The organism is Paenibacillus sp. FSL R5-0517, assembly GCF_037974355.1.
In the GTDB taxonomy this organism is placed as follows: Bacteria; Bacillota; Bacilli; order Paenibacillales; family Paenibacillaceae; genus Paenibacillus.
The window spans coordinates 4,037,000-4,094,535 of sequence record NZ_CP150235.1; the positions used below are offsets into that span (position 1 = coordinate 4,037,000).

Genomic DNA, 57,536 nt, shown 5'->3' on the forward strand with positions numbered 1-57,536 from the left:
ATTTCCATCAATAATAAGATTTATGTTATAGGTGGATACAATAGTTCAGGTTCAAACACAAAGACAGTCTATGAATATGATCCCGCTACAGATAAATGGTCAACAAAGTCAAATATGCCTACTGCTCGATCTGGCGTAGGACTAGCGGTCTTAAATGGAAAAATTTACGCAGTAGGTGGAGAAAATGGAGGTACAACAGTTGAAATCTATGATCCTGTTACAGATACTTGGGAAACTGGCGTACCCTATCCCGAAGCTGCAATATTTATTGGGGTGACAGAACTTAATGGAAACCTATACGGAGTTGGTGGTGGAAAACCTGATGGTTCTACTAAAATAAACTCTGTTTATGAATTTAATCCTCTTAAAAATGAATGGACTAAAAAGTTGGATATGCCCACAAAAAGAAGACCAGGTGTAGTATCATTTAATAATGCTATTTATGCAATAGCAGGTGAAGCAACTACCTCTACTAATAAAGTTCAGGTTTATTACCCCGGCATTAATGAAGAACCGACAGATCCGACGGATCCGACAACGCCTGTGGAACCTAGTCCTGATCCAGAACCGTCAGGTGACCGTGCTATTCTTGTAGTAACAATGACAACAGGATTGGAGAAAGAATACGATCTTCCAATGAGTGATATAAATGCATTTCTCAACTGGTACGATGCTCGTGATATAGGAATTGGCCCAGCTAAATTTGCCATCAATAAATACAGCAACAACAAAGGTCCATTCAACATTCGTACAGATTACGTGATCTTCGATAAGATATTAACGTTTGAAGTAAGTGAATATACGACCAACTAAAACGAAAGAGCAGTGAGGTTATCCCTCCTGCTCTATTTTTGTACCCTAAACTCAAACGTATTACGAAAGTATCTCTTCCCCATGATCTTAATAGATATTGCGGTATAAGACTCCACCGGACCGCCATAGTCAATGATGTTCTCTCGATCGTCTAAAACATGCCAGACGGATACCCTAACCTGTATTAAGGCTGCCGCGAGGTAATCCATATCTGTTTGTAGTACTCTATATGTATTCATTCTCCCACATCCATACATTTTTATAGAAAATTATACCTAGGTCTGATAGACTATGTTTTGTTGTTAATTATTACTATATCAGGAGGAAGAAGATTGAAAAAGCCTATTCAGAAAAAATGGTGGTTTTGGCTTATTGTTGTGATAATAGTGGGAGGTATCTTTGGCAACAAAGATGAGGAGAACACTGAGAAAGAGGCAGCTGCGACAACCGAAGTATCTGCTCCTGTTGAAACCAAGCCGGAAACTGTTGTTGCTGAAAAATCTACTACTAAGACCGAGGAAGTTAAGGTAGCAAAAGAGAACGTAAAGAAGCAAGAGGAAAAGAAAGTAGAAATACCAGGAAGTCTCGGAATGACTCCAGATGAATTTCGGAAATCATTCAACAAACGTGCCGATGAACTCGGTAACCCTAAACTTAAAATCGGCAAGAAGCTAGAGATCGAAGAAGGTCCAGTTCAAAATGTATTTCAGTACATGACTACAGATTACATAGGCATTACTGGTTCAGTAAACAAAGTAGACGGATCGTTACGGGATGTAATGATGATTGGCCAAGGAAACGGCACTCTTTCCTCCGGAGCAGATATTATTATAAGTATTGGATTGGTTATATTGGGAACCAACCCCGACATACCTACATCAGCCGTAGGCGACATTATGAAAGATTTGGGAGTCATCGACGAAGGTGTAGATTGGACAACAATTGATGAATCTACAGAGGTTAATGGCGTTCGCTATACTCTTACCGGTTCTGATGTTCTTGGAATCATGTTTAGTGCTAGTGACGCAAATGATAAGTAATCTATAAAGGAGACTATTATGAAAAGAGTACTAGCTTTACTCTGTGCCGTAGCCATGTTTGGATTCATTTTTAATCCGTCTTACGTTAATGCTTCTACAGTAAACCCAAAGACACTGTTAGAGAAGAAATTCCCTAGGGAGCGTGTAACAGTCAGTAAATCAGTAGACTTAAACGGAGACAATAAGAAAGAACACTTACTTATCACGGAATCAGGCAATTTTTATCTCATTAATTCTAAAGGTGTCATAGTACTTATCAAGGAAAATATTATCAGCGACGATGAATTGGATTCACCAGATATTCATATTTACCAAGTATCTAAAAAAGAAAAACATGTGGCAGTAACGTTTAATTATTTCCCCTCTAACACACAGCTGGATGCATACAACTATAAAGATGGAACCTTAAAGAAAAAGCTCTCCATTATGGGCGATCAAGGAGTGAAGATATTAAAAAACGGAGTCATTAAGCAATATTGGAAAAACTTTTATCCAGAAGGTGGATGGAAGTTGGCCATTGCCACTTACACATGGAGCAATACAAAAAATAAGTATGTAGGTTCAGGTGAATTACCCCGCTAGACTGAGCTATTGTCGTTTAGTTAGATTACCACTAGAGTAACAATATTATTATGAGTCGTCTCTTTTAAACAAAATACTAATCTATGAATTGGAGTTCAAGTTATGAAAAAAGCTATAACACTAGTAATACTGCTTATATTAGCACTACCGGTTCAAGCATTCGCTTTTAATATGTCTAAATCAGAAGTGGAAAAGTCCTATTTCGAAGACTACAATTCACGAGTGAGAGAAGTCAAAGCAGCTCTGAAAAAACTCGCTCCAACTGCATGTGCCAACGTAAAGGTCGCATCAGAAAAATATAAAGCTTCTATCAACAAATATAAAACAGTTGTGAAAAGTAAGGCATCGAAAGAAGTGATCGCAAAAGCCAAAGGACAACGAGATTCAGACAAGAAGCTACTTGCAGTCGCAAAAAAAGAATGCTCTCTGAACATTAAGGAAATTAAACAAGGTACAAATGCTCAACTCAAAGAGCTGAAGACATACAAAGGCCTGCTCATTCAACAAATTGTTGATCATTACAATGGTAAGGACAAACTGAAGGAAGACGTTTTCAAGAATCAGGTTTACAGTGGACTAAACTATATAGACGAAAGTTTTACAAGCATATTAGAATCACTAAATACATTTTAAATAAACAAAGGCGGCAGATGATTACTGCCGCCTTTGTTTATTTAAAATATCCGACAAGGAAATTTTTGTGTATACGCTAAGCTAAGTAATTTTTTCTCTAATCAATGAATGTTGTAGACTTACCGTTTCTAGCCTTTCTAACTCCAAATCCCAAAGCCCTTGACTAACAAGGTAGTCTTTAACTTCAAAGTAATTTTCATCTGTTAACAAAGCATATGAACAGACAGTACTATATTCGGAATCAGGCTGGCAGGAAACAAGCAGGTTTCTAAGTTTACCAATCAACTCATTCTCATCTTCTACTTTCGTATCCATATTTATTTTATCCTTAACTTTAACTAAAGACTCTATTGCCGCTGCTATAGCGTCTCCTATCTTAAATCTTGGTAACACAAGACGATCAGAATCATTAAGTTGAAGAACTTTTATAGTCCTCTTTCCTATATCATTTAATCCTCTGTATCGATAGTCCTTTATAAACAGGTGATCCTTAGGCTCATCAACAGTAGGATTAATAATTGGATTTATCTTAGTATCATGATCTCTTTTTAAACCGTTGCATCTTTTACAAATCGGTAGTAAATTTGTCCACGAAAGAACCTCTTCTGGATACAGAGACTTCGGGTGGAAATGTTCAACCTCAATATATTTACTCTCTTCGCCTAGCTTGCATTCACAAAAAATGCACTTACTATTAGACATGTCTAATAGAGCACTTTTAATGTATTCAAGATTCCACACATTTCTTTTGGTATTTATATACTCTTGAGTTAACCGCTTAACTTTTTCTGAGTCAAATTGATGTGGTGGCGATGTTCTTATTATTTTTATCATCCCTAATCACCCAAAGATCCTAATTGAATTTCGAGTATTTTCCTCATCGGACTTCTTGGATGAAGCATTTTGGTTAAAATTTCAAATGATTTAACCGCATTTTCATGATTTTCATCTTCTAATGCGTTCTCAAAATCTTTTCTGATATTGATATATTCATTAGATCTTGTTTCTTTAAGGCCCATTACATCTTCCAATATTTCTTCTACAGTCCAACCTTTAAAACCATACTCTGAGTTTATTGTTTCAAGCCTAATAACTTCATTGTTTTCATCTAGACCAAGAGGAATTAATTCCTCGTTTTCTGCTGCTTGTATCATATGAGGACTATGAGTAGTGACAATTATCTGAGCACTTGAAAAGATAGTCCTTAAAGATTCAATTAGAGTTGCTTGCCAATACGGATGGATGTGTGCATCTGCCTCGTCTATTAATATAATACCATTAAATTCAGTGACTTTTACTTTAGGGTTGAAATTGAACTCAATCTCTTTTATTATGCCAAGCAATATAAAGAACAGAGACTTGTATCCTGACGAAAGGTATTCAAAAAAAATTTCTCCTCTTGATGTTTTAACCATAATATCAAGAGTAGTGTGATCTATAAACGAGAACTCTACAGATTTGTCAAGAATTGAAAAGGTTTGCTTCGCCATGTTAAGATTGAAAATCTCCGCCTCACTAAACCTTCCTTGTGGCTCGAAGAGAATCCTGTTGGCCAACCAAGTTTTTATAGTTTGAGGATTAACTCCGTTAATCATGAAATGTTTGTGATTTGGTTCGTCTCTTACCTCATCTGGTGTGATTCCACTTAGGGACTGATGTTCAAGTACTCTGTGTTCTTTTATGTAAATTACTTTTAAAGCTTCACCTACAACATCCAACTTTTCTCTTTGGTTATCATTGGGCAGAAAGGCTAGTGTATCAAAAAAACCTTGTTTACCATCAACTTTCACCCATGCAGATCCTTTGTCAGCTCTTACATTGCGCTTCAGCTTTGTACTTGTAGCAAAACTAAATGCCTGCGCTATAACTTCAAGTATAGTGCTTTTACCTACTCCATTCATGCCGCAAATGATATTTATGTGGCTGTTCATATCTATAGTCAAGTCTTTGATTCCGTTAATATTCTTAATCTTAATTGATTCAACCTTCATAAATCTGTCATCCCCTTTCAATTAAAATTATATCACAACAAATCCATTACATACGAAGCCTAAATTTCTCAAGTAACATTTTTTTAGTTACAAGTTCACAATCTTTGAACCAATCCTTAGTGTTTTTCATTTGTACGCTACCTATAAGAGCATTTTCTCCCTTTGAATCCACTGCATATAATACACTTTCCTCATTGTTCACCTTGTTTACAATAATTATATTAGGCACCCCATAAGGAACTAGAAATTTTTCAAATTCATTCATGTTAATCACCTCCAGTTAATATGTACTAATGAGAACATAAAGATATGACGACTCTTTCCCAGAATCGTCATATCTTACATTTCAGTATAAAAACACAGATTTCCAAAAGGTGTCGGTGACTTTTCTATTTTTATTGCTAAATAAGCTAAGATGCTTTAAACCCTTAAACTTTGGTCTTCTCTTTCCTATATGAAATGACTAAATGACGCCAGAGGTCATAACTCCCCGTTTTGTCAGACATGGAATCTTTGTAATATTCATAAGCTGACTCTGCCCATTTAGGACATTCCATGTTCTCCTTAGCCTTCTGAGCCGCGATCCACTTTGCCTGAGATTCAACTGTAGCCTTGAGTTCCTCCATTTGTTTCTTTTCTTCTGATGTCATCGGATATCCATCCCCTTCCTTAATTTGCTTAATCTCAGTTTTGACAGCAGGAATAAATCCTCGTTCCGCAGCAGATCGTGTATTCCCATCACCAAAGAATTTGGTTCCTGGACATGTCTTGCTGGACTTACCTTTCTCATAATCACCTAACCATGCTCCAGATGAGGTATACCAGGCGTGATACACGATATGTGATGTATCAATAGGTATGTTTAGCTTGAACGCGAGACAGGCGTATAGGTGGATTACAGAGTGTTTCTGTGCAGTACTCATCGTATCTCCGTCTTGATCAAAGTTGCCTATGATCTCTATGCACAAAGCACCTGTATTGGCCCCTTTGATTCCAGCAGGCGTTTTATTGAGATCCCGATCCAAACTGATAGCAATACGCCCATCCTCAAGCACAGTTATGTTTTGTCCTGTAGCAGACCAGCCCTGTGACAAATGGAAGGTCCTCATTCCCTCAAGACATTTCCAGATATCCTGTTTGGCTACTCCGTTAATCATCTGACGGGTAGAATAATTGGGTGCAGCCGTATGATGGACCTGGAGCTTATCTATGCTTCTTGTTATCTTCTGTTTGTCGAGCCACCCTTTAAAATCGGATGGCTCAAGTAACAAGAAATTGCCTTTTGAGATCATGACTGTTCAGTTCCTTTCTTCGCTTGCTTAATCACCTGGTTACCGAACACCGCAAATGCTCCAACCAATATCCCTTGAATAAGCGATTCAGGAGACCAGCCAAGCGTCCAACTTGTAATAACAATAGCGAATGCAGTCACGATGAAAACAATGGTCCAGTCCGGAATCTTCGGGATACGTTTTATGCCAATACCAAGGACCCAGCATGCAGCCAATACAACGAATAACTTAGGATCAATAAGTGAAAATACAATACTCCAGTCCATATCCTACACGCCTCCCGTTTTCAAAATTAGAACAATTGCTCCGATAGCTATACCAATCAGAGTCGTAGCAATAGTCCTCCACAACCAGGTCTGTGCGTTCTCAATCTTATCGAGCCTGTGATGGGCCGATTTGGTGGATTGCATAGCTTCCTTTGCCAGATCCCGTGTAGCTTCCAACGTGGCAGCCATTGCCGGTACTCCTTCAAGTGTCTTTTCCATCCGGGCCAATTGAACTTGGATACCCATAAGAACTTTTGTAGTCTCTTCCACAACACTGTTCACCTCACTTAAAGTTGTGTCAGTCAAATGAATCCCCCATCTCTCTGTTCAGGAAACATTTCCTGACCTATTCAATAGCTTCCGAGTTCTCTTTCTGTTCTTTAATCTCAACTGTTGCCAGTGCATTCCCAATTTCCAAATCTAAAGCTGTCAGAATCTCTTTTTGATTTTGTGGATGTGAACTAAGAACACTAGTAATCACCTGTGTCAATTCTTCAACCGGGTTATTCAAATCCAGTTCAACTTGGAGTATGTGTGTCATCTTTGCCAAGACCTTTCCTCCTCTCTATACGAAAATAAGCCCCTTCCAATTAAGGAATAGGGCTTTCTATAAGTTCATCTTATTTGATTGTTAATGCTATTGCACTACGGATCATAAGCTAAAAGCTCGTATTAAGTTCACAAATAACCCTTCTTTTTGTTTTTAAATGCTAATTGACATGGCTTACAAAGCCATCGATCTTCGTAATAGTATACTTTCGTACTTAAATAGCACTTGCTACAAAAGTAATAGGAGGTTTCATTAATAATGTTTTCTGCGGCTTTGGGAGTAATATCCGTCCATTCATCCTCAAAATAAAAACCATTTTCAGATTTTATAATATCAACGAAATAAGAAAATATATCTTTATTAATTTTGTTCCAAGCATCTGAGATCGACGTTGGATACGAAGTCTCGAATAGTTCCGAACTAAATTTATTAAAGAGCATACACCTGTACTTATATTCTTTAGTAAATTCAATTACAGAAAAAGTCACACTTAAATCATCTTTGTTACAATAACATTCACCTCTATAAGCAACTTCCCTATTACAATTTACACATCTTGCTTTTGGTTCCCATTCTTCTTCATCAATATCGTCTTCAAAATCATCATCGTCATCATAGTCTCTAAACAATGTGTATTTAATTGAATTTACAGTGAATTGAAACTTTGATTTTGTTTGATTAAAATTCTGAATTCTAGTTTCATTTGATAATATTAGATTATCTTTATTAAATAGGATGAGCACTAAAGTATCGCCGTCCAAGATAATGTCCTTAGCTTCGGCAATGTAACCACTTTTTGTGCTATCTCCTATCTTCCAGAGCATCGCTCTCCCTGTTAAACTAGAAAAGGAATTAATAAGCTCATCGAATCCTCCCAAACCTGATCACCTTTCTAACTCAAGCCCTTTTATTTTGCAGTAAGTAATGCTTCATCAATTACATAAGATTATTGAGATCCAATTCATAAACAGCATAAGTGTCTGTTCCATTATAGAGGAAAACAACTTCAAAAGGTTTTTCATAATCAAATTCACTTGTTGGAGCAAAAATGGCATGTCCTACTTCTCTAGTATACTTCTTGCCCGTTGATGAATCTCCATCATAAAAAACATCGTGCTCAACTTCATCCACTGTATACCCACTGCCACCAGGTTGCAAGACTAGGTCTCCTTGCCTCAAAACAATGTGGAATTTAAACTTAGTATCATAAATCGTTCGATACGCCGCAGTATAAAATACAAGAGTGTCTCCCATATCGATCTTCGATTTCATATCATCCAATGTTACACTATCCATTTTTTGAGTTGCTCGATAAGATTCTCGAACAATTATATTTCGTGGTGTATTTATAGTTATAACCGGAGGATAATCCTTCGCATAATGAATCTTATTTTCCTTTATCGGAAGCCTGAAGCTTTTTAGATAATTTAAGTACCCGTATTCATCTAAATTCTCACCTTTCCTTATTAAAGAATTTATGACGTAGTCACTCGGATGATAAAAACGTTCATATGTCGTGAGTTCTTTGTTATCTGTTTCATCTGAACTTGCATCATTAAAACCGCCTGCTGATTTAGTTAAGACTGCAATTCCGATTAACAAAACTATCGATCCTATTATAGACCAGAATATAATGTTTCCTTTTTTAGAATCCATACTTATTTGTCAGCCAAATTCAGAGCTTCGTCAATTAGCTTTAATTCTGCTTCGTACTTGGCAATTTCAGAATCATACTCTGAAAGTCGTTGCTCCGATACTTTAAGCGCATCTTCGTTCCCTATGCTTTTCAACTCTTCTAAAGCTGAAGCAGTTGTTTCTCTGGCTTTTTTTAGTGGGGCAATAACATTGTTAACAGTGCTATCTCTCAATTGATTCAAGCTTGATTTAGTTCCGCCAATATATTTATTTGTCTGAGAATTAGTGGTGTTAGAGTTGTAACTGTCATTTGTATCATTACTTCCTTCCACAGAAGTAATTGTTATTACTTTTCCGCTCACAGAAACATCAGCTCCTAGTGCTTCGGACAAAGCGCGAGCCGGTACATTAGCCTTGCTATCAATTACCGCTCCTTTATCCGATAACTTTGATCCATTAACGATAACTGTGTATTCTCCAGTTACTTTTTTACCTATTAGAGATTTTAACTGATCTGCAAATGCGGCTCCCGCTGTCATGAAAACTACTCCGAGCAAGAAACCCATAGCAATATAAGCAACCTTTTTCATTGTTTTACCTCCGTATTGGTGCAATTTACCTTTTATGATACATTACGGAGTTGATGTTGGGAAGGTTCCTCCCCAATTTTGAGCATTTGAAAGGCCGTGGTTGTGAGTTGGCAACGTAATATTATGAGTATGATTGTAAAATGCGTATTGCAACGAATCAATTTTGCTTTGTAATGAAGTGAGCTGACTCTGAAGTCCTACAATATCAGAGACTGATATTCCATATACAAATCCTGTTCTAAATGTTGCTGTTCCCCCAAAGCTAACTGCTCCCTGTAAACGAATAGGATTTCCTGTGTTGTTTGATCCAAGAAACAGGTTGTTACTGAAAATAGTCAATTGTCCGCTTGAATCATAAGAATTAATTTCCCCTACTGACGCCCCGTTAACATCTCTCCAAATTATTGCGGCTGCTGTTGCATCCTCTGTAGTAGCAATTTGAATACGCACTCTATTACCAGCATCATACGAACGGAATCCTACAGAGTCTTGCTCAATCCGCCTTCCACTTGCTGCTGTACGGATCAAAGCACCGGTGATTGTACCCCCATTAATATTTGTTCCTGTTACAGTGGAAGCAGTAATTGATCCAGAGAAGTTCGCACCTACTGCGGACATAATCCCACCTGAAGTAACTGTGAACATACCGTTACCTACGTTTATTGAGGAACCAACGATGGCTCCGTTTTTAAAGTTGGAGTACTCAATGTTGGCATAGTTGGCGGTTAAGCTATTTGCAATCAAATCACCCTTCATGTTCAGTCTGAAAGGCGCGTTATTAAATGACGACGCTCCTGCTGCAATACCGTTTGTATTGATTTGTACAATGTCTTCACGGTTACCGATCAGCATGGAGACAAAGTTACCTAATTGGCCTATTACTTGCTCAGCTACAACTCCCCGAGCTGTGATTGCTGCTCGTATCGACTTCCAACCATCAGTGGATATCCCAATTCCTTTAGAAGTCAATCTGACTTGTTCTAAGGGATTCGTTTTCTCTTGAGCCAATATGCCCCCTTCTGGTGGATAGATCAGTTCGGTTTTGCTGTTGTTGATATCAATAACTGCCTGCTTCGCAAACGATTCAAAAACATCCGTTCGAATCTTTCCGTTTGAAAACAGGTTGTTGGTGATATTTTTGTTTCGTTCCAAATCGCTGATAATATCATCGTAATCTCTTAAATTGATATTGGAGATCGTAGGTTCAGCATGCTTGTCTAAACTGTATGGATACTCTGTCAGTTCAGTGATACGGGCTTTGAGCCGGTTCATACCCATATCTGGATCGATACACATGACATCATCACCTAAATGAGGTTTTGGTTCTGTGTGGTCGATCTTAAACAAGTCTGCCGTGGATATGGTTGCCTCCAGAGAAACTACCTCTTGTTCAAGCAACGCCTTACGTGTAGCCTTCAGCAAGTCCTCTGCTTCTTCAATATCCTGCTCGATGATCTCCCCATCATAAAACGGAACCGAATCACTCGCCCAGTACTGTGCAAAAGGTGATATGAGGTAGTTGACTGTGAGTTTACCATTAACAATCGTTCCTGGTATGCTCGACAATAAACTTCTCTCCAGATCCGTCAGCAAAGACGCATCCATACCGATGAATGTCCGACCATCCTTCATTTGAGCATACATTCTAGTGACAAGAGATTCGCCCTTGTCCTTGAATGAGCTGGATACGATATTCTTCTTGAGCCGGTACTGCAAGCCGTGGTCTGATCCTATTCTCTTCTTGAGGTTAATCACGAAATTATCAGGCTCTACCTCGCATTCATACATATCGACGATCTTATTCAAAGCTTCAAGACATGTACCCCGGCCAAAATCCTTAACGTCATGTAGATCAAACGTATCGTGGATAACGAATGTAAATCTCCCGCCTGTAGCTTTTGTAATCAACTCCGTTAGTTCGTTGAGATGTACGCCATAAGCTTCATCAATATATGACGAGTACGGAAACTTGAAATCATTCAGCTTGAACATAATGTGGTTGCAATAAATTGAAGCCATCAGCTTGCGACCTTCACGGGACCGGCTACGGGACTGAATGACATAAAATTGGCCACGTTCGTCTTGAACATGGCCTTTAATCGCTATTTTTTCGCGGTAATCATCTGAGGTCATTGGGACCATAAATGTTACCTCGTAATCACTGTTAATACGTCTTCTTCGTTGTATATCTGAACTATCAATCAACGTACCTACACGCCGAAGGTTCTTGTCGAATACTTTCATTGTTGGGTTAGGCATATCACACCTCATCAATTAATAAAGGAATTTGTCTCTATGTGTAACACGGATCAGAACGTTTCTTCCTGTTTCAGGATCTGTCCATGTGAGATTGTTTTCTCCAAGATTCAAGTCAAAGAAATCACCTTCGAGCAAATGTGAAGCATTTACTCCGTTTTGTGTGATCTTATACGTATTGGCATCAATGATAACTTGGTCACCTGGTTTGAATGGCCCGGTGAATTCAAGAAACTCCACGTGGTACCGACTCCCTTTGGCGACTGTTCCAAAACCGACATTCATAATCGCCCGTTTGGTAATCTCTCGAATGAAATCCGCCTTGGTGCCAGCAGCTACATCCATAACAGCCGTAAATGAGATTTCACGGACAAAATCCCCTGATGCTCCCGCATTGACATCCATAACCGCCGAACCCGTCATTTCCATCGTTGCAGCAGCTACAGCAGATCCTGATATGTCAGCAACTGCCCGGCCAAAGACGAATACGGATATTTGGCGGTTAAAGGCCATGCGGTTAAAAGCCCCTCTGTTAAACATGGCCTCCACCCCTTTCAAAAGGAAAAGCCCCCTGACCACTCCAGAGGGCATAATAAAAGCGCACCATTTAGGTACGCCTTACTTTAACGTTATCCTTACTAGTACCGTAGTGTGTGACAATATTCATCATTGACCTCCTATGTGAACACGCGTGATAGTGTGGTTATACCACTCTGGTATAATTTCATTAGGGTATTAGCGTGCGGTACCGTTGTACTTATGCTCATAACAATGGATAGGTTTTTTAAGTTAGTAGTTGGGAAGTTTTTCACTACTGGTGAGAAGTTAGATAATGTTTTGGATGTTGACCTTTGGTATGTCATGTATCCATTTTGGGGGTCAATGACCAATGCGTTAATATATTGAACATAGTTGGCTGTACCTGTCCCACCTGAGTTTGAAACACTAAACCCTGTACCATCTAATACGACTAGGGACTGCCATACATTATTGCTATTTTGATATGCCAGGTGTAAGTATGATTGGAGATTAGACCCACCCCCGACAGCACCTGTTAACTCAAGGTAGTCGGTTGAGTAAAGAATATTAATTCCAGTTTCGGATAGTGGGTATACCTGATAGAAAGTTTCCGTCCTTGTTGCACCCTGAATAAGTTTGTTACCAGCACCCCATTGAATTACATCAGTTGGATTATATGTCCCCTCAACATCAAATATCTTAACCCCCTTGACAATATTCCCAGGAACCAAATTTGGCTCCCCCGCGACGATAATGTCGCCGCCGTAAATCCCAGGTGGATTCGTTTTGGTATTCACCCCTGGCGTAATTGTCAATGTATCTGTTGTCTGTTCTAGCAAAGTCCCTACAATATCAACTTGATTCGAATTAGAGAAGCTTTTTCCCGCGCGTACATCAGAAGGGTCAGCATTCCCTTTAGCTCTTACTACTCCTGCCAACTTGTTAATTAGGGAATCCCATGATTCTGATGTGGATGCCGATACACCTATGGAGTTGAGCGCGGCAACCACTTCCGCTTTTCGCTCAACTCCAGCTTGAAAAGCCAGTCCAACTGCCTTTTCAGTAGCAGCAACATCTTCTCTGTTCCCGTTTGTTTTGCTCGATAACTGCACTTTACCTTTTTCAGTCAGTGATGCGTCTGGAATGTCCATCTCGCTTACGGATTGGCGAAGTTCTTCTACTTCTTCTCGTGTTGCAACACCCTCATCGATCTTCTCAAAGATATTATTGATCCCAACACGACTCACACTCTCATTCCCCAAAGGTAGGGGCAGTTTTAAACGATTCGTTTCAATTGGCATTATTAATTCCTCCATTTTGTTGTTATTAGGTCTATACGACATAGCTCGTAAGTTGTTAAATGGTCTGAAATCAGACATAAAAATAGCGCTCCATAATTGGAACGCCTGTTACACGATATTTCCGTTTTCGTCCATCTCTGCCACTTCCAATACAGCAGCCACTTTATCCCGGCTACCTACTGGCACTTGCTCCAACTTGATCAAGCCCTTATGAATCATCATTACGTATACAGTTAACATGGTGTCACCTCCCCTCATGAGTACTACGCCCCAATGGATCAGTAGCCTGGCGAGATTATTCCGCATCTGGCATCTCGCCAAGCAACATCATGTGAAGCTCCATGAGAGCTAACTGATTGGCGTTACTTTCAGAGGCTAATTGCTCATAACTAGCTTCTGAAGCAGCAAGTCTGCGTTCCAGTTCTACGTATTCAATGGGTTTGTTGGCTTTGTCTACCTCATCTTTCAGGGCTTGATCCAACACAGGTTGTCCATCCTGCCAGCGATAGTATCCGCCGTTAATCCCAATCGGGAGCGGTGTTGGTATCTCTACCTCTTGATAACCCTCATACGGGTATTCGATGATGTCTCGAATAATCTGAGTTTGCTGCTCGACTTGAATGTAAAAACTCATTTATATCAGCTCCATATCTTCACTATTTTTTTAGCTTCCCCTGCAATCCCGCTTTCTTTTGCATAACCTAGTCCAATATCTGAAGCTGATATAGAACTCCTTACATTTGAACTTAAATAAACTCCATCACGCATATCGTAAAGTGTGAGTGCAGGAAGCGCACCGTGAGCAACCCCTAAAAAGTTTGAGTCTGGGCTAAAATCAACTCCATAACCAATACCAGTAGGTAAAACACTCGGGTTAGGGTACTTGCTAAAACCGCCGTTTTTCAAATCATAAAGACTCATATATGGACTGCTATACATAGCAAAAGCCATATACCTATCATCTTGACTGCATCTTATGTCATTGATCACGTCAATTGATTGAGTGGTGATGTTGACTTTAGTAAATGAATCGCCGCTTCGTGTATACCACAACAGCCCAGGAGTTTGACTAGTGCCAATAAATAAGGAATTACCGCTGCGATTGAAAGCCAGTCCGAAACCGTTGTTAGTTCCAGGTAGACTCGGCAAGTTAGCTAACTTCGTGAATACATCCCCACTTCTTTTATACACGCTTGCAATATTGCTGCCCGAATGAGCCACCGCTAAGTAATCCGCATTTGGTGTAAAAGAAATACCACAAGCACCACCAGGCGGTAATACAGTAGGGTTGGCTAGTTTTGTAAACGTATCTCCTTCGATTTTATATAATGCAATATAAGGAGCTTCAAGCAAAGAAACTGCTAAATACTTACCATCTGAACTGAAGTCTGTGTAATTAGAACGAGCACTCGGGATAATAAAACCCGTAATTTCTTTGAATATATCTCCTTCTTCAATTTTAAAAATCCTTAATGATACGGCTCCTAGACTCGGGACTGCAAAGAATTTAGAATCCAGGCTGAACGATATATATCTAGTGGATTCAGATATAGATGGAAACGGTATTTGACTATACTCATCTCCAATTCTCTTAAACATAGATATTCCTACTGACATAAAGCATACAGCCATGTATTTGTTATCCGGGCTAAATCGGACCGATTGACCATTGTGTGTGAAATTCGAAACTAAATCTTTTTTCTCGATGTTGTATCTAGTTTTTATTAGATCATTTTCCTGAATATTAGTTTTGAAAATACCAACTGCTTCTTGCTGACCGTTAATCACCGTTGCCGTTGAAATAGTCCCGATCCCATCCGCAAGCTCTGCAAAAGAGTGTGGGGAAGTCCCTGCTACCGTTCCCCCTTTGACGATGACGGCGGTTTTGACGATCTCTTTCCCCTCATCGACATGCGTAAAAACCTCGTTGAGCGCATCAACCAGATTGTCCTTGTCCGTCGTCTGTAGGTTGGCCAGATTACCAACTTGCCCTTGAACCACACCTACAGCGGACTCCGTAGCTGCTATGGCATCCCTATCTCCAGTTGTTGAATTTGACAGTTGGACGATACCCTTATCTGTTAAAGAGGCATCCTGCGGTGCAGGGATGTTGTTCAGTCGTTCGTCCAAGTCTGCTATGTTTTCCCTGAATGTATCGTGATCGTAAGCTGTAAAGTATCGGGCCAATTTGGTTCCTGCTGCCCATGTTTTGGCTGTACTCTCAAACCCTCTCGTTACACCTGTAACCTCGTTTTCAGATAACCCTGTATAAAGTACTGTTTCCGCTGATTCATCGGTGCCCAGCGTAAGTAGGTTAGGTGCAGGAGGTAATACCGAACCATCCAGCACCGTGAAGCTCGTCTGAGTATCGTCAATAGCCTGTGCCAGCTCCGTCTGCCTGCTGTTGACCGCTGCCGGATACATTGTTTCAAACATCGTTCATACCTCCTTAGTTCAACCGGATCTCAACTTGACCCGTTAGGAATTTGAAAATGTCATTGTTCAAAATACTACGCGGTGCTTCGAGAGTCCCGAAATAATAAAGGTTCCCACCTGAAGCAGCGTCCCGCAGCCCAAAGTGTGTAACTGTGCCCCAATTGGCTGTCGCTACCGCAAAAGCTACATCTGCCGCAGATTTGATGGACATCTTTTGCATATTGCTCAAAACCCCTGTAACTGGGTGAAACTCTTGGACAGTAACTTGAGCCGGTTCAGCAAAGGTGAGCACTTGTCTCGCATAGCCTCCACCAGACACTTCTTGTCCCGTATCATTCCAGGTTGGATCGGAATTATAAAGAGCGACGTATAGCCTATCTGGGAAAGTGAATTTCTCCCCTCTTGCAGATACATTCAGTTGTTTGGTCGCTAAATACTTACTGATGTTCATTAGATCACCCCTCTAACAAGTATTCATTCTGAATCTTTAATTTTTGAATTGTTGTGGAACCGGTGTTGGTTAAAACAATCACTGGACTTGCGCGTTCATCACCCAAAGAAATTACTTTGATTTTTTCCGGAGAATGAATAATAGTTTCTTCCAGCATGTTTTCATCGCTTTCCGGAAAGGGATGTTCGCCCATTTTGATTGGAATAGTCAGTTCCCCGTCGAATAGAATCTTTTCGATATCAAGAGTACCGGCATATCTTCCGATGTATCTTCTTCCTGGTAAATCGTCGAATGTGAATACGATATCCCCTTTTTTAGCATTAAAAAGAGCCGCCACTTGGGCGACTCTTCTATGGTAGTCAAGGGTGGAATCATCAGCCATGACTATACACTCCAAATTAATTACTCTCGGACCGTAGGTGCTTCCAAAGTCGATTTCTCCGTCACGCCCTGCAATCTCAACACTGTAGTCCCTCGTTGGCGGCAACACTGGTATGTTATGTTTCTTCAACCCAAGCCCGATTGATCGGAAAGACTTTCCATCCGCTGTTGCATCAATCATCAGCCTTTACCTCCCCTTGCCTGCATCCTCCGCATCAAATTATCACGTTCACTCCAGAAGACTTTCGCAGCCGATTCGTCCGCGATATAAGTATCTCCTGATTTAATTACGAATTGATTACTGGTTCTCTCCGGATTTACTCCGTTTGAACCTTGAGGAACTGAGAACTCAGGCATTGTGAAGTCTAGTCTGTGCATTCGTAGGTTTAGGAGATTAAACAACGAATCCTGTTGTCGGTCATTAAGGATAGCTTCTCCAGCGTGCGCAATAACCGGGACAGCCGCACCGCGAGGACCTTTGACTACTCCCCCTTCACTAAAATGCTGGAGTTTGCCTGTGTCTTTATCGATTCCATATTTCTTACGAATGGCATCGTTTTGTTCTTGAAGGAGTCGCATGGTTTCAGCATCGCCACGAGCTTTAGCTGCATCCCAAGCATCCTTGTTAGCGTTATAGGTGTACAGATCAATTTCCTTCTGATATGAAGAGTCCTTCGATGCAGTTCCAGGAGCCAATGATCCACCAGCGACACCAGTCACTCCAATTGCAGCACTTGCCGCAGCAATCTGATCAAGACGACTCTGATACTCCAACACAAATGCATCAAGCATTCCGAGGATCGTTTCGTTCTTCTCGCTCTCCTTCAAAATCTGAATGTTTTTCAAATTCTCGGCAGACAATTCAGTATTTGAAGAAAATTCATCATAGGTTGCTGAAAGATTATCATAATGCGATTTAGCATCTTGAATTTTATCGTCAAAATCTTTTTCGCGAGTTGTTTTCTCCTCTTGTAAGGCCGTTTTCTGATCCTCAAGCGCCTGTTTGGCAAGCTTGCGACCATGTTCTCTATCCATTTCTTCAATGTCTTTTTGCACTTGTTCTCTCTCTTTGATACCTTCTGGCCCAACAGCTGACTGAAGTTTTTCCAGACGCGCTACTTTCTCCGCACGCAACCTTTCAAAGTCATCCTGATCATTAGTTCGCTCCATAGATTGAATCAAATCATCGATGGCTTTGATTTTGGCTTCTTGTGCTGAAGTAAAGGCGTCTTTCTCAGCTTGGATACGTTTAATTTCCTCATCTCTCGCGCTGTCCAATAGCTTTTTCTGCTTGGTTACCGATTCAGATACTGCCTTGGTCATTTCGTCCATAAGTTTTTTCTTTAGATCGTAGACCTTCTCATCCGCATCCATTCGTTGATCGCTTCCAACCAGGTAAGCTGCCTGAAGCTTCATATACTCAGCAAGTTCCTGCTGAGTAGTCATTTCACCGATGGCCTTCAAGTGGTTAATTCGTTTCTCAGCAGCAGAATAGTATTCTTTGTCCAGATCATTTCGTTGCTTATATATTTTCTGTTCAAGATCCCATTGCTGTTCAGCAGATAAGGTTTTATCAGCCTGCATTTTTAGGTACTCTTGCAGCTCCCATTTCATGATGTCTACTTTTTGAGCACCGGACATTTCCATTTTCAAAGCTTCTTTAGTCATCCACTTCTCTGAGAACTCATAACGAGACGAAATCAGTTTCTTGGAAGTGTCTTGATACATTTTCTCTGCTTCAGCTCGTTGTTCTGCTTTTAGCGTAGTATCATTTCGCATCCGATTGTAAGCCTCAGCCTGCATTTGATAAATCTCAACCTCAGACTTACCTTGACGCTCCATCTGATCCGTTTGTTTATCAATCCAATTCGTTGAATTTTTAAATTTCAGATCCGTAACCTTATTGGTCAGGTCATACACTTGTTTAGCTGATTCGACACGCTGCTCCTCAGTTAGGGCAGTATTTTTGAGCTGTCCCTGATAAAACTGAAGCTGCGTCTTGGTCATTTCCATCTCGGAACGACCTTGTTGACGCATGCGTTCAACACGAGCTTCCATATTGACCTGTGCGGTATCAAATTGGTCGCTGGCATACTGATCCTTCATGTCTTCTTTCTCGGACTGCACATCCCCGATTTTCTCAGTCAGGCTTCGTCGCTTATTAGTCAACTCATCTGATTTCAGCCCGGATTGTTCGATCATCTGACGCTGTTCCTGCATAAGTTTTTGAATTTCTGTTTTGAGTTTCAACTGAAGCTCATACTTAGATTTGTACTCCTGTGAGTCTTTCTTCAAATTTTTCTGACGTGCCTCGGATTGTTTCAAAGCCAGCTCTTTATCCGAAATTTTCATATCTTTGATTCCGAGTTTACTCTCCAGTTCTGAAACATCGATGTTATAAAGTTCATCACTAATCCGAAGCAGTTCGCTATCAGCAGTGTTTTTTGCATCCTTTAATTGCTTTTGTGTAGGCGTAGTTGTAGAAGCCTTTTGTGGAGAATAATCAGCCAATACTTTATCAACATACCCCACATCTCCGTATACATTGCTTTTATAAACTTTCTTGTATTTCTCTGAATACGCAGCCATATCAGCCTTATTGTATCCACCAGACTTTTTGAACCAATCAATAATTCCCGATCCCATGTTGTATCCGCCCAGAGCCATGGCGACATCTCCACCAGATTTCTTCAGTAACTCGGAGAGCATCTTAGTCCCTGCATCAATACTCTGTTTTACTGTCGCATTGTTCATGCCATTGACTTGCATGACATTGGTTACGCCCCTAGCTCCAAAAGTTGATTCGCGTTGGATCACAGCAGCGACAAGGTATGGGTCAACATTAAATTGATTAGCAGCAGCATTAATCTCAGAAGCGTATTTACCAGCATACTTCACGCCACCACTGGCCTGAGAAACAGTTGCCGAACCCGGAGATGCGTTATCAATAGATACACCAGGAACACGAGTTGCCCCGTTGTATTTCGGTGCCCAGTAGCTGCTATTCAAATCCGAAACCTTTAATCCGGATTCCCCCATTTGAATAAACTTGCTATCACCCATATAAATACCAACATGTGAGTTGTCTTTGCCATTCGTATTGAAGAACACAAGATCTCCAACTTGAATATTTTTCTTTGATACCGCAGTTCCCGCTTTAGCTTGTTGAGCTGCGGTACGTGGTACCTGTACTCCGATTGTTTCAAACATCTCCTGCACAAACTGCGAACAATCTGAATAGGCTCGTTGTTTGAAGTCATCAAACGAACCGGTAAATTCACCGCCTATTTTCTTGTATCTCATCACACCGGAGTTTGCCAGATCTACAGCGGTGGATAGCATTCTAGTAATATCTGAAGACGGTGACCCAATTGTTGTTATTTCCGCCTGTGATGATACGAGTTGTGACGGATCGTTGTATCCTTGCTCGTAAAGCTTCTGTTCCTCCAGCAATGCCTTACGCTTTTCAGCGAGTATATCAAGGTATTCTTTGGACGACTTCGCAACTCTTTTCTGTTGTGAATCCAATTTTTCCAAGGACTTGTTGTAGCCTTCAATCGCCTTCTGTAAGTCCGTCATAATTTCTACGGTTTCTTTTTTCGCTTTGTTATTGTCTTCTACCCCGTAAGTGTCATCTTCCAGAAGCTTAGTCATGGCTTCGATCTGGTCATTACTTAACTGTAGTTGACCAGCATATTTTTTTACGACGTCGTTTAACTCATTAAGTTTTTGTTTTTTAGCTTCAAGTTGCTCATTGGCCTTTTGTTGAAGAAAATTAGCTATACCTTGATTCATAAGCTGTGTGCTATTTAATTCAGAAGCATTCTTCTTCTGTTCTTCGGTGATTTTTTTTTCAATATCTTTGATTTTCTCGCGTGCTTCAGCAAAGGTTGAGATAGATTCAAACTCTTGCCCATAAAATTGAATTCGTTTTAAACTCTCCAGCGCCACACTGCGCGTTGTATCCCTCTCTGCTTTCAGATCATCAATTGCTTTCTTGATTTTTGCTTGCCTCAATTTTTCTATAATTTGACCTTCAAATATCCAACCATCCGTTGTTTTTCGTATCTGTGAAGCTAATTCAGGATATTTCAAAATCAAGTCTGCTACAGCAGATGCACTTAAAGACTGTCCTTTGGAGAGTGTGTCTGCAACTTGATTCAGCTCAGAAACAGAAGAAATACTCGCTTGAACGGATTCTCTCAAAGCCTTGGTCTGCGCAACCAGTTTTTCGGTCAGTTCTTCAATCGTATCCGAAGCCTTACCGTTTATTCCAGCTAAAGCATCTGTCTCCTTTTGAGCTTCAACAGATTCGACTGTCATTTGTTGCATCTGAACATTCGCATCACTTAATGATGCCTCAAGTTCGCGATTTTTGGTCTCTAAAGAGTCCAGTTTCAATCGTAAATTCTCCAGTTGGTTGGATGATTCGTCCACGCTTTTGAAACTGAAGATGTTCTTCATAAACTCCACGCCGCCAGCGATCAAACTATTTTCAAGAGACTCTATCTTCTCCTTCGTTATTTCAATAGCTGCGATGTTTTCATTCATTTGGTTCTGTAAACCGTTTTTCTGATCTTCTAATACAGCTTTTCTGGCTTCCCTTTGCTTATCAATGAGCGAATTAAGCGCAGCAATTTGTGTTTGAGTTGCCTCATCCGTGAACCCCGCAGCTTCAAGCTGTGCCAATCCTTCTTTACCTATTGTCATCGCCAGAGCCTTAGATATCTCTTCCAGTTGACGTTTCGCCTGTTCCTGTTTACTTGTGGATAGCGTTCCGCCATCAATCATCGCTTTTAAGGAATTATGAGCGTTGACCATCTTTGGCAACAAATCAATCTGACGTTGATACTGACTAATCATTTGTTGACTCGCTGAATCGTTGTCCTTCATCATCTGAATCCGATCACGTTCTGCTTTTTCGGCTTCCCCACTTTTCATCGCAAAAATAGCAATAGCACCGACCAGCAGAGATAGTCCCGCAGTTGCCGCCGCCATGGTAACCGTAGCAGCAGCCTGCGCCCTGCTCAATGCACCGGTTGCCACTGTTGCCGTGGTGGTCGCTACAGCTTGCGCTTCCCTTGCGGCTGTCTGTTGAACTGTGGAGATAGTTACGCCTTCGCTGGAAACGATATTAACCGTATTTGCTGCTGAATTAGCTGTTGTTGCAGTTGTACTTGCGACTGTTGAAACAGCTTCTTGCGCTTTGGCAGCATTCAGCACTTGAATTGCCGCAATTACAGACGTAATCGGACCGCTGAGGGCTTTATATGCCAGCAACAAACCGCTCAACCCTGCGGCAGCAGCGTATACTCCTGTAGGGATTTTTGTTAGTCCAATTAAAAGTTGGTCAATTCCGTCTAACACATCTTTAATCATCTGGCGTAATCCATCTTCGCCAGCAGTATTAAAGATTTCAAGCAGTGAAGTTCTGGTTTGAGCTGCCTTGCGTTGGATCGTATCCATTTGAACGGTCAGATACTGCATTGTAGATCCGGAAGAGCCAACAGACGCAGCAGTTCCCAGCAAGATATCCCCCACGTTAAGCGATGCGGCAAGTTTTGCATACTGGTATACCCCACGAGAAATATCCGCATAGGATTGTGTGAGGTCATAGTTTTTGTCTGTCACCTGAATGGACAAATCTAATAGGATGTCCTCGGCCTTCCGCCACTGTTCTACCCCATCAACAACTTCCTTGGTTTTCACACCAAGTCGTTCAATCTCATCCACCGCTTTATCCGTCCGTATTGTACCAAGGACCGTTTTCCACATGTTACCCAAGTTCTCCCCGGATAAGGCAGTGTTCCGCACACCTGAGGAAATGAGACCGTTCATTACATCAAATGATACGCCTGTTTCAGCGGCTATTTTACCAGTACGTTGAAATGCAGCTCCAAGATCACGCGCCGGTGCCATTGTATCGTGTGCAACCTTAGACCAGGAGTCTAAGACCCGATTACCAATAACCATAGCTTCGTTGGCATTGGTGATATGGACTCCATATTGAGACATTACAGATTCCATGGACTTGGTAGCGTCCTCAAGCTCAACCATGTCCACCGTGGACAACTTGGTAGATTGACGCACAAGCTCTTGAACAACGTTAACATCTTTGTACATCCGACCCCAGAGACGAGCTGATTCCGTAACATCCAGAATGTTTGATCCAAGTTCATGGGCCGTTTGAATGAAAGCTTTCGTCTCACGGTTGAGCTTTTGTGTATCCATAACCATCTTGTTCGTTCCATCTTCGAAATGCACAAAATAGTGTTCGTTGGTCTGGACGTACCCCGCCATGTTGGATTCAATATCCACCAAACCCTCTTTCATGGCTTGAGTGACTTCGTGCATTGCTTTATACATCGTGTGGAAGACCACGGCATGTGTGGCCATATCTCCTAATCTGCCAATCCAACTTTTAGAGACAGCATCCATTGTGGACCCCATCCGTTTGGTTTGCTGTTCAGTTTGAGACAAAGCTTGCCGAATCCGTTGTTCCTCTTGCAAGACCTTTTCCCGGAGAGCTTCTTCTTTTCGCTGGCGTTCTGTCAGAGCAACACGTATCTTCTGTTCCTCTTGCAGAACACGTTCCCGCGTGCGCTCGTCTGTACCCGTACCGGTTGCTTTCGCAGCCTCTTGCCCGGACTTAACTGAACGATTTTGCAATATCTGCATTTTTTGCTGATGTTCACGTTCGGATTGCTCAATCTGCTGGTTACGCCGTTTGATCAATGCTTGCTGCGCCTGCATCTTAGCATCAATTAAACGATTTGTTTGCTCCAATTGTTGAGCCTTAGCGCCTAGTAAGGCTGTTTGAGCGAGTTTCTGCTTATGTTGAGCTTCAACTTCAGCAAGTATCTTTTGTCGACGTTGATCCGCAGTTAAGGCCATCTTATCCATTGCTGATGATATATTCTTGTATGATTTCTCAGCCGTGGATAACTCAGCATTCAGCGCCTTGAATGCATCCGCATTCCCCTTAGCCCCTGTATCAATGTTTTTAAATGATTGTAGCACCGTACCGGTGTCTAATTTTATCCGCGCAGCAACGACATCTCTATTTGTACCCTCTGCCATATTGCCTCCTTCCTACCTTGGCTGGAAGAAACCAAGATCGGATAAGTATTTTGCTTTCTTCGGCTTTTTATTTTCAACCGAACCGCCATGAAGAGTGATTTCGAATTCACGAGAACGTTGTTTTTCATTCATCAGTGCTCGTATTTTAGGTATGGTCATATTTGGCCACTCTGTATCAGATATACCGTTGCTGATACAGAGTGCCCATAGACCCATCCAGTCCGTTCCTAGTTGATCTACTTCACCATCATCCGAATCCTCGTCATCTTCATCGGAATCAGGATCTGGAGGAAAAGACTCCTTATAGAAATCGATCCAAAACGTTATCCAAAGCCTGGATGCCCTCCATGTCTACTTGTTCATACTCTTCATCCGCTAGGCCCTCAACAAAAATCAGATCGAAGGCTTTTTGATACGCCTGCTCAATAGCCGGACAGTCAATAGCTGGGATATCCTGCTCACCAACTTGCGTTGCTTCAATAGGATCACGTCCAATTACATAGCTAAAGCGAATACCCCCGAGGTTCTTCGCATGCTGCCGTACTTCCCGGATCAATTTTATTGTCCCGAGCTTGATAGTCTTATGGATACCTTCAGCCAGACGTACGGTGCTGCCAATGTTTAAAGTCTGGTCCAATGTTTTCTCTTCTTGGGTTTCAGCTGCTTGTTCTACTTCGCTCATGTTCATTCTCCTTTTAATTGAAAAGTGGTTTTTACCAAAAAAAGAACCCCACCGATTACCGGCAGGGTTGTGTGTGATATTTTAAATTCCGAACTTGATAGTCATTGCATGACCATTCGGGTTATCTGGTGTGCGTTCAGGCTCCATGACTTGCAAATCCATGGTGGAAGTATTAGCTTTTTTACGTTCTTGGGATACGTCAAGCGTACCACCGCCCAAGGCTTTGTAAATGGTGAGCTGGCATTGAATCTCATTGTTCGTTTTGTCATCGATCAGTTTGAATCTGTGCGTGAATTTGAACGCTGTTGGGCGACGAGTTCCATCAAATGAAGTTTCAGTCCCCTGGTTAGACCATTTGTAGGTAACAAGAAGCTCTTTGTCATTATTTGCAGCGGTAGATTCAATCACTCCCTCAGCAGTGATTGTGTATTGTTGATCAGTCGGTGTTGAAGCCACACGGGTAAGTTGAGTCAATGCATCTGTATCCGGGTCTTTAATATAGACTTCATCACTATCCGCTACCAATGTTTCTCCGAAGGCCAGTTTGTATTCGCCATTCTTCAGAAAAGCTGTTTCTGTTTCGTCAAACACAATTTCTTTCTTCTCTGTTTTACCACCTTGAGACATATCAGCGATTGCCGCAGAGTAACGTGGTACTTCAATGCTCACTTTGTCTTGTAGATCCCCCGCTGTGTAGTGGAATGCATATCCACTGTCGCCGCCCATGACTGCCTGCCAGTCAAATTGCAGTTGTAACGTAACCTTTGTCACCTTGTCCTCAACGTACTTAATTGTTCCATCCAAATTACGGGCTACGATTGTTCCTACGCCATCAAAAACGAGTGGTCTCATATTTATCCTCCTTGGGTATAGAGTTGATTAAACAAGCTCCCAGAGCCGTGCATCAATCTCTTCAATTCGTTTATATTCCTTCGTGTCTTCATACCCTTCAACCGGTTCCTTGCCATCCATCAATCCGAGTTTTTGTGCGAGACGAACCTTTTCTCGGATCAACTTCTCCAGCTCAGGAAATTCTTCCTTAAGTTCCGGTTTGGTATTTGTTACTTCCGCTTGTTTTTCAGACATATCCTCACCTCAATTCATTCGGAGATAATCAACATCAAAAATTGCCTTGTATCCTTTTACACCTTGGATGCCAGTTGCAAAATCAGCATCATAGGTTAGTACACAGAGGTATGTCGCCCAACCTGGCATCGTAATCCGTTTATCGTGCAGCACGCTAAATACTCTCTCAAAAATCACCTTCGCTGCATATCCTGTCCCAGCATAAAAATCAAGGCAAAACTTGCCCTCAAACACCAATTGATTAGGCGAGAACCGACCAGGCATCACATACTGGCAAATATGTGGTACTGTCTCATTACTTACAACGATTTCCGGCTCCATTCCTTTGGTAAACCTCTTCACTACCTCAGTAGAAGGAGATGAAGAGTCTAGCTCAAGTAACTCCATAAGCTCAGCGTCACCTTTAAGCGCATGCTGAACTGCATCCAACAATTTAAGACTCAATCTCTCACCTCCCTGAAGTAACGATGATACGGAAACTCGGTTATGACACGACTAATCCCGTTTAATATCCGATCACGATTGGATTCAAGAGCTATACGCATAAAATAAGTAGGAGGAGTGGCTTTGAACGAAGGATCAAGGTCCCCGCGTTCTGCCAACTCCTCCAAATCTACACCTGCGTATCCGCCTTTGGACTTTTTAATAGTTCCATCGATGGCTCGGTAAGTACCTCTACCCCGGCCCACAACAACTCGACTTCCCTTTGACCTCAACTTGTTCCATGCTTCACTGTTCATGTAACTTACCAGACCCGGGTTTTGACTCGGTCCAGCCATAAGTGATCCTTTACCAAACTGTTCCAGCCAGGCTTGCCAGTAATCAGCGGTGATGTCTCCTGAAATCATTTGGTTCGCTAGCACGATCATTTGCATCTCCAACCGCTCACGGACAGCAGGGTAGTACCGAATGCCGGTCTTCGCAGTAAGTAATACGATTTTCGTTAGACCTGTGATTTCAACCGCCAACTTGTTTTCCAAGTCCTTCGCTGCACGCTCAGCATCATAACCGGTAATCATCGCCTGTCCTCGCATAACTGAATATGCAGAAGATTCGGATACTTAATCCGATCCACTACGTCCACTTGATATTTCTTACCAGCAATCACGATACGGTCTGGACTTACCAATGACGGATCACTCGGTTCCCTGGCATCAACACTGGTCTGTAAAAGAAGAACCAGCGAAGTTGTAGATAGAAGACCAGGTTCTTCTTGTCTCAGCTGAGCAGAGACATGTTGAGCGAAACCAATGATATCCCCGGCTACGAGTGTAAACTCAGGTTTGCCCTTTGGATTGTCATTCGTATCGAACTCCTGCATGTACCGCTGGACTTCCGCGGTAACGTTCGTTTTAATCAAGGAGCAATATTTGTCTTTGGTTGTGGTGTAACGGAGAGTTTGAACCAAGAATGTCATATCATTCTGCACTACATCCCCAGGTAATATAGGGGACTTAGGAGCAAAAAGGCCGTTGTACATGTACTCTTTACCGAGAACCGTGGTCGCCTTTGTTTCTCTGGACAGAATGACTTTATCCTGTTCCCCATTTACAGTGCAGGGAGAATGTCTGTGAGCGAAATCTTTAAACATTAGAAACGCCGCCTTTCCTTCTCCCTAGTGGGACCAGATAACATAAATAATGGAGCATCCAAGGTCTCTTGAAAACTTGAGATCAAGCCGATGAACTCATTCGCCTCATCAACCAGTTGTGACGCACGTCTATCCCAATTGACTGCCTGATTTTCGAAAGAGAAATCGAAATCTTTCATCGTTTTTTTAATTCTCGCAGCCATAGATGGAGCCAGTATAGCAGCAACCATACAAATAGCTGCTGCATATACATAGGCTTGATCATCACCAATCAAATCAGCGTAATCTGGAACTCGCTTTACAATCCTCGCTTCAGCGATTGGTAAAACAGAAATAGCGTCTATTCCGGAGTCAGATATTACATCCTCACCAACGCCTAGACGCCCTCTTATTTCTTCGTGATATGTTCCTGTCGTAAGTATCTTATTCGCCACCATCGTCACCGCCAGTTGCAGCAATGGCCTCTTTCAATTCTTCGATACCCATTTTTGTATAGCCAGGGATCTTCATTTCCTTCGCAACAGATTTCAATTCTTTCAGTTCATCATCCGAATCACTATTTTGGATGTCAGATTGCAGTTCATCAATCTGCGCCAAAAGTTCAGCCTCGCGCTTCTTTGATTCGTCCAACTCTTCCTGAAGCATTAATTCTCGTTCCGATTGGGTGTGCGTAGAAATTGAATCGACTTCAACAATCTCTGCCAGTAACTCACCAGTTGCTGCATTGCGAACTTGCTTTTTAGCAATCTCAACAAGTCCATCAGGGGCATCTTTTACGAAGTCCCCTGCGTTGTATTCACCAACAGCATCAACCAAAATTTTCACAGTAGTCATAGGTTATTCCTCCCTCACGCCACTGTAGCAAAAATGTGCCAGTTGACGTATTTCAAACGTGGCAGCACAGTTGCCCCGTTTATTACTTGCCATTGGTCAGGGTCGCCTTGAATCAGTTTAGCAAGTGCGAATTTTCCGGTGTGACCTGTAAAGATGTCTTCGTAGTTGTTCGGGCTCGTCACTAGGTCCATGATAGAACCTGTCATACCTTGACCAATGATAATTACGGCGTTGTCAGGGATGAACGGGAAGAATGTTCCTGTATCGTCAATATATCCGCCATCATATACTTCGTATTGAAGACCATTCAGGTTTTGGCTGACGATTTCTGAAAGCGAACCATCCGTTACAATATCTTTGCCGTAGGTGAATTTGATCAGATCGCGGATTTTTTCGTTTTGCTTCAGGTAACTGTCTACTTTTTTATTAGCTACAACCTTAACACCTCTTGCGCCACTCCCCCGGAATCTAAGAAGCCATTCATCTAGATTTTTCAAAGGATCAGCAGTTGCGATATTGTTCCAAAGGACATCAGCTGTAGGCTTGTTATTTGCCGGAACGCCGTAGTCGATTGTCCGAGAAGGTTTATTTGCAGTTGCTGGAACAACAAGGTTGCCTGTAAGTGATTGCCAACGCATCCACTCGAATCGAGTTTCAAGACGTTGGTTGAGATTTACCATTTTTTCAATCATATATTCTTCGCTCCAAGTTTGCTCAAGACTGTTTCCAGGCTTGCGAAGGGTAGCGATTTTTTCTCGATCAATGATCGCTTTTTCACGCCATTCCTGATTGGTGAACTCCATTTGTTTCACAACAGGAGCGGCATGGATCGGTGAAGGATCATTGAGTCCAGTAGGTGGAGTCATGCCGGTATCGTCGTAGGTAACGTCATATTTAATTGTCAGCCCGAGTTCTGGTTTGAAATCCACACCATTTGTCAGAATTTGAGCACCTCGAAAACTGTTAATATCTGTACGAATGTTCTGAACAACTTCCGTTAGGAAGTACGGGTCGAGTACGTTTGCCATTTAATTTGTTCCCCCTTATACAAAGTAGCAAAGTTTCAGCGCTGTTTTAGCCGCTGTATCAATGCCTGTAATTTTAGATTCAGTGAAAATACCAGCAATCCACGCAGAAGCACCGATATCGGTAAGTGTAGTATCCTGATCATTGTCCAAAATGCAAACAGCGATTTGCGAACCGTCAGAAGCTGAGGAGAGATAAGGAACAAATTTATTGGAAGCAGTAACCCTCCCAAGGATAGTCCCCTTTTTAATCACTCCGTTTCCTTTTTCAAGCAACACACCGCCAGGAATCCGAGCTTGCAAGTCCGTGGAAGCAAGAACTTCAACAAATTCCTGTGTGTAAATCTGACCAGGTCCCGGTGCACCGTTGTATTGAGATCCAATCATATTACTTATCCTCCTTCAGCAGATTACTTCTGCCGGTATTTTTGAGGGCAGCTATAGCATCAGCTCTAGCCATTTCTTTTGCGGCTGTTTGGAGTTGTTCTGGTGTCTTTTGACCAGCAGCCTGCGCGTTAGTTGGCGCTGTTCCATTGGCAGCTCCTGCAGGAAGATCAGGGTTATCACCCTCAGTATGACGACCACCACCACCCAATGCAGCTTGAGCCTGAGCTTCGTAAGTCGCGCCGATTTTTTCAATCTCAGATACTGGCAAGTGGGACAGCATAGCTTTCATAGTTTCCGTATTAAAAGCTTCTCCCAACGCACGTACACCAGCTCCGCAAGCTTGCTCCGTAACCTTTGTCTTGTAGACTGCACCATCAGCAGCCTGAGCGCTAAGTGTAGCCAACTTTGAGGTAATGTCCGCATCATTTTCAACGCCCAGCGCAGCCCGGACTTGTCCGAGTACACTATTCGCAGCAGTCAGCGCGATTGTTTGAGTTTGTGATGCTGCCAAAGCAGCCTTTTGTTCTTCTGTCATAGTGTCATCTCCTTCGGCCTGTGTTTCGGCCACATTGTTTTTTTCTTGCTTGATTACGAATCCATCAAGACCGGATTTTCCGCTAAAAGAATAAAAGACACGTCCGCCGCTAGGAAGCGACTTCGTATCTTCTGATAAAGCTTCCCATTTCACAGTTGGCTGTTGCTCAGTGGCATTGCTCATCCCCACTACTCCAGCACCTGGATAAGCACCGTCAAAGACGAGTGAGTTCTCCATAAGATCACCGTCATTAATATCAACAGTGCAGAGTTTTGTGTCATACTCTCTGCCGCGTATGTGAGGGCAATTCCCGCCGAAATATTCCTGACCACAGATGGAACACGTTTGGCTACTTACCGTGAAGCCGATTGAGGTATCAAAGATCGTTCCGGCATCAATACCTTCCGCTATCTGATCTATCTTGATGTCTCCGACCTCTTGGCCCAGCTTCATGTAATGGTCGGCATATAATGCCAGTTCATCGCCATCCATTTGCAATCGGCTGTCAAAGGTTCTGCCGAGTGGAATTGTCATGATGCCTAAGTTGGCCCATGAGTGATCCAGAAGCAGTGACACACCTTCTCTGGCTTGGACAGCCATCTTTCGAAGGAAGTTCGGTGTTAATCGGTAAAATCGGCGTGGGATGATTTGATCCCCCACAAGTTTTGCAGGAAACACATAGGCTTCTTCTTCTGTGAGTGGAACACGCGCAAGTTGATTAATTCTCGCTAATTGCTCGGTTGTTGGCTTTGCCATTTACTCCTTTTCACCTCCTTCATGTAATAAACGATTCTTCTTTCTCAACTTGCTGAATCATGATCATTATCATCAGACCCATACTTCTCCTCAAGACCAGCAAGCAACTCAGACGGTATATTAGGATCAAGCCCCATAATCCACCGTGCTTCTGTCGCCGCTTCTTTGGCAGTGATGTAGCGTTCCTTCTCCGCCAGTACATAGTTGTTAAGCTTCGCTCTCAGATCGCGCTCTCTCTCCATTTCAGAACGTAGATCAATTGGAGCGTAGTCCGCCTCAACCAGGGTTTGAACGCCTCTCACTCTTGCAGCAATAGAAAAAGCCCGCTTCCAGAAACGTTTGGTTACGTTTCGAGCGGACTCTACGGACTTGATATATATTTGAGTATCTACGGAACTATATGTCTCGGTGGAACCTTGATGCCTGGACAGTAATGTGAGCAGCGTCTTCAATCCAGTTGCCATCTGGGTATCAATAATATCAATCAACTTCTTGATATCGATCATCGAACCTGAATTGCCGCCTTTTAGGTGTTCTACCTTAACACTATCCCAATGAATCATAGCATCGTCAGGATTAAGCGAATTAAAATGTCCCATAATTTCACTCATACGTTCAGTCAACCACTTTTGCTGACCAGCAGGATTATTCTTATATTGATTAGGCATGTTTTTTAATAAAACTTCCTCAACCACGGATATATCCAGTCTTGGGTATCCCTGATTGTGAACAACTGCTTTCAAGTCCTGCAAAACCTGTAAATGAAAAAACACCGCTTGAAGAACAGGTAATATCGGTGTTCGCCCATACGGATCATCAATCATCGGATCAAACTCTTCATAAATAAATGTCGGCGTGTCAATCTTCTTATACTGCCCAAACCATTCTTCACCAGAACGAGGACGTGGATTCTTGATGTATTGCCAAGGAACAAGTCGATTGGTTCCTTCTTCTCTCCTGAACCAAATTGTCGCAGGGTCAACAGGTACGATATCAATCACATCATTACAGCGCTCATTTAGAACTACTTCACCAGCACAAGCCCCACGTACCATGATCATCATCCGCTGAATCGTATCAAGCTTGTCCAGCGACCTTCCATGCTGATAACCAGGTGAGGGAAGTGGAGAATCCAGTAAGTTCTTGATTGCATCTAACGATCGCTGCCCATTCTTGTCGTCACTACCACTCTGCTTCTTTGCTGTAAATGTAAGTGGTGTGTCACCCATACGCAAAAAATTGTAGAGCGCATGCGAAATATCGGGATGAACAGACACAAGAATCTCAAGCAATTCCTCGGCTGTATGGTTTTGGAGTTTGGTCAGATCAATATTATGAGCACTCTGATACTTTTTCGGGAGCCAATTGAATATATCCCATCCGTTTGATGATCTTGGAGATGTCAACCTGCCAATCCCCATCATCTGACGCTTTACTGCAGCTGGAAGAACCGAATTAGCAAATGAATAAATGGCTTTATGATACCATTTCAATGTTTCACCTCCAGACATAAAAATAGAAGGCAGGAAAAATTTCCTTACCTTCTACATTTCTTCATACTTCTATGGATTTATAATATCATCGAGTTACTATAGTGTTACTACGGATTTAATCCGCAATCCTCATACATTCATCACCACCTCCACAACATAAAAAAAGGATGACCTTTAAGTTCATCCCTAATTTAAACCATATTCATTTTTGGAAAAATATATTTTCAGAAACTAAATCTTAGCTTCAATATTTGATGCTGTTTGTCTATAACCATTTATGGCACTTAATATCGGTTTAGTAAATTTATCTAGCTCGGATATACGTGTTTCCTTTAGTTGAGTTCTATACTTCTCTTTATTAACATACTCAGGAATTTGTTTTAAGAACAATAAATCTGGTTTCCAATTTTGATCAGGACGTTCAAAAGCGCCAATAGGATAAGGGAAGCACTTTTTAATTGTTTCAGTATAATGAAAAGGGGTTGTTTGGTCTACAAACGTAATTGTTACCTCATATTCAGCACCTGCTACATACTTTGATTCATTATTAAGACATATATTCGGACCTATATATTTTGCATAAATACCCATTTCACTGATACCATTTCTCAACGGTTCATCATATTTCTTTAAAAAATCTTCAGAAAGCTTTGAATATTTCCTTGCATTTTCCATAGCTACTTGGTAATAAGAGAAATCCTGGTCTGCAAGCGCGCGAAGAGTAAGAATATACACGTTTATACCATAAATTAGTGTTGTCAAAACTTCTCCCGAAGGATCAAACTGTAATAACGTATTAATTTTTTGAGTTATATCATTCAAAAGGGGATGTAATATACGCTCATCTTTCGTGCTTATAAACGTCTCCAAATTTTCCCCTAACCCTATGATCGCTCCAGTATGTTCACGCAAAAATGCTAAATCAATTGACCTTCTGATATTTTCATTTAAGGTGTTGAGGGCCTCAGCAAATTTATCGTCTTCTCCTGCAGAAAATAAGGACGACATTATTTTATCTGCTAACGCTCCCCCTATCGTCCCACCAAACTCTGTTCCAAATGCAATCACTGCGGCTTCGATACCTTTGTTGATGATTTGTTCGTAACTCTCATTCTCTTCAGTAGGCACTTATCTCACTCCTAAAGTTTTTCCTTAGCATGCCCACCGATTATAAGTTGATACTTCACCCAGTAAATGTTTACATTTCATCCTTCTGAAGCTTGATATCCAATTCGATCAGACGTTCCAGATTTCATGTTTCACCCTGAATAGACTTTTGTATTAGGCACCCTTCTATCAAGATTAAATCTCCTCATAAGCAGTAATCTATGTTGGTCATGATTATAAACTTCGTACAATACACTGATCTCATGATCAGAAGTGTCCGTGTCTAGTAGTTGCATAAGACTTTCCTTTTGCTCAGCGGTTAGATCAGAATTTAGAATGTACTGTAAAATATAAAAAAATGAGTTTAGGTAATAATCAAAATAAATAGCCTTCTCTTCTTTTGACATTTGTGAATGATGCACCATTTTAATTAATCCTTCTACTCCGTGATGTTCTTCTCCTTTATGAATAAAACGAACTGCTTCAATTCTTTTGTTCTTGCTTTTTACTAGTTCATTGACTGTCGTCATTGTCAGTTGGAACCTTAGCATCTGACTCTGGCCTTCCATTTGATCTACAGATCGGGCCGTTTCTTCTCGTTGCATCCGTAGCTCTTCGGTTTGCATTGTTATAGCTTCGCGCTGGAGAGCAAGTTCTTGCCTTTGAACTGTTATTGTATAAATAAGACCCGCAAACGCCAGCCCCGAAAATAACGCATTAACCGCTCCAAACATATCCCCAAATGTTCCCGCTTCTAAAGTCTCCTTAGGATACCATAGCGGAATGAAGTACCACGTAGATCCCCACATAGAAATAATCAGTAATACGATTAATAGTAAATATCTCTTTTTCATCTGCGCACCCCTAATCTAATCTGAAAGAATATCTTCCAGTATCAGACAATAAATCAATGTGGTCAAGAGCTATAGTTCAGATTCTTAAAAGCATTAATAATCACAAAAAAAGCCACCTCGTTAGCGAGATGACCTAATGCTTTTGGATGCTGTCCCTAGGTATAAGCTATAACCAAGCAACCATTCTCTCCCGCAAGCCACCAGGGACAGCGTTAATACGGTATATCTCATCAGCAACATTCCTTTCACTTTCAGGGAATTGAACCAGTCACACATTGCAGCACCTATGAAACCCGAAATCAAGCTTGCAAGGTACCAGTTTGATGTGAGATGAGTTAGAAGTACGGAGATGTAAGGAATCGAACCTACGCTGGTGGCATACGCCTTTAGACATTTATATTAACACATACTCACCTATATTTTCCAATAGCGTTTGTGTTGAGTTGGTTTCAATGTTTGGGTGACCATCATATGCATGCGTAGGCTCACTCAGACGCTGTTCTCCGCTCTTCAATCAACTGATCCCTACAAACGGACGTTCTCATACAATCAAGCTTAGAATGGTTCACATTCTGTCATATGAGAGCAAAGAAAAAGCACCACAATGGGTGCCATCGACAGATAAACTTTATCTAATAACTAGTGAATTCTTTTCCACAGTATGATATCTTTCGTTTGTAATACCGCAGTTAGGGCAATCTACACTCGCTATCATTTCGAGTACAGTTACATTTACATTACTACTCTTTACATCTAAGTATGAATTTTTCACTACTAAACTCGCTTTAACGTATTCCGGCTCCATAGGTGAGTTTTTATTGAAGTTGTATTTCCATACAAATTCCTTATCACAAACCATACATACCACTTTACCTCCGGTTGCTAAAACATCATTATTCATTCTTAATGCGCCTCCCAATAGAATAGTTATGTAACAGATAACTATACGTCTTTGGGACATTTTGGTAGCAATATTTTTTCTCCATCTTTTTGTATTTAAGCAAAAGAAAAAGCACCACAATGGGTGCTCTTGCTCAACTCTCGTAATCCCTAATCTTAAATGTACGCATTTCACCAGGAGAGTGGGAACTATCCATTTTAGCAATAACTCCCTCAAACCTGTGCTCTGCTATAAACTTAGTAAGAATACGGTGTGCTTTCATACGATCAATGCCATTTGATTCTAAGCGATGTTCAATATCATAATATCCCTTAAACGAATTCAATTTTTCTTGATCAATATGATATTCGTTAAGAACATTAGATACAACCTCTACATCTTCAGATGACACAAAATTCAATTCTTCAAGTTCAGAATTAAGTGTATCTTCAAACCCATTAAGCAGTCCGTAAATAACATCGTCTCCTACTGGGCAAGAGATTCCTTGATCGTGTTTTTGGATACGATAGATTTCACCTAGTATCTTTCCAAAAACAAGCTTGCTTTCTCTATCCATATTTCCACCTCCCCTAACACTATCAATACGTGCTAAAGATGATATACGCCTTTGGAACATCTTGGTTGCAAAATTAATATTATTCGTTTGTGAGCAGAGAAAAAGCAACACAGCGGGTGCTTATTAACTCAGTCTTCTTCTTTCACAGCCTTGTAAACAGTTCTATACAATTCGGCAACAGCTTGATCGCTCAAATACTTCTCCAAATGGGGCGCCTTATTGCTGGTTTGAGCAATCGACTCGCCTCTCGCCTGTAATGCAGCTTGGACAATACTTGCTCCAACTTCACTCTTACTACTCATGTGAACACCTCACTTCAACATCAAAATTCGACAATCAGGAAGGATTCCCCTTTTTCACACAACAATCAGGAGGTTTGGGACAGAACTGCTTCACTCCATCCCATCTGCCCCATACACAACCATAGCATTGCCCTGGTTGCATCTTCGCAACATGGGTACAGGTGGCTCTTTGATTGCTACCAAACTCTGCATACCCTCCCTTCATATTTACAATCTCGACACAAACATAGTCACATATCGGAGTCATTCGTACCCGCCCCCTAGCCCTGGGAAGGACCCATAGAAGTAAAAAAACAATATATACTATCACTAAAAAATAAATTATTGTGCATATTAATGTTGTTCAACAAATTATAAATAAAGGGAGTTTTACACTATGAACAAAACCGATCCAGTTTTGGTGCAACTTTAACGTCTGAGAATGATAAGGATATACCTCCAGGATCTACACTTCCAATTGAACTTCCTGCTCCAACTAATGGTCGGCCCTTTTTCTGGGGTTACGAAATACCAGAAGGTAAAAAAGTGTTTCTTTTAAGTCAAGATGTAGTAGGTACTTCAACGTTAAAGCTTAAATTTTATAACTCAGAACCTGCTGGTACTCCATCCATTAATGTTAGAGCCTTTACCAGACAATAAGCACATCACTAGTCTTAATCACAAAATTTATATTGTCTGTGAAGGTCTGCATTAAACAAAAAAATAAATTGAAAGAAGAGATAAATTATGCAAACAACTTCTAGAAATGGTCATGGGATTATAAAGCGTAAAAATGATCTTCCTAAAGATGCCCAGAGTTCTAATTTAACGACTATTACGGGACTACGATTATTAAAAAATTTATACTGGACTGCTGAATTCACTGAGCCAGATGGCAAAAAATATTCAGTAAAGGGAATTGAGCTTACTGTACCTTCTGAAACAAAATATATCGCCATGACTCTGGGTGGGCATGACTTTCATTTCGGTCATGATACCTACATCGAGAGACCGTTTGGCCATATAGGGATGTACTATGGAATAAAAAATTGGGATGAAACTACCAACAAAGTAAGTATTGAGGTTTTTTCCATCCTTCGAGATAGCAACGGTGATGACCCTTGGAAAGCAAATGTGGATGTTTCACTATCTTGTTATGGTGATTAGAACAACTTGTGCGCCGGACCCCACTAGGTTCGGCGTCTTTTATAATTAGTTGTACTAGATATCAGCTACCGTACTTTGATAAATAATTGTTACTTAAGTACATTTATTTTACAGTCTTGATCTGGTTGCCAATTTTCATGATCCCAGAACAACTTCATGTCTCCTTTGTGCGGTTCTATATGTCGACTACTGCAGTGTTCCGCTGCTGTTCCACGTTCCTGTTCCATCTGGTGGTTCACCTGAATCTTATGTACGTCACAGTATTGTTCTTTACTCAGCCGTGAGCATCCTGGCTTGCCACACGGTCTATTCGAACGCACTGGCATCACATTTCCTCCCACCGATTTTCAGTATTCAGGAATGAAAACAACTTCATTAATAACAAAAAAAGTCATCCAAAGGGATGACCAGAAAAAGATAAATGTAAATTTAGTTGCTAGACAATTGATCATTGCTAACAGTTTTTAATCACTAATTGGTTGCTCATTAATATCACTTTTATTTCCTTTAACCGTAGGAGTGAATACCTCCTTTTGGGCACTTTGTGTTTCTTTGTTTTCAGATAGAACATCCGTTAAGATTACTGTTACTATCCTTATTATTCGGTAAGTTGAGAGCAGAAAGAAGACAAGTAATGTTACAAATAAACTCAATAATATTCTAGATGTATATCCTGAACTTTCAATAAAGACATTCAAAACTAGAGAATACGTTACCAATAACAATCCAGAAATAACAGTCATATTGATGTAGGTAATAAGATCACTCTCACCATTATTCTTGTTTATTCTCTTCATAACTGATGAATTAGAGATTGAAATAAGGATTGAGATCATTGTTGCTACAAAGGCAATGATGATTGAACTTAATGTTACAGAAGAACTTAAGATCATATCAAACTTACTAATTTGATTAATTTCAAGTTTTAAAAAGAAAGAAACCGCTCCTATTATGATTGAAAAAATAAAAGGATAAGAAATCTCTAGCCATCTAGGCAATTTTCCCACCTCCTATTCATAAACACTATTAATTTGTTCAACTCTATTGCGGTAGATACGTTGCATCTGTCCCATCACGGTTGTATGCAGAATGTTTCTTGATTCAGTGTTAATATCTGTATCAGGGAAGGAATGATAGTCAATCAACCTATGTTGAAGTAAATCATAAGGTTCAACTGATGCATCTTGATCCGCTTTAACTTTAACTTCTGCTCGTTTAACATTCTCATCACTCACCAAATCCATAATATCGTCGTAGATAGGTAACTTACTGTATTTTTTAGAACCTTTCTGAGCTATAGAAATCTTGAATACTACATTTACACTTTCTTCAATATTTTCAGCTCTACCTACGATACTACCCAGTGATCTTTTTGTCTGAGGTCTTGCATTTTTTATATCAGCAACTGCAATTTCAGCACTTTTTATAAGATGGTCTTGTTTCATTAATTCCAGAGAACTTGGGTGAACAAGGGGTTTTATAAATATTGTGTACCCTTCTTCATCAACTACTCTTGTAAAATAATTGGTTATTGCTGAAGGTGCTAGACTATTCGCATTCCTTCTGATCATTATTGCACTATTAGTTGGGTCATAAAGAGCTGACACCTCTTCTCCAAACCCTTCTGCGTTAGTCAAATCATCGAAAAAGCCGATTTCTCCATTGTCGTTTGTTTTAAGCGGGAAGTGCTCTTTCCTTATTCTGATGAAGTGCATCTCCCATTTATCATTATTTAATTCTATGCTCTGAAGTCGAGCCACATCATTCTTGACAGCAAATACTCGATTTTGGGGCTCCATTTCTTTAAGCGTTTGTAACAAAACACTTAAATCACATGGCCTCTCCTCTGCTCTGTTTGTTTCAGGAATGTTTCTTCTAGCATAAACTTTGAAATAATCAAATCTAACATGTTTTGGCATTATGTAGTCCCCCTATAAGTCTTAATAAGAGGTATTCGATAAAATCCAGGGCTTTCCTCCTAATTTAAAGAAAGGATTCTCCTAAATAATCATGCAGCGGGAGTTACTTGTACCTCTGCTAATTGAATAATTAGAATGTTCAAGTTAGATTGATTTATTCATATCTATATCTTTGCATAACTGCACTAACATAGAAGGTTTCATCCTGTTTTCTAAAAATGAATAATTCATAAATCAAATCGGGGCATTGTTGCTCAATCTTCTCATTTGGCATCTAACCCTCTTCCTTCTTCTTGTAATCTGGCGCCTTACACATATGAACTAGTCTAGCCCATTTTTCCACACGTAACCTCCACATTAAACAGGCTATATGTAGGATATAGGAGGCTCCTTAATAGCAATAGCGTGCCCCCTTTGGACATCCTTAAAACCTCCCTTCATATTTACAAGCGCTTGGGAAAACGAAAAAGCACTCAAAAATGAGCGCTATTGTTTGTCGATATTATTCTGTTGTACACACTCACATTAACTGATGATATAATAAGCGTGTGTCGAAAGCATGTGGTCGTTGCAACCAGAAAGAGGCTGCACATGACGATGTACGAGATCATAAGTTTGGCACTAATGACCTTAGCAATCATCATACCTATGATGAAGAAGCAGTAATAGTAGTATAGGGTGCATTGCTCATACCCACATGGATTCTGAACGCTAATCAAAGGGTTTCTTTATGCTCTACTCTTACTTTTAACCATCTCTGGTAAGAGTATTGATGCTAGTACATTGGTTGATGGCACAACGTATCACAATAAAGATTATACCTGACATCAAGCCGAAAGAATTACATAATATGAGCAAAAAGAAAAAAGACTAGGAGCGGCTACTCCTGGTCTTTTCCTTTTTCCGGGGTAACTGATTCTGACTTGCTCATTACCTTTTTTGTCTCTCTTGGAGTACAACAAAGTCGTCATTGATCTATTTCCGTTACTTGTCATTGCTCGACTTTGTATATTGGCACACTAACAATTTTTTAAATTGCTCTCATGACAATATCTTCATAACCTACCTACATTCGTTACCCCGTTTGACTAAAGAACCATCTCTTGGCTTGAGGCTAACTACTGACGTTGAGATCATATTGGCAATTTGATTTTACCAAAGTTCAGAGCACTTTGCCATACTTATCGGCGTAACCTGATTGTTGATCATAATAGTATCACTATTTATATCCCGCCCGGTTGGAGCGGCTGCGGGGAATCTAACCCCATCCCCACACTGCACCCTTGACGATCCACGTCTAAGGAAACGCCTTCCCACAGCGCAGCCGAGTATGCTGCGATAACGGGCAGGCACACCGGAGAGGGGTTATCCTCTCTATGTGCCTAGTTTATTGCTATTTCGCCGTAATCGATCGGCAACATATAGTGAAGTTACCTTCAGTTTATCTTTTTATTGACACACTACTTATTGACGGAAGCATTATAGACTGTGGTGTTCCCATCAAATATTCACCGAAGGTGAGAACATATGCGTCAGCTCTGTCCGGTGATTTTAATCCTCGTTTCTTCATGTCCTTCTTACTTTCAAGTAGTATCTTACCCTTGCTCGTCATTAACCATTTTCTTGCAGTCAATTGGGAAGTAAGTACATCATCATGAGGAAGTTGTAGGACTGCCTGCTCATTGTTAATATAATTGCTCATGTTTTGTTCCAGTTGCCCCTTTATATAAGCCCACATTTCAGCACCGAGGTTTCCATAATGTTCATCCAAAGATGATGATCCGTTGTTAATTGGAATGACTTCATACGGAAGCCCTTCTTCTGCTATAACCTCATTCAAACGATCCGTGACACCACCACCTACACCGGTATCATCGATTCTGATTCTCGTATGAACAACTTCCGGGTACAGTGGTAACAATTCTCTTACCAAGCTCAGCACCCAGCCAGCAGTAACCATTGTATCTTTCTTGAAATGATGATGTTGCCCAACTGTTACCGGCCCTATCCCTGCGTAAATGGACGTCTCATCGTCACCAAAACGGGCAACGTCACAGCCGATGGTCAAGGTATCACCGATAGGTGCTAGGATCACATCTTTGGCAGCAAACTCAGCCACTTCCAAAGCAATGAAGGTTTCAGACTCGCCTCGCGGGAACTCACCTTCCACCCTAACTCGCCAAACGTCCGAACCTTTTCCATACTTTCGCTCAAGCATCGCAATATTCTCTTTACTTGTACGAGGACTGTTCAAACAGGATACTTTGTGTGTATTGTAATCTGCCCGGTCCCTGTTGTGAGAGTCATAAAAGACCCCGCTGGTACGAGTCGGGTTTCCACACATAAGCAACTTATTGAATTCGCCTGAAAGTGTACCCAAGATCGCTTCCATGATCCTATCCTCAACCCCAGAAGCTTCGTCCACTATAAAAAGCATGTAGTCTTCATGAAAACCCTGCATATTCTCGGGTTTGGTGGCTGTCCGGGCTGTAGCAAACCAGCGTTCCTCGTAATTTCGCATATAAATCTTCGTTTTAGTCCATTTGAGAATACGTTTGAGTAAGGGACTTTTCTCTTGCCACTTGCTAATCTCTGCCCATAAGACATCATGCAGCTGCTGACGTGTCGGTGCTGTACAGATAACCTTCGGAAACGGGAAACACGATAGGAACCATAGTGCCACCGCAGCCTCAAGACCGGTCTTCCCAACACCTTGCCCGGATCGTACAGACACTCGTGGGTTCCCAGCTATGTCCATCAATACTTCCGCTTGCCATTCGTCAGGCGTGAATTTCAGCAACTCTACGCAAAAAAGAACCGGATTTTTCCGGTACTCAGGAATACGTTTTTTGAATGCAGCAAAGCGGCGTTTCGTTTGTGGAGATTCTTTACTCACCTGACTCCACCGCCTTTACCCAATCTTCAATCAGATCCTCCTCTGTATCTCCATCACCATTCTTCAGTTTCTCAATCTCAAGGCGGGTTTTATCAACTTTTGCCTGCATCTGATCCAGTTTCAATCGGCGCTCATCTTCCTGCGGCGCGATATCAAGGAATTGTTTGATAGCTCCCCTGATCTCACGCATGACCGTAGCCTCTGCCTTGATAAAACTAGCATATTTATCCCAAGCGAATTGGATTTCCCATTCGTATTCATCTCCATACTCACCTGGTTTCTCCCTTTTCAACTCTTTGGTCATATCCTCTTTGTCTTTGATGAAGAAGATACGTTGCGCCCAAATGATTTTACGGAATCCCTGGGTGATGTTATGCCAGATCATGTCTATAGGTTCCATTTGCTGAACGATGTCTATGAGTTCTAGATACTCAGGATCTTGCGGCTCGAACTTACGGAACAATCCATGTGTTACAGCTTTCTGATTGCCCAGCGGCCCCCCTTTTCCACCTCGATTACCTTTAGCGTTCTGATTGCCACGAGGAGCACCAGGTTTAGCGTTCGCAATCTTCCCTTCCCATTGATCAAGTGACTTCCACTTCCGGACTGACTCAGGTGTGATGCCCAACTTTTCCGCAATCTCTTTCGGCTTCATCACAGCGCCACTATCTTTCCAAATTTTGAACGCCTTCTTACGATTCGGATTCTGCTTCCTGCTCACAAAATTATCACCACTTTCATGTAATTGAGTTGGAATTCCTATTTAAGGTCAGTAATAGTCAAACGTTACGAATCGAAATAAGCCTCCGTCTGAATCGCAGGCTGTTGTTCTGTACTCATATTCACTAAATAATGTAAGTTGACTGAAACATAAAGGTAATTCTGTTGCACTCATTTCAGGCATGAAAAAACATGTTTCTTCATCTAATGTCTTCCTAATTGATAAATGAGTGCAATATAAACCGTATTGTGTTGCACTAAATTCACCTCAAATTCAATATTGCCTTGTCCATCATGTCCTGAGTCAGCCCGATATAGTCCAAAGTCTCCCTTGGATCGCTGTGTCCAAACATATCCATTAGTAACGCTAGGTTCTCAGGATTGTCCATGTAGAGCCTATATGCCCATGTCTTCCGCAATGAATGGACCCCGATATCCTTTAACCTGAATTCCTGAGCTGCTTCGTGTAGAAAACGATAGGCTGTTGTCCGATCGATCGGTTTATTTCGCATACGGCTGATCGTTTTAATCTGACGACTAGCAAACAGATAATCAGTTGGTCGCATGTCAGCAGTGAATTCGTCCAGATCCTCTCTTATACTCGGATGGATAATAAAAGTCTTCGCATGCTTATTTTTTTGCTCAACCATACTGATATGAGTCCCTTTAGTTTGCCACGCCTTGAGTTCGAGCAAGTCAGATACTCGAAGTCCGCTGTATATGCCCATACAAAAAAATAAGTAATTCCGCATGCTTCGTATATAGAAGTATTCCTTCATTCCATCTATAACCCGTTCATCACGGATCGGCTGTACCTTTCTCATTTAGTCACCTTCTCTTGACAATGATTCGACTTCCAACAGCGCGGCACAATACACATCTGAACAACCCCTGTCCAGGTTCCCAAACAACAGCCCCGACATTTCTCTGGTTGCTTGTCCGAAACCCTCAGGATAGCCGGTTCATTTCTGCTGTAAAAATGACCATCCATACTCTTCCCTCCAATACAAAAAGGCCGCTCAAAAGAGCGACCTTCTTATTTACGTTATTATATGGATTTAAGATAACATGTTTTTAATTCAGGATTACTTCGTTTTTCTGGACAAGGATAATTTAAGGAATAGTTTAATAACCACAAGATGCTAGTCTCCCATTCTATTAACCACCATCCATCCCTCTATTCAAGCGTGCATTAAATCCTGGTTCAAATGTCATGTCTCAGCCCTCAGAAATATTACTATTGTCCTAAAATAAGTAATACGATAGAATTACAATTGGTAGATATTGAATTAGGAGAGAGAAAATAATGACTAAAAAGATTTCAGGATCAAAAGGATTTATTGCAGGTTTTGTAGCAGCTGGAATGCTGTTTGGAGCGACTGCATTAGCTGCGAGTAATTCAGTAACAGTTGATATCGCAAACCTCAAGTTTATGTTTAACAATGTAGAAAAAAAGCAGGCAGCAGGAGAAGTAAGTTTCATTTATAAGGGTACTACATATGTTCCTCTACGGTTTGTAAGTGAAGGTTTAGATGAGAAAGTGGAGTATGACGGTAAAAACAAAGCTATATGGGTTGGTAAACGTGATGGCTATGGTATCAATTTGACATCCAAGGATTATGCACGTTTTGATGCCTATAATGATCGTTTGTGGTTCAATGAATCCGATAAAACGGTGACAGGGACGGAGTATAGAAATAACATTCTCACAAGGGTTGACGCTAGATGGAAAGATGAGAAGGTTACATCGGTTGAGTATAACCTGGACGGAAAATATAAGCGTCTGACGGCTTTCGCGGGAGTTGAGGATAAGTACAAAAATACTTTAGGGGAGTACACAGTTACTTTCTATGGTGACGGAGAAGTCATTAAGTCATATGAAGGTTTGAAGGGCGGAGATCATGCGGTACCTGTAGATATTAATCTGGAGGGTGTACTGAAACTGAAAATTGAGTTCAGTGCAAAGGGTGATTATGCAAACATTTTAATTGGTGAGCCGAAGTTGTATCAGTAATGATAAAACATCCAGTCAATGCATCGACTGGATGTTTTTCTTTTAATCGCCCAAGGCTTCTCATCTCGGAATCAGTAAGCCTATTTCCCCTTCGTTATTCCGCCCTCTTCCATAGTCAATTGTTACAAAATCTAATGTCCGATTGAATTTCAAACTGTTCGCAATGTTAGCTATGGCTCTCCGCCGCTTATCGGCAAATGTGGTTGCAGCTATCCTAGGAACATCCTTGCGATATCCTTTTTCCATGTATTCTTGAGCCTTCAAGTACTTCTTACCCTCCAAAAATAGTAATCTTGCCGCTACCCCTTCGTGGGGATCTCTTAGATTATTTATTGCAAATCTGACATTGTTGGATATTGTTACGTAAAGTTTGTAGTTGGCGTGCCGCTTGTCCTTCATGATGATTGAGTTTGCTGTCACATCAGCAGTCAATTCATGTCCTGATTCGCGTTTCGCAACCGCCCCCTCCGCAGACAACAATTCGTAAGCTGACATCCCGTTCTCGATCTGCTGAAGCGAAAATTCGTAGTTTTTTATGATATCAATCATGTCTACGTACTTCCCAAGTAACCACTTTGTCTTACGGATATCTACTTTATCCACGTCCGAAAAGAAATTGAGTTGAATGATCTTATTTGTATCTTCGATGTCTTCCTTACTGACTACTACCACAAATTCAGCTTCACTCATGCTGTACCTCCTCTGGTTCAGGAAAATTTTCCTGATCGTATTTGCAACTTGAATCATTGTTTAATCATTCCACTACCAATTTCCCTAATTCCCGAATCTCTGATTTGCTTCTAGCCTTTGTGAAGTTGTTCAGATATGCGATTTTCTTCATGGCACGCTTAGATTCAATTTTTACAACAATCTTTTCTGAGTTGGACATGTGGCTACTGTTAGCATCGTAAAATTTACGTTGTAATTTAAGTCCTGTCGTCATGATTTTTTGAATATCTACTGCATCGTCATAAGTTAGTCCGAATTGTCTCATTCTGTATCCGCTCCTTCCCCACCCAATAATTCAGGGTTTTCGTAGATGTTGCCTATCACTTCTCCGTCAGCAATGTATCCCAAATGTAAGCCCATTAAAGGTTCTTTGTCTCTGAATAACTGAAACATGCCGCCGTACAATCTCACGACCAAGTTTTCAGGCAATGGGCCACTACTCTCAAAATTCAGCTTGTTTACTTTAACGATGTCACCATCGTAGTAATCCTTTCCTTTGCTGTCTTTGACTCCAGATCTAAGCATCAACATCATGTATGGTGACCATATGCATACCTTCAACCAGTTCCGTTCTAAGAACTCATATGACATCTCTTTGGTTTCGGTATCCCATGCTCTCGCCCCAAACTCATACAGGTTCATGCTTATCCGCTCCTTCCTTGGGAGCCAACCCTTGACGAGAGTGTACATTTCCGACAACCCTAACGCCTTCTGCCCGGCAGTATGATCCATCAAATTCAATCACTTCAGATGCCCAAAGGTATCCGTCAGGCAAGGAATCAGCGACAAACATGAATCCGCTGCCCTCATACTTCACTTCACAAGTGTGAGTTTCGTCTTCATATCCCAACTCGACGATATCACCTTCAAATACCTCAACTTGATCACCTGATTCATCATGGAAGCCTGCGTATTGCAACCACTTCACGTTAGCTGCCAGAGGCTTCATAAGCATCTTTACATCCGACGTTTCCCATGCATATCGCCCAGGTTCAAAGTCTCCGAATTCATATTCTGGAGAGTACACCAATCTGTTTCCTTCCAACTCATAACCATCTGTCCATGTATCCACCGATTTAAGGCAGTTGGTCAGTTTAGCAATCGCTACAACCGCACCCGTTGGCAGGTTATCTACTGTGTATCCATGCTGTTCTAGTGCTGCGCGAATCTCAGGATACTTGCAGGCATCCTTGTCGATCTTCTTCCCGGCATGGATGGCAATCTCGCCCCGATGCTTAGTAGGCCAGCTGCGTGTTTCATATTGTTTTGCTTCAATGGCGATCAATGTCGCCCACGGCTGAATAATTGTTATAGCCTTCATGACAGTTCTTCCTTCCCTTCTATATACTGAATGCCATCTGCCCAGCTTCCTGCTCTGAATACCGCTCCAGAGTAAGGTTATTTCCCGATCCTGTGCATATTTCCGGAAGATTAGCCCGGACCAAAGCTTGAGCAAACGGTGGAGGTACCGCATTTCCACACCGAGCTACTTGGGCGCTCTTGGAATACTTCTGACCGTTTGCATCAACTGCGATAGTGTAGTTGCTCGGGAATCCTTGTGCCGCAAACAGTTCGTGTGGCTCAAGCATCCGCATACCGATATCAATAATCTGATAATCAACGCCTTGAATTGTGACCAGTCCGAACCGATCCTTGGTTGTAATCGTGTGAAGCGGCTTATCCAACGTCTGTCCGTTATCTGCGCTACCGTAATATTTCATGAGGAACGCCCGTACCTCTCCAAAGTGCAGTCCGCCTGCCGTAATCGTTTGAAGCGGATCTGTAACCGGCTGCCCCGTATTGGTTCCGCGCATCTTGACCAGGTGACTGGTGACGAGGGCACTTTTCCCGCCTCCTCCAGCCGTGACAGTTCCTATCGGTTCATCAACTGAACTGCCAACCGATTCTCCGAAGTGACGGGCAATGAATGCTGAAGCTATGGCGAATTTGTTTCCTCCTGCTGTCACCGTTCCAAGAGGTTTATTCAGATCCAGCACCCTTCGGCCTTCTGGGTCTCCGTAACCCATCTGTATCAGTGCAGGGCTGATTAACATGTGCTGATTTCCTGTCGTCACAGTCCTAAGTGGTTCGTCAGGTGCGCTGCCAGGATGACCCGTTGTATTAACTCCAAGAACCGGAGTCACAAGTAAATGTTCTGCCTTGGTTGTAATAGTTGTGAGCGGGTCCGTAGCTTTGTATTGCAACCGATCCCCAGCATATCCCGTCTGTCCAATTCGTGCGATGTATGGCGTTACCAAGCCCCAACCATTCTTGGCTGTGATAGTCTTCAATGGTTCTTGGATAGAATCGCAGTAATGATGATTGCTACCGGAGAAGTTGACGCGCATGACGAATGGCTCCGGGTTGTCGATAACAAACTTTTGCATGCCGCGTGCTATGCGGCGCATCGTGTTTTCTGCAAGAGGTTTCTTCCGTTCAAATATGCTCGGGCAGGGGATGGTCCAATCAATGATTTCAGCCGCCGTCCTCCATGGAAGCCGTTTCCCCGACTTAACTTCTGCACTATCCGGCGCTCCGTGCGTTGGCTCAGGCCAGACAATTGGTTTACCGTCTCTACGAGCTACCATAAACAGCCGCTTGCGAATTGTAGGCGCTCCGTAATCACAAGCCCTTAACTCTTTCCATTCAACCTTGTATCCCTGCCGTCGAAGTGCATTCACGAATGTTCGGAAGGTCCGGCCCTTCTGATCCTTGTCGGGATACCCATCAGCAGTTAAAGGTCCCCATGTCGTGAATTCCTCCACGTTTTCCAGCATGATAACCCTCGGTTTAACCGTTGCTGCCCACCGAACGGCGACCCATGCCAAACCGCGGATCTCTTTTGCAACCGGCTTGCCTCCCTTAGCCTTGGAGAAGTGTTTGCAATCAGGGCTGAACCACGCCAGCCCCACTGGACGACCTTTTACCGCTTCAACCGGGTTCACTTCCCACACAGATTCACAATAGTGCTCCGTATCTGGGTGATTGACCTCATGCATTGCAATAGCTGCTGGGTCGTGATTAATTGCTATATCTACACTGCGTCCGGTTGCCAGCTCAATACCTGTACTGGCACCGCCACCGCCTGCGAAATTATCGACTATGATTTCCTTCATGTGTGTCTTGTCTCCCTTCCTTTGTTATCCGGGGAACCAAACCCTAAATAACGTTATAAATTCGTTGTTATATGAATTAATTGCATATTAATCATCAAAGTGTCCGTATCCAAACGGGATTTGATGCTTCTCTTCAATTCTTACGATATCACTTATTAAAGACTCAAAAATAGCTATCTGTTTATCATCCATCATTTCAATAAGCCGAACCTCTTTTGCTTTCAATGAACGTCCTGCTGCTGACGAGATAAGTTCTTTAACCGGGTTCAGGGACTGCTGTCGATTTTGCTTCTCTTGATCCGCTCTCTTCTGCGCCTCTTGCTTCCGGTTATACTCGTCCCAGTCCTGTTCATCAAACCAGAAGCGGTCTCCGTATTTATCACGGAAAGCTGAAATCCAGAACTGGAGTAATTCTTCGTTTGTTTGAATCCGATCATGACAGGGCCAGCAAAGCCGAAGGCCGTTGGTCTTAACTCCCCGTCCTTTTCTGCCTCGCGGATATACATGGTGAGTTGTTGTTGCTTCAATGATCTTGCAGCATTCACAAATTCCGTTTGATTCTTCAATAAGCTCAGTTATGACTTCTTTTGGGAAATCGCCGCGCTCCTTTGAGCCTGGTCTGGATTGGTGATGGGCTAAAATGTCCTTTTTCCATTCCCGTACAGGCTTTTTATCTTTCTTAGTTCGCCCGAAGCTGCTCACTTTCTTTCCTTTCGCTTTCTTCTCCGGTTTCCAGAATGTTTGATGGGCCATTTCCTCATCCACCTTTCCAACGTTTTTCCTGTCCTTATGCTTATATTTTGAACCTAATTTACTGCATACCCACTACGGATTTGATAGACTCCAACAACCCAACACGCTCTAAAACAGCGTAATGAGCCTGTCTTTCCTGAGCAGTAGCCTGTACTCCGTTTATTGTGTATCCAACATAAAAAGCAATAGCCTGCTGCACTTCAGTAGGTTGCTGATCGAAGTTGTTCAAATCTACAGTACTCACATCCAAACCTCCTTTACAAAACCGAAACTAGACTCTGTTTTTCTTCAAACTTTGATTTTATATCGAGAGGCAAGTCACTAATTACTGCATCCCAAGCGTTTATCAATTTTTTGTTAGATGCACTTAATTGTTTAATTTGCGTATACCTTTCAGATAAAGCTGTGGAGAATTCATCTTTCTCAGCTTCAGTCACAGAGTACACCTCCCTATTGACTATTTAGTCCAAATAGAATGTTTCGTAGATAGGTAAGGAAATATTTCCTTTACCCTTGGGTTCAGGGCTTTGTCCCCTCATGCCTCCACTGGAAGCTCCATCGTATCTCCCTCTTGCCTAAACTCAACTTGATTTGGATCGTATGTTGGTTCCCAATGACCGTTTTCTTGTAAGATGCGTACAACGTCTTCAGCGTAAGTTTCGTCAGTATTTACGACCAGGTACATGTTGAACCCAACCTTCCCCTCCGCAACTCGACCATACTGAATTTTGTGAAACAAGCGCAGCAAGTCCTCTTTCTCTTGTTGGTCAAGGTGCTTATTAACGTCCTCGTTTTTGATTACGGTATGTTTGATTTTCATTTTGCTTTCTCCCTTCATCTGCTCGTTTTTTAAGTGCATTCGCCACTCGTTTACGCGCTGATTTTTCCTTCTTGTATTGTGCGAGAGGAATGAATTCTCCGCGCTTTTTAACAAGTATATCTATTGGTAAAGTCGGATATTTAGCTTGGAATAGTCTCAGTTTGACTCGGAATGTGGAGGTCTCCACTCCTTTTATATCTACCACCCGCTGCCTATCATCCAACTCAGTTACCAAAAAATCAGCAATGTAAGTGATCTTTGGCTTCTCTTGTAGAATAAACTTAGGATGACATTCAAAGTCTTTGATCTCCCCATACTTCCGTTGCTGGAGAAGCAGCTGATAGTACTCCCCCTCCGCAACGCTGTCGAATCGTTTACCGGTTACATCAAGACTATGTTTTTTAACGATCCATTCCGTGAACAAAGTTCCGTCTTCAGTAACAATCACTTTGGTTGCATTGTATTTGTTCATTACACTTCTTCCGTCCTATAAGGGAGTACCATATGGAGTGATTTCTCGTCACTTTCATCCAGGATATAAATTGGCTTCAACTTGCCCGGGAAAACCAGTGTCACCTTCTCTCCTTCTAATGCTTTGATAGCATCTATGAAGTACTTGGAATTCAGGGCAACAGCAAAATTTTCGCCTTTAAACGAAACTGGAACTATACTCTCATTTGCCTTTCCAGATTCTCTTCCTTTACCGCGAATACTCACTTCATTCTCTGTGATGCTGATGACGATCTGGTTATGTTTTTCTTCCTTGGCAAGTGTGTATACGAGGTCAAGACAACTCAATATCTCTCCTTTATCTACGATCACCTCGGTAACACCATCTGGCACAATCGACATCCGGCTCACATCCGGGAACGCCCCCTCCAATACTCGGGAGTAAAAGGTGAAACGGTCTGTTCTCGCGAATACGTGCACCACTTCTCCGGTGAATGATTTCGAAAATCCAAATTCAAGATTGTCTTTATCCAAGATAATCTTTTGCAACTCACCCAATGCCTTAGCCTCAATGACAGCTCCACCCAAGTTGCCTACTTCTGTGCGCTGCTCCGTTTTTGCAAGTCTGTGCCGGTCTGTCGCTTCAATGCCAAATACTCCGTCATTAATGTAAACATGTGCTCCAGCTAGGATTGCCGCATTCTTGCCGGTTGGATCAGCAGCATAGGTCGCTTTTCTGAAAAGCCGTTTAAGTTCTTTGCCAGTAGTTTCAAACAACTCGCTATCATCAATGTCAGGTACTCTCGGAAACTCTTCTGTATCGAAGACACCCATATCTATTTCTTTCTTCCGAGAAATGATAATCACGTTGTTTCCCTGCTTCTCAATGCTCACATCGCCATTCAATTTCTTGATCACTTCCAGCGATAGCTTAGGGAGTGCAATCTGACCAGGCGATTCAACTTGAACATGTTCACTGAAAATATAAGACTGTATCGTTGTTCTTGTATCCGTTCCGGTGACCTTTACCCCATCCGCTCCAGCTTCGATCAAAAAGCAGTCTAGGATTGGCATGATGTTCTTGCTTGCAATGGCCTTACTTGCATCTTCCAAGGCTTCTGCAAGTAGTTCGCTATCAACGACTATTTTCATAAGGACGATTTCCCTCCTGAGGTTTTTTCTTAGCGATGGGATTGCACTCCGGGCAAGGGCCGAGCATCATCATTGCACCAACAAATTGATATTTTACCGTTGCACCACCACAAGTTTTGCACATACTACTATCCCCTCCGTCTATTTCTTCCGCCCACTGGCAGTATTTTTACAAAAGGCTCAATCCGTTCAATAATCCGCTCCGCCTTCTTCTCATGCTGCTTTCTATCCATCTCTTTGGCATCCTTTACATTAGCCAAGTGGTGTCTCAATTCTTTGATAGTCAAATTGGATGTGTAGATTGTCGGAAGCCGCTCCATGCGTCGCTGGAGTATAGGACCTATTACTTCATCCCTTGTCCAAATGGTTAATGTCTCAGCTCCAATATCATCAAGTATCAGTACAGAAGCAGTCCTGAGAGAGTCGAGTTTGTTCTCTACCGTCTCTGTCTTGGAACCAATAGCATCCTTGACCTCAAGTAGAAAATCCGGGACATAAACCATGAGAACATCTATGTCACATTTGGCAATTTCTTGAGCAATCGCTCCAGCGATCAGGCTTTTACCTACACCCATCGGGCCGTAAAAGTACAACCCTTCTGTCGTTTGCCCTGGAACAAATGTGCTACAGAATTTTACCGCCGCCGTAATGGCGGCTAATCGTTGCGGATCAGGTTCGATTTCATCAAAGGTCGCGTCCAAAATGTGAGCGGGTATAAAATGGCTTTTGATTCTCTGACCGATCCCCTGCTGTCTCTCGTAGGCCTTTAATGAATTGCATTTCCTGAGCCTAAACACCAACTCGTCCTGTTTATTTGTGTTAGGTTCTTCAACGCTCCTGTGACCCTTCTGGACGTTCTGGCAGTCTCTTAAACCAGGACACGCCGCGCATGCATCACATTGAGCAAGATGCTCTGACACATCCCTGTATCTTCTTGGGCTTGTCAGGTCGCCTGAACGATCAGGATAAGCCTGTCTGAGTCGCTGAATCTCAGGGTGCGTATCAATCTTCTGGATAGCTGCCTGTCGTCTTTCTGCAAAATCAGGAGGCATCAGCGCCCTTAACTCTTCTTGAAAGCTGCCCATACACTCACACTCCTTGCTTTGACCTTAGATTGGCAAGCAACTCTTTTAAATCATCTGCGGTCACGTTTGATACCGTTTCAATCGGCGCATCTGGTATGGAAGTTGCTATTTGATTTTCGGCTGTGTCTGATTTTTCACGTTTGGCATGCAACGAATATACAACCGTTGCACAGTAACTCAGGTTTCGTATCTGATCCCATTTGTTCTTGGGTTTAAAATTGTCAAACGATTGGTCAATACCATCGATAACTGTTTGGAGCGGAATCCTCTCAGCTATGAACTGTTTAACCGCATCTTCATCGTTTAAGGTTATCTCCAGTCCCTTACCTCTTCTCTGGAGATAACGAGCTGCCACTTGATTACGATATTCGGTTTGGGAAACCTCCCGATCAGAGTCAGTATCTGCTTCGGGATTAGGAACAGAATCCGGGTTTCCCTTGTACGGTTCAAATACCGATTCGGGATCAGTTAAACAACAACCAACTTTAATACTGTCTTTAAACATGTCTTTAGAGGTGCCTTCAGCCTTACTCCCGCAAGGGATTCGACTCTCTTCGAGTTCCACTTTTCGTAACTCATCAGTTACACTTTTTGTAACTTCGGAGTTACACTTTTCGTAACTTCCATCTTGTTCTTCACTTTCTGGAGTTACACTTTTCGTAACTTTTTTACTGCCTATATTTAAAGAGATAAGTTCTGAAAATTTTTCACGATCCCACTCTTTCACAAGACTGACACGCCATTCATCATAGTTTTTGTTGAGAGAATAGACCTGTTTGCCATCCCAATAAATCACCTTACATTGTCCTAAGTAAGTGATCTCTTTTTTAGCGTCCTGTATGCGTACTCCACATAGTTCGAAATGCTTCAAGAGGGGGATAACCGCCTCCTTCTTCTGGCAGCCATAAGACAGTCTTAGAATCAGCTTGAGAATCTTTTGTTGCCTTTCAGTAAATTTCCGGCTGATTATCTCATCCCATATTTCATTAGCAATCCCGATGAATCCATTCTTTAACTGGGGACTTGCCACTCACCTCACCCCGGAAACTTCGAATGACACGCTGTTATATTTGCAAAAACAAAACAACATGATATAATTTTCTCAATTGTTTGAATAATTGATCGTGTTGGTAGCACGATTAACCTACGGACTCATTTGATACTGTTGTTGCGGTAGACTCTTCTGCAATAGTAGTTACAAAAGAGTCCTTCTTCTTTTGGATCAGGATACTTCTGGCCTGAGAACACTTCTCTATCACAGTGTTTACACAATCCGATCACTGTCCCTTCAACCTTATAGCCTGATGGCTCTTTCCAGATCAGACCTTCATAATCTGCGTTCTTATCAATTGACCGTTCCAATTTTTCAAGATCGTTACGAAGCACTTTTATTTTCTTTTTGATGAGTCTAATATTAAGTTCCATTGAAAGCGCATCGATCGCATCATCACACAAATCCCTGATCTGTCTTCGCAACACTCTAGTTTGCAACAGCAGCTGAGCATGGATTTTCATTTCTTTTTAGCAATGTTTCTTTGAATAATTTCATGTTGCAATGGCTTGTGTGACCAGATACGTGCTAAATCATCCAGAGTCATAAATTTGTATCCCATGGTTTCAACTCCTATCAGATTAGATGTAGTCTTCCGGACGAAATTCCTTAATGAAATCAACTGCATCATCAAAGTCGATACGCCGCACATGGCTGTATTTCGCGACTTCAAATCGTTCTTTCAACTTACTCCAGATCATCCGCCGATAACGACCAACCATGTCCTTAAACTTCTCATCTGACTCCTTGTATCGGTCCTTCGTTAATGAATTCGACTTCTTGCGAACAAGAGACTGGAGTTGGTAGCACTCCGCATCCGTCAGCGTTACGCTGTCCCGGACCTCCTGAACCATCATTTGAACCTCACCAACCTTTTCTGCTACGTCCTCCTGCATCTGTCTGATGCCATCCACCAAACCACGAATTGCCATACCTTGAGCTTCAGTTAACTGCATCTGTCTTTCAACAACCGACAAGAAGTCAGGCTGATTAGTATTCATCAATGTTGTCATTTGGATTTACCACCTTTCTTGAATTAATTGCCGGACGCATCTGGTCAATGAAAGATTGGAGCATGTCAAGACCTTCTGAAAACCGTTTTTTCTCACCGGCACTAGCACCGGAGACGGCTCCAAGCATAAACGATGTGATACCGACTTTCTGAAGAAACTGATTTATATGGATGCTGATCTGAATGGTATTTCTATCAGCTTCGAAACGAAGTTTCTTCATTTGAGCAGCAGCATGTTGTTCATCGAAGTTATCAGGCTGTTGAAGCTGCATAGTCTCCAACTCTTCTTTCGTCCGTTGATAACCAGCTTTCAATTCTTCAACCTTTAAGCGCTCCATTTCGACATCATCCTGAAGCTTGGCTTTCCAATATTGGTCAAGCTCTTTAAGCTGCCGCGCTGTCTCCTGGTCTTTCTGTTCTAGTAAGACTCCAGTTTCTTCGTCCCTGCGCTCAACCGCTGCCGCTACTGCTTCATCCAACTGGTCTGCTGGGATTGCATCCTTGTAGCGCTTCTCGATGTCTAATTTTTCTTGTTCAGCTTGCTCGGCGCGTTTCTCAGCAGCTTCAAGGCGTTCCTTCGTTTCCGTAAATGCTTTATGAGTAGATATGATGCCTTTGTCAAGCTGCTGAATGATTTCTGGAGTAGCATTTTCCATAATGTACTTGGCTTTGTCGTAGGTTCTGCCTGATCCAAAGCCTGCTTGATCAGCTACAATATCGCGAACCTGTCCGGCAGGCTGCTCAGGAACATTTTCCTTTCCTCCTGCCATCCGTTCCTTGACCTTTATCCGTTCGACTTCTTCCAGCCGTTTAGCCCATTCAACTCTTTCGGAGAAGGTAAATTCTTTCCGGTGCTCGTTCTCAGATATTTCAAGCCGAAGCTGATGTTCAAAGTCACTGATTTCCATCACTCGGACCACAACCTCTTTACGGCCCAGGTATTGATGAGCACGCAAGCGGCGTTCCCCTGCAATTAACTGATAATCTGGTGTTACTACTATAGGATTGATAAGTCCGTTTTGATCAATGTCCAGTGCCAACTCTTCAATGCCGCCAAAGTCTTTACGAATTCTATCTGCAACCTTGATTTCGTTTATCTTAATTAACAATTACATTTCTCCTTTCTTCAAATGTTCAAAAAGCCATTGCCTTAGAAACTCTCTGGTTTCTTGAACGGGAAAATACCACTTTCCACCAAGCTTCGCTTTTATAAATCGTGGATCAAAGAAAAAATTATTCTGTATGGTGTTCCAACTCATACAGGTTCTCTTCATTAATTCCTCCGAATCCCAGTATACGTATTCCGAATCCACTTCTTTAACTAATTCGGCAATATGCTCTCGGGCAAGCTTCAATACCTCTGTTTCATTAATGTTAATAGTCATCATTTTTTCCAAATCGTCACCTCCGGATCATAATCGAAGGTATTTAAAATACCCTTGTGGATATAAAAAAATGCAATCCTCAAACAATGGGTATTGACAATACCCATTAACAAAAGTATACTTCATATAGGTATTCTGACTACCTACTGAACTAAAATAATTCGTCTGGTTTTCCTTTTAGAACTTCACAAATTTTTAGCATTAATTTAAAACTTGGATTGACTCGACCGTATTCTAAGCTCTTGATATGTTCAGTGGAAACGCCAACTGCATTGCCTAGCATAGATTGGGTCAGCCCTTGTTGAAGTCGCTTGTTTCTAAGATTACCGCGTTTTTCAATCAGCTTCTCTGGCAATGTTTCTTCACCCCCTTTTATATAACTTGTATCCTGATTATAAAGGGTATTTTAAATACCGTCAAGTATTTAAAATACCCTTTATTAAAAAATTGTTTTGGAGGCTAGAGAATGTCTTTAGGCGAGCGTATTCGTAACCGCAGAAAAGAAATAGGTTTAACTCAAATAATAATAGCAGAACACCTAGGTATGGGTAGATCCAACTTTGGTCATATAGAAAACGATAGGGTTATCCCTTCAAGTACAGACCTAGAAAAAATAGCCACCATCTTAAAAACAACTCCGAATTATTTACTTGGAAACAGCGATCAAAAAGAAACCATCACTGACAATGCTGATGTACCTGACTGGGCAACGAATAAGGATATTGCAGATTTCAGAAAGATGCTTGAGAATGATCAACCTGTCCTCTTTGATGGGGTTCCAATTGAAGGTGAAAAGCGTCAACGTGTGTTGGACATATTGTCTGGTCTATTCTGGGAAGCAAAGGAATTAAACAAAGAAACATATGGCAAGAAACGAAATAGCAAGAAACCAAACGACCAAGACTCCAAAGAGTAGGTGAAATGGATTGGATGATATCATTCACAAGCTTGTTCGTAAATATAAAACAACCGACCCTTTTGCAATTGCACAGGCAAGGAACATATTGGTTAGGTTTGTTAGTTTCGATGAGGGAACGCGGGGTCTATACTACCGAAAACTCAGGCGTAGATTCATTGTGATAGACAACGGCTTGACTGAGGAATGGCAGAGGGTCGTATGTGCACATGAACTAGCCCACGACTGCATGCATCCAGGTATAAGTCAGTTTTGGATGGATAAACATACCTTCTTTAACATTGGCAAATTTGAACGTCAAGCAAATACTTTTGCATTGAAACTTCTTACCTATGGCAAACCATCGGAACAATGTGAATCCATGGAACATTATCTAATTAGTTGTGGTATCCCTCAGGAATTACACCATCTATATGAACTATAAACGTAACTTGCGCTTACGCCGCT

General features: G+C 41.7%; 68 protein-coding genes (1 of these 68 cut by a window edge). 8 read left to right on the plus strand and 60 right to left on the minus strand.

What is annotated here, in order from left to right; all coding sequences use genetic code 11:
* The 4 genes from MKX40_RS17760 to MKX40_RS17775 all read left to right on the plus strand — a co-directional run.
* A protein-coding gene (locus MKX40_RS17760; RefSeq protein ID WP_339234567.1) for a kelch repeat-containing protein crosses the window boundary here: on the plus strand, positions 1–813 show its 3' portion. It extends 423 nt beyond the left edge of the window; the window shows 813 of its 1,236 coding nt (coding positions 424–1,236); its start codon lies beyond the left edge, outside the window; it ends in the stop codon at positions 811–813.
* Between the two features lie 332 nt (positions 814–1,145).
* Positions 1,146–1,853, plus strand: coding sequence for a hypothetical protein (locus tag MKX40_RS17765; protein ID WP_339234568.1), 708 nt, complete (start codon positions 1,146–1,148; stop codon positions 1,851–1,853).
* Between the two features lie 18 nt (positions 1,854–1,871).
* Positions 1,872–2,435: a hypothetical protein gene (locus tag MKX40_RS17770; protein ID WP_339234569.1), complete on the plus strand. Its 564-nt coding sequence runs from the start codon at positions 1,872–1,874 to the stop codon at positions 2,433–2,435.
* Between the two features lie 102 nt (positions 2,436–2,537).
* A complete protein-coding gene (locus MKX40_RS17775) occupies positions 2,538–3,068 on the plus strand; it encodes a hypothetical protein (RefSeq protein ID WP_339234570.1) in 531 nt (176 codons plus the stop codon).
* A gap of 81 nt (positions 3,069–3,149) precedes the next feature.
* On the opposite strand, the gene MKX40_RS17780 is transcribed toward MKX40_RS17775, so the two are convergent.
* The 37 genes from MKX40_RS17780 to MKX40_RS17960 all read right to left on the minus strand — a co-directional run bounded on the left by MKX40_RS17780 (position 3,150) and on the right by MKX40_RS17960 (position 35,925).
* Positions 3,150–3,902: an HNH endonuclease gene (locus MKX40_RS17780; RefSeq protein WP_339234571.1), complete on the minus strand. Its 753-nt coding sequence runs from the start codon at positions 3,900–3,902 to the stop codon at positions 3,150–3,152.
* 2 nt (positions 3,903–3,904) lie between these two features.
* Positions 3,905–5,059: an AAA family ATPase gene (locus MKX40_RS17785; protein ID WP_339234572.1), complete on the minus strand. Its 1,155-nt coding sequence runs from the start codon at positions 5,057–5,059 to the stop codon at positions 3,905–3,907.
* 46 nt (positions 5,060–5,105) lie between these two features.
* On the minus strand, positions 5,106–5,324 hold the full coding sequence (locus tag MKX40_RS17790) for a hypothetical protein (protein WP_339234573.1): 219 nt from the start codon (positions 5,322–5,324) through the stop codon (positions 5,106–5,108).
* Between the two features lie 163 nt (positions 5,325–5,487).
* Entirely contained in the window at positions 5,488–6,351 is an 864-nt protein-coding gene (locus MKX40_RS17795) for a peptidoglycan recognition family protein (RefSeq protein WP_339234575.1), read from the minus strand.
* Positions 6,348–6,617 (minus strand): phage holin family protein, encoded by a 270-nt coding sequence (locus MKX40_RS17800; RefSeq protein WP_339234577.1) that lies wholly within the window; start codon positions 6,615–6,617, stop codon positions 6,348–6,350. Before MKX40_RS17800 ends, MKX40_RS17795 begins: the two co-directional genes overlap by 4 nt.
* 3 nt (positions 6,618–6,620) lie before the next feature.
* Positions 6,621–6,923 carry a hemolysin XhlA family protein gene (locus tag MKX40_RS17805; RefSeq protein ID WP_339234580.1) on the minus strand — a complete coding sequence of 101 codons (303 nt, stop codon included), beginning with the start codon at positions 6,921–6,923 and terminating at the stop codon, positions 6,621–6,623.
* Positions 6,924–6,963: 40 nt separating this feature from the next.
* Positions 6,964–7,158, minus strand: a complete 195-nt coding sequence (locus MKX40_RS17810; protein WP_339243118.1) for a hypothetical protein — start codon at positions 7,156–7,158, stop codon at positions 6,964–6,966.
* A gap of 137 nt (positions 7,159–7,295) precedes the next feature.
* A complete protein-coding gene (locus MKX40_RS17815) occupies positions 7,296–8,045 on the minus strand; it encodes a hypothetical protein (protein WP_339234582.1) in 750 nt (249 codons plus the stop codon).
* A gap of 58 nt (positions 8,046–8,103) precedes the next feature.
* Positions 8,104–8,823 carry a hypothetical protein gene (locus MKX40_RS17820; RefSeq protein ID WP_339234584.1) on the minus strand — a complete coding sequence of 240 codons (720 nt, stop codon included), beginning with the start codon at positions 8,821–8,823 and terminating at the stop codon, positions 8,104–8,106.
* Positions 8,824–8,825: 2 nt separating this feature from the next.
* The gene (locus MKX40_RS17825; protein WP_339234586.1) at positions 8,826–9,392 is read right to left on the minus strand and encodes a copper amine oxidase; all 567 of its coding nucleotides are present in this window, start codon (positions 9,390–9,392) and stop codon (positions 8,826–8,828) included.
* 42 nt (positions 9,393–9,434) lie between these two features.
* Positions 9,435–11,663, minus strand: a complete 2,229-nt coding sequence (locus MKX40_RS17830) for a phage tail spike protein (protein ID WP_339243120.1) — start codon at positions 11,661–11,663, stop codon at positions 9,435–9,437.
* A gap of 3 nt (positions 11,664–11,666) precedes the next feature.
* On the minus strand, positions 11,667–12,197 hold the full coding sequence (locus tag MKX40_RS17835; RefSeq protein WP_339243121.1) for a hypothetical protein: 531 nt from the start codon (positions 12,195–12,197) through the stop codon (positions 11,667–11,669).
* Positions 12,198–12,325: 128 nt separating this feature from the next.
* On the minus strand, positions 12,326–13,468 hold the full coding sequence (locus MKX40_RS17840) for a phage tail protein (RefSeq protein WP_339234588.1): 1,143 nt from the start codon (positions 13,466–13,468) through the stop codon (positions 12,326–12,328).
* 108 nt (positions 13,469–13,576) lie between these two features.
* The gene (locus MKX40_RS17845) at positions 13,577–13,708 is read right to left on the minus strand and encodes a hypothetical protein (protein ID WP_339234590.1); all 132 of its coding nucleotides are present in this window, start codon (positions 13,706–13,708) and stop codon (positions 13,577–13,579) included.
* A gap of 55 nt (positions 13,709–13,763) precedes the next feature.
* The gene (locus tag MKX40_RS17850; protein ID WP_339234592.1) at positions 13,764–14,102 is read right to left on the minus strand and encodes a hypothetical protein; all 339 of its coding nucleotides are present in this window, start codon (positions 14,100–14,102) and stop codon (positions 13,764–13,766) included.
* Positions 14,103–14,107: 5 nt separating this feature from the next.
* Positions 14,108–15,904 (minus strand): tail fiber protein, encoded by a 1,797-nt coding sequence (locus MKX40_RS17855; RefSeq protein ID WP_339234594.1) that lies wholly within the window; start codon positions 15,902–15,904, stop codon positions 14,108–14,110.
* Positions 15,905–15,917: 13 nt separating this feature from the next.
* A complete protein-coding gene (locus MKX40_RS17860) occupies positions 15,918–16,355 on the minus strand; it encodes a hypothetical protein (protein WP_339234596.1) in 438 nt (145 codons plus the stop codon).
* Between the two features lie 4 nt (positions 16,356–16,359).
* The gene (locus MKX40_RS17865) at positions 16,360–16,917 is read right to left on the minus strand and encodes a phage tail domain-containing protein (RefSeq protein WP_339234598.1); all 558 of its coding nucleotides are present in this window, start codon (positions 16,915–16,917) and stop codon (positions 16,360–16,362) included.
* Positions 16,917–23,816, minus strand: a complete 6,900-nt coding sequence (locus tag MKX40_RS17870) for an NlpC/P60 family protein (RefSeq protein WP_339234600.1) — start codon at positions 23,814–23,816, stop codon at positions 16,917–16,919. The genes MKX40_RS17865 and MKX40_RS17870 overlap by 1 nt, the downstream gene beginning before the upstream one ends.
* 12 nt (positions 23,817–23,828) lie before the next feature.
* Entirely contained in the window at positions 23,829–24,032 is a 204-nt protein-coding gene (locus tag MKX40_RS17875) for a hypothetical protein (RefSeq protein WP_036672080.1), read from the minus strand.
* Between the two features lie 85 nt (positions 24,033–24,117).
* Positions 24,118–24,498, minus strand: coding sequence for a hypothetical protein (locus MKX40_RS17880; protein ID WP_339234603.1), 381 nt, complete (start codon positions 24,496–24,498; stop codon positions 24,118–24,120).
* An 81-nt stretch (positions 24,499–24,579) separates the two neighbouring features.
* Complete coding sequence (locus MKX40_RS17885) at positions 24,580–25,350, minus strand: hypothetical protein (RefSeq protein ID WP_339234606.1); 771 nt, start codon at positions 25,348–25,350, stop codon at positions 24,580–24,582.
* A gap of 27 nt (positions 25,351–25,377) precedes the next feature.
* On the minus strand, positions 25,378–25,584 hold the full coding sequence (locus MKX40_RS17890) for a hypothetical protein (RefSeq protein WP_339234608.1): 207 nt from the start codon (positions 25,582–25,584) through the stop codon (positions 25,378–25,380).
* Positions 25,585–25,593: 9 nt separating this feature from the next.
* Positions 25,594–26,028: a hypothetical protein gene (locus tag MKX40_RS17895; RefSeq protein ID WP_339234610.1), complete on the minus strand. Its 435-nt coding sequence runs from the start codon at positions 26,026–26,028 to the stop codon at positions 25,594–25,596.
* Positions 26,025–26,603, minus strand: coding sequence for a hypothetical protein (locus MKX40_RS17900; protein WP_339234612.1), 579 nt, complete (start codon positions 26,601–26,603; stop codon positions 26,025–26,027). Before MKX40_RS17900 ends, MKX40_RS17895 begins: the two co-directional genes overlap by 4 nt.
* Positions 26,600–27,175: a hypothetical protein gene (locus MKX40_RS17905; protein ID WP_339234614.1), complete on the minus strand. Its 576-nt coding sequence runs from the start codon at positions 27,173–27,175 to the stop codon at positions 26,600–26,602. The genes MKX40_RS17900 and MKX40_RS17905 overlap by 4 nt, the downstream gene beginning before the upstream one ends.
* The gene (locus MKX40_RS17910) at positions 27,175–27,633 is read right to left on the minus strand and encodes a hypothetical protein (protein ID WP_339234617.1); all 459 of its coding nucleotides are present in this window, start codon (positions 27,631–27,633) and stop codon (positions 27,175–27,177) included. Before MKX40_RS17910 ends, MKX40_RS17905 begins: the two co-directional genes overlap by 1 nt.
* Positions 27,599–28,009, minus strand: a complete 411-nt coding sequence (locus MKX40_RS17915) for a hypothetical protein (RefSeq protein WP_339234619.1) — start codon at positions 28,007–28,009, stop codon at positions 27,599–27,601. The genes MKX40_RS17910 and MKX40_RS17915 overlap by 35 nt, the downstream gene beginning before the upstream one ends.
* A gap of 14 nt (positions 28,010–28,023) precedes the next feature.
* Complete coding sequence (locus tag MKX40_RS17920) at positions 28,024–29,037, minus strand: major capsid protein (RefSeq protein ID WP_339234621.1); 1,014 nt, start codon at positions 29,035–29,037, stop codon at positions 28,024–28,026.
* Between the two features lie 15 nt (positions 29,038–29,052).
* Positions 29,053–29,421: a head decoration protein gene (locus MKX40_RS17925; protein WP_339234622.1), complete on the minus strand. Its 369-nt coding sequence runs from the start codon at positions 29,419–29,421 to the stop codon at positions 29,053–29,055.
* Between the two features lies 1 nt (position 29,422).
* Positions 29,423–30,712 (minus strand): hypothetical protein, encoded by a 1,290-nt coding sequence (locus MKX40_RS17930; protein WP_339234623.1) that lies wholly within the window; start codon positions 30,710–30,712, stop codon positions 29,423–29,425.
* 44 nt (positions 30,713–30,756) lie between these two features.
* A complete protein-coding gene (locus MKX40_RS17935) occupies positions 30,757–32,205 on the minus strand; it encodes a hypothetical protein (protein WP_339234625.1) in 1,449 nt (482 codons plus the stop codon).
* Between the two features lie 231 nt (positions 32,206–32,436).
* Positions 32,437–33,333, minus strand: coding sequence for a hypothetical protein (locus tag MKX40_RS17940; protein ID WP_339234628.1), 897 nt, complete (start codon positions 33,331–33,333; stop codon positions 32,437–32,439).
* Between the two features lie 131 nt (positions 33,334–33,464).
* On the minus strand, positions 33,465–34,166 hold the full coding sequence (locus MKX40_RS17945; protein WP_339234629.1) for a hypothetical protein: 702 nt from the start codon (positions 34,164–34,166) through the stop codon (positions 33,465–33,467).
* A 628-nt stretch (positions 34,167–34,794) separates the two neighbouring features.
* A complete protein-coding gene (locus tag MKX40_RS17950; protein ID WP_339234631.1) occupies positions 34,795–35,067 on the minus strand; it encodes a hypothetical protein in 273 nt (90 codons plus the stop codon).
* Between the two features lie 133 nt (positions 35,068–35,200).
* The gene (locus tag MKX40_RS17955) at positions 35,201–35,623 is read right to left on the minus strand and encodes a hypothetical protein (RefSeq protein WP_339234633.1); all 423 of its coding nucleotides are present in this window, start codon (positions 35,621–35,623) and stop codon (positions 35,201–35,203) included.
* A 128-nt stretch (positions 35,624–35,751) separates the two neighbouring features.
* Positions 35,752–35,925 (minus strand): hypothetical protein, encoded by a 174-nt coding sequence (locus tag MKX40_RS17960; RefSeq protein ID WP_339234634.1) that lies wholly within the window; start codon positions 35,923–35,925, stop codon positions 35,752–35,754.
* Positions 35,926–36,651: 726 nt separating this feature from the next.
* Here MKX40_RS17960 and MKX40_RS17965 point away from each other — a divergent pair.
* A complete protein-coding gene (locus MKX40_RS17965; RefSeq protein WP_339234635.1) occupies positions 36,652–37,071 on the plus strand; it encodes a hypothetical protein in 420 nt (139 codons plus the stop codon).
* A gap of 89 nt (positions 37,072–37,160) precedes the next feature.
* Here MKX40_RS17965 and MKX40_RS17970 read toward each other — a convergent pair whose 3' ends face one another.
* From MKX40_RS17970 to MKX40_RS17995, 6 genes are all read right to left on the minus strand, one after another.
* A complete protein-coding gene (locus tag MKX40_RS17970; protein WP_339234636.1) occupies positions 37,161–37,397 on the minus strand; it encodes a hypothetical protein in 237 nt (78 codons plus the stop codon).
* A gap of 138 nt (positions 37,398–37,535) precedes the next feature.
* Positions 37,536–38,069 carry a hypothetical protein gene (locus MKX40_RS17975; protein WP_339234638.1) on the minus strand — a complete coding sequence of 178 codons (534 nt, stop codon included), beginning with the start codon at positions 38,067–38,069 and terminating at the stop codon, positions 37,536–37,538.
* A gap of 12 nt (positions 38,070–38,081) precedes the next feature.
* The gene (locus tag MKX40_RS17980) at positions 38,082–38,990 is read right to left on the minus strand and encodes a DUF6731 family protein (protein ID WP_339234639.1); all 909 of its coding nucleotides are present in this window, start codon (positions 38,988–38,990) and stop codon (positions 38,082–38,084) included.
* A gap of 1,441 nt (positions 38,991–40,431) precedes the next feature.
* Entirely contained in the window at positions 40,432–41,832 is a 1,401-nt protein-coding gene (locus MKX40_RS17985; RefSeq protein ID WP_339243123.1) for a DEAD/DEAH box helicase family protein, read from the minus strand.
* 46 nt (positions 41,833–41,878) lie between these two features.
* Positions 41,879–42,607 carry a phage terminase small subunit gene (gene terS / locus MKX40_RS17990; protein ID WP_339234640.1) on the minus strand — a complete coding sequence of 243 codons (729 nt, stop codon included), beginning with the start codon at positions 42,605–42,607 and terminating at the stop codon, positions 41,879–41,881.
* A gap of 262 nt (positions 42,608–42,869) precedes the next feature.
* On the minus strand, positions 42,870–43,430 hold the full coding sequence (locus tag MKX40_RS17995; protein ID WP_210108836.1) for a tyrosine-type recombinase/integrase: 561 nt from the start codon (positions 43,428–43,430) through the stop codon (positions 42,870–42,872).
* A gap of 482 nt (positions 43,431–43,912) precedes the next feature.
* Here MKX40_RS17995 and MKX40_RS18000 point away from each other — a divergent pair, with 482 nt between their 5' ends.
* Complete coding sequence (locus tag MKX40_RS18000) at positions 43,913–44,620, plus strand: NPCBM/NEW2 domain-containing protein (RefSeq protein WP_339234642.1); 708 nt, start codon at positions 43,913–43,915, stop codon at positions 44,618–44,620.
* A gap of 60 nt (positions 44,621–44,680) precedes the next feature.
* On the opposite strand, the gene MKX40_RS18005 is transcribed toward MKX40_RS18000, so the two are convergent.
* The 17 genes from MKX40_RS18005 to MKX40_RS18085 form a co-directional block, all read right to left on the minus strand.
* Positions 44,681–45,310: a hypothetical protein gene (locus tag MKX40_RS18005; protein WP_339234645.1), complete on the minus strand. Its 630-nt coding sequence runs from the start codon at positions 45,308–45,310 to the stop codon at positions 44,681–44,683.
* A gap of 64 nt (positions 45,311–45,374) precedes the next feature.
* The gene (locus MKX40_RS18010) at positions 45,375–45,614 is read right to left on the minus strand and encodes a hypothetical protein (RefSeq protein ID WP_339234647.1); all 240 of its coding nucleotides are present in this window, start codon (positions 45,612–45,614) and stop codon (positions 45,375–45,377) included.
* Complete coding sequence (locus MKX40_RS18015) at positions 45,611–45,991, minus strand: YopX family protein (RefSeq protein WP_339234649.1); 381 nt, start codon at positions 45,989–45,991, stop codon at positions 45,611–45,613. Before MKX40_RS18015 ends, MKX40_RS18010 begins: the two co-directional genes overlap by 4 nt.
* Entirely contained in the window at positions 45,978–46,670 is a 693-nt protein-coding gene (locus MKX40_RS18020; RefSeq protein ID WP_339234651.1) for a YopX family protein, read from the minus strand. The genes MKX40_RS18015 and MKX40_RS18020 overlap by 14 nt, the downstream gene beginning before the upstream one ends.
* A gap of 19 nt (positions 46,671–46,689) precedes the next feature.
* Positions 46,690–48,465, minus strand: a complete 1,776-nt coding sequence (locus tag MKX40_RS18025) for a DNA cytosine methyltransferase (protein ID WP_339234652.1) — start codon at positions 48,463–48,465, stop codon at positions 46,690–46,692.
* Positions 48,466–48,552: 87 nt separating this feature from the next.
* A complete protein-coding gene (locus MKX40_RS18030; RefSeq protein ID WP_339243124.1) occupies positions 48,553–49,218 on the minus strand; it encodes an HNH endonuclease signature motif containing protein in 666 nt (221 codons plus the stop codon).
* A 58-nt stretch (positions 49,219–49,276) separates the two neighbouring features.
* Positions 49,277–49,462 (minus strand): hypothetical protein, encoded by a 186-nt coding sequence (locus MKX40_RS18035; protein WP_339234654.1) that lies wholly within the window; start codon positions 49,460–49,462, stop codon positions 49,277–49,279.
* 13 nt (positions 49,463–49,475) lie between these two features.
* Complete coding sequence (locus MKX40_RS18040) at positions 49,476–49,655, minus strand: hypothetical protein (RefSeq protein ID WP_339234657.1); 180 nt, start codon at positions 49,653–49,655, stop codon at positions 49,476–49,478.
* 98 nt (positions 49,656–49,753) lie between these two features.
* Positions 49,754–50,038 carry a hypothetical protein gene (locus tag MKX40_RS18045; RefSeq protein ID WP_339234659.1) on the minus strand — a complete coding sequence of 95 codons (285 nt, stop codon included), beginning with the start codon at positions 50,036–50,038 and terminating at the stop codon, positions 49,754–49,756.
* Positions 49,998–50,510: a DUF1064 domain-containing protein gene (locus MKX40_RS18050; RefSeq protein ID WP_339234660.1), complete on the minus strand. Its 513-nt coding sequence runs from the start codon at positions 50,508–50,510 to the stop codon at positions 49,998–50,000. The genes MKX40_RS18045 and MKX40_RS18050 overlap by 41 nt, the downstream gene beginning before the upstream one ends.
* Positions 50,510–51,640 (minus strand): DNA polymerase III subunit beta, encoded by a 1,131-nt coding sequence (dnaN, locus tag MKX40_RS18055; RefSeq protein ID WP_339234663.1) that lies wholly within the window; start codon positions 51,638–51,640, stop codon positions 50,510–50,512. Before dnaN ends, MKX40_RS18050 begins: the two co-directional genes overlap by 1 nt.
* Positions 51,641–51,768: 128 nt before the next feature.
* On the minus strand, positions 51,769–52,725 hold the full coding sequence (dnaI, locus tag MKX40_RS18060) for a primosomal protein DnaI (RefSeq protein WP_339234666.1): 957 nt from the start codon (positions 52,723–52,725) through the stop codon (positions 51,769–51,771).
* A 4-nt stretch (positions 52,726–52,729) separates the two neighbouring features.
* On the minus strand, positions 52,730–53,755 hold the full coding sequence (locus tag MKX40_RS18065) for a replication protein (RefSeq protein WP_339234668.1): 1,026 nt from the start codon (positions 53,753–53,755) through the stop codon (positions 52,730–52,732).
* A gap of 602 nt (positions 53,756–54,357) precedes the next feature.
* Positions 54,358–54,789 (minus strand): ORF6C domain-containing protein, encoded by a 432-nt coding sequence (locus MKX40_RS18070; protein WP_339234670.1) that lies wholly within the window; start codon positions 54,787–54,789, stop codon positions 54,358–54,360.
* Entirely contained in the window at positions 54,767–55,897 is a 1,131-nt protein-coding gene (locus tag MKX40_RS18075; protein WP_339234672.1) for a ParB N-terminal domain-containing protein, read from the minus strand. Before MKX40_RS18075 ends, MKX40_RS18070 begins: the two co-directional genes overlap by 23 nt.
* Positions 55,898–56,176 carry a group-specific protein gene (locus MKX40_RS18080; protein ID WP_339243125.1) on the minus strand — a complete coding sequence of 93 codons (279 nt, stop codon included), beginning with the start codon at positions 56,174–56,176 and terminating at the stop codon, positions 55,898–55,900. It lies immediately after the preceding gene.
* Between the two features lie 148 nt (positions 56,177–56,324).
* On the minus strand, positions 56,325–56,528 hold the full coding sequence (locus tag MKX40_RS18085; RefSeq protein ID WP_062834992.1) for a helix-turn-helix transcriptional regulator: 204 nt from the start codon (positions 56,526–56,528) through the stop codon (positions 56,325–56,327).
* A 111-nt stretch (positions 56,529–56,639) separates the two neighbouring features.
* On the opposite strand from MKX40_RS18085, the gene MKX40_RS18090 reads away from it, so the two are divergent.
* Both MKX40_RS18090 and MKX40_RS18095 read left to right on the plus strand, forming a co-directional pair.
* The gene (locus MKX40_RS18090) at positions 56,640–57,089 is read left to right on the plus strand and encodes a helix-turn-helix transcriptional regulator (protein WP_339234674.1); all 450 of its coding nucleotides are present in this window, start codon (positions 56,640–56,642) and stop codon (positions 57,087–57,089) included.
* A 10-nt stretch (positions 57,090–57,099) separates the two neighbouring features.
* Entirely contained in the window at positions 57,100–57,513 is a 414-nt protein-coding gene (locus MKX40_RS18095) for an ImmA/IrrE family metallo-endopeptidase (RefSeq protein ID WP_062834994.1), read from the plus strand.
* Positions 57,514–57,536: the final 23 nt, after the last annotated feature.

What these genes read in the sequence shown, in the direction of transcription:
- MKX40_RS17770 (WP_339234569.1), top strand. Translation starts at nt 1,872, where the DNA reads ATGAAAAGAGTACTAGCTTTACTCTGTGCCGTAGCCATGTTTGGATTC.
- MKX40_RS17775 (WP_339234570.1), top strand. Translation starts at nt 2,538, where the DNA reads ATGAAAAAAGCTATAACACTAGTAATACTGCTTATATTAGCACTACCG.
- MKX40_RS17780 (WP_339234571.1), bottom strand. Translation starts at nt 3,902, where the DNA reads ATGATAAAAATAATAAGAACATCGCCACCACATCAATTTGACTCAGAA.
- MKX40_RS17785 (WP_339234572.1), bottom strand. Translation starts at nt 5,059, where the DNA reads ATGAAGGTTGAATCAATTAAGATTAAGAATATTAACGGAATCAAAGAC.
- MKX40_RS17790 (WP_339234573.1), bottom strand. Translation starts at nt 5,324, where the DNA reads ATGAATGAATTTGAAAAATTTCTAGTTCCTTATGGGGTGCCTAATATA.
- MKX40_RS17795 (WP_339234575.1), bottom strand. Translation starts at nt 6,351, where the DNA reads ATGATCTCAAAAGGCAATTTCTTGTTACTTGAGCCATCCGATTTTAAA.
- MKX40_RS17800 (WP_339234577.1), bottom strand. Translation starts at nt 6,617, where the DNA reads ATGGACTGGAGTATTGTATTTTCACTTATTGATCCTAAGTTATTCGTT.
- MKX40_RS17810 (WP_339243118.1), bottom strand. Translation starts at nt 7,158, where the DNA reads ATGACACACATACTCCAAGTTGAACTGGATTTGAATAACCCGGTTGAA.
- MKX40_RS17820 (WP_339234584.1), bottom strand. Translation starts at nt 8,823, where the DNA reads ATGGATTCTAAAAAAGGAAACATTATATTCTGGTCTATAATAGGATCG.
- MKX40_RS17825 (WP_339234586.1), bottom strand. Translation starts at nt 9,392, where the DNA reads ATGAAAAAGGTTGCTTATATTGCTATGGGTTTCTTGCTCGGAGTAGTT.
- MKX40_RS17830 (WP_339243120.1), bottom strand. Translation starts at nt 11,663, where the DNA reads ATGAGGTGTGATATGCCTAACCCAACAATGAAAGTATTCGACAAGAAC.
- MKX40_RS17840 (WP_339234588.1), bottom strand. Translation starts at nt 13,468, where the DNA reads ATGCCAATTGAAACGAATCGTTTAAAACTGCCCCTACCTTTGGGGAAT.
- MKX40_RS17845 (WP_339234590.1), bottom strand. Translation starts at nt 13,708, where the DNA reads ATGTTAACTGTATACGTAATGATGATTCATAAGGGCTTGATCAAGTTG.
- MKX40_RS17850 (WP_339234592.1), bottom strand. Translation starts at nt 14,102, where the DNA reads ATGAGTTTTTACATTCAAGTCGAGCAGCAAACTCAGATTATTCGAGAC.
- MKX40_RS17855 (WP_339234594.1), bottom strand. Translation starts at nt 15,904, where the DNA reads ATGTTTGAAACAATGTATCCGGCAGCGGTCAACAGCAGGCAGACGGAG.
- MKX40_RS17860 (WP_339234596.1), bottom strand. Translation starts at nt 16,355, where the DNA reads ATGAACATCAGTAAGTATTTAGCGACCAAACAACTGAATGTATCTGCA.
- MKX40_RS17865 (WP_339234598.1), bottom strand. Translation starts at nt 16,917, where the DNA reads ATGATTGATGCAACAGCGGATGGAAAGTCTTTCCGATCAATCGGGCTT.
- MKX40_RS17870 (WP_339234600.1), bottom strand. Translation starts at nt 23,816, where the DNA reads ATGGCAGAGGGTACAAATAGAGATGTCGTTGCTGCGCGGATAAAATTA.
- MKX40_RS17875 (WP_036672080.1), bottom strand. Translation starts at nt 24,032, where the DNA reads ATGGGTCTATGGGCACTCTGTATCAGCAACGGTATATCTGATACAGAG.
- MKX40_RS17880 (WP_339234603.1), bottom strand. Translation starts at nt 24,498, where the DNA reads ATGAGCGAAGTAGAACAAGCAGCTGAAACCCAAGAAGAGAAAACATTG.
- MKX40_RS17885 (WP_339234606.1), bottom strand. Translation starts at nt 25,350, where the DNA reads ATGAGACCACTCGTTTTTGATGGCGTAGGAACAATCGTAGCCCGTAAT.
- MKX40_RS17890 (WP_339234608.1), bottom strand. Translation starts at nt 25,584, where the DNA reads ATGTCTGAAAAACAAGCGGAAGTAACAAATACCAAACCGGAACTTAAG.
- MKX40_RS17900 (WP_339234612.1), bottom strand. Translation starts at nt 26,603, where the DNA reads ATGATTACCGGTTATGATGCTGAGCGTGCAGCGAAGGACTTGGAAAAC.
- MKX40_RS17905 (WP_339234614.1), bottom strand. Translation starts at nt 27,175, where the DNA reads ATGTTTAAAGATTTCGCTCACAGACATTCTCCCTGCACTGTAAATGGG.
- MKX40_RS17915 (WP_339234619.1), bottom strand. Translation starts at nt 28,009, where the DNA reads ATGACTACTGTGAAAATTTTGGTTGATGCTGTTGGTGAATACAACGCA.
- MKX40_RS17920 (WP_339234621.1), bottom strand. Translation starts at nt 29,037, where the DNA reads ATGGCAAACGTACTCGACCCGTACTTCCTAACGGAAGTTGTTCAGAAC.
- MKX40_RS17925 (WP_339234622.1), bottom strand. Translation starts at nt 29,421, where the DNA reads ATGATTGGATCTCAATACAACGGTGCACCGGGACCTGGTCAGATTTAC.
- MKX40_RS17930 (WP_339234623.1), bottom strand. Translation starts at nt 30,712, where the DNA reads ATGGCAAAGCCAACAACCGAGCAATTAGCGAGAATTAATCAACTTGCG.
- MKX40_RS17945 (WP_339234629.1), bottom strand. Translation starts at nt 34,166, where the DNA reads ATGAAAAAGAGATATTTACTATTAATCGTATTACTGATTATTTCTATG.
- MKX40_RS17950 (WP_339234631.1), bottom strand. Translation starts at nt 35,067, where the DNA reads ATGAATAATGATGTTTTAGCAACCGGAGGTAAAGTGGTATGTATGGTT.
- MKX40_RS17955 (WP_339234633.1), bottom strand. Translation starts at nt 35,623, where the DNA reads ATGGATAGAGAAAGCAAGCTTGTTTTTGGAAAGATACTAGGTGAAATC.
- MKX40_RS17960 (WP_339234634.1), bottom strand. Translation starts at nt 35,925, where the DNA reads ATGAGTAGTAAGAGTGAAGTTGGAGCAAGTATTGTCCAAGCTGCATTA.
- MKX40_RS17965 (WP_339234635.1), top strand. Translation starts at nt 36,652, where the DNA reads ATGCAAACAACTTCTAGAAATGGTCATGGGATTATAAAGCGTAAAAAT.
- MKX40_RS17970 (WP_339234636.1), bottom strand. Translation starts at nt 37,397, where the DNA reads ATGCCAGTGCGTTCGAATAGACCGTGTGGCAAGCCAGGATGCTCACGG.
- MKX40_RS17980 (WP_339234639.1), bottom strand. Translation starts at nt 38,990, where the DNA reads ATGCCAAAACATGTTAGATTTGATTATTTCAAAGTTTATGCTAGAAGA.
- MKX40_RS17995 (WP_210108836.1), bottom strand. Translation starts at nt 43,430, where the DNA reads ATGAGAAAGGTACAGCCGATCCGTGATGAACGGGTTATAGATGGAATG.
- MKX40_RS18000 (WP_339234642.1), top strand. Translation starts at nt 43,913, where the DNA reads ATGACTAAAAAGATTTCAGGATCAAAAGGATTTATTGCAGGTTTTGTA.
- MKX40_RS18005 (WP_339234645.1), bottom strand. Translation starts at nt 45,310, where the DNA reads ATGAGTGAAGCTGAATTTGTGGTAGTAGTCAGTAAGGAAGACATCGAA.
- MKX40_RS18010 (WP_339234647.1), bottom strand. Translation starts at nt 45,614, where the DNA reads ATGAGACAATTCGGACTAACTTATGACGATGCAGTAGATATTCAAAAA.
- MKX40_RS18015 (WP_339234649.1), bottom strand. Translation starts at nt 45,991, where the DNA reads ATGAACCTGTATGAGTTTGGGGCGAGAGCATGGGATACCGAAACCAAA.
- MKX40_RS18020 (WP_339234651.1), bottom strand. Translation starts at nt 46,670, where the DNA reads ATGAAGGCTATAACAATTATTCAGCCGTGGGCGACATTGATCGCCATT.
- MKX40_RS18025 (WP_339234652.1), bottom strand. Translation starts at nt 48,465, where the DNA reads ATGAAGGAAATCATAGTCGATAATTTCGCAGGCGGTGGCGGTGCCAGT.
- MKX40_RS18030 (WP_339243124.1), bottom strand. Translation starts at nt 49,218, where the DNA reads ATGGCCCATCAAACATTCTGGAAACCGGAGAAGAAAGCGAAAGGAAAG.
- MKX40_RS18045 (WP_339234659.1), bottom strand. Translation starts at nt 50,038, where the DNA reads ATGAAAATCAAACATACCGTAATCAAAAACGAGGACGTTAATAAGCAC.
- MKX40_RS18050 (WP_339234660.1), bottom strand. Translation starts at nt 50,510, where the DNA reads ATGAACAAATACAATGCAACCAAAGTGATTGTTACTGAAGACGGAACT.
- dnaN (WP_339234663.1), bottom strand. Translation starts at nt 51,640, where the DNA reads ATGAAAATAGTCGTTGATAGCGAACTACTTGCAGAAGCCTTGGAAGAT.
- dnaI (WP_339234666.1), bottom strand. Translation starts at nt 52,725, where the DNA reads ATGGGCAGCTTTCAAGAAGAGTTAAGGGCGCTGATGCCTCCTGATTTT.
- MKX40_RS18070 (WP_339234670.1), bottom strand. Translation starts at nt 54,789, where the DNA reads ATGACAACATTGATGAATACTAATCAGCCTGACTTCTTGTCGGTTGTT.
- MKX40_RS18080 (WP_339243125.1), bottom strand. Translation starts at nt 56,176, where the DNA reads ATGATGACTATTAACATTAATGAAACAGAGGTATTGAAGCTTGCCCGA.
- MKX40_RS18090 (WP_339234674.1), top strand. Translation starts at nt 56,640, where the DNA reads ATGTCTTTAGGCGAGCGTATTCGTAACCGCAGAAAAGAAATAGGTTTA.